This is a genomic window from Mycobacterium shunyiense (assembly GCF_058270035.1).
In genome coordinates this window covers 1-55,907 of sequence record NZ_JBZDPT010000022.1, presented here as the reverse complement: position 1 = coordinate 55,907, position 55,907 = coordinate 1, and the positions used below count along the sequence as shown (strand labels likewise).

Sequence of the window (55,907 nt, the reverse complement as noted above, 5' to 3'; positions counted from 1 at the left end):
CTGCACGACCGAGCGCACGTACTCGATCGCGACGGTGAGCTGGTACCCCGCCTGCGCCGATACCGGGCGATGGCCGGTGAACCGCACGGATCCGCCCGGTTCGCTGGGGCCCGTCGTCGCGACGCGCCCCAGCAATTCGGTGTCGAACATGGTCAGGTCGTAACCGGCCCGGCAGACCCGGCCCGAGTAGGGCAGCTCGGGCGGCGAGAACAACGTGACGTCTCCGGGCCCGAACACATCCTGCGGTTCGCCGATGAAGTTCTCCTCGATACGGCCCGAGTGCACTCTGCACAAGCAGATCCGGTTCAGCGGATCAGCGTCGTACGACATGTGATAGTCGAGCTCGAGTTCGTCGAAACTGATCGACCCCAGCCACTTCCGGACGATGCGCGTCGTCGGGCGCTCGCCCGGACCCCGGCCGATGGACATCTTCGTGTACGCGCGCGCCAAGAAGTCCTCGGTGGCGCCGAGGTTCGTACTGGTGAAATCCAGATCTTCGTTCGCCGTCATCACGTTTCGCTCGAGGTGGACTCACTGGGGCGCGGTCGCTGCCCCAGAAAGCCATTCTACCTGCATTGCTTACGTTGTATACGGCACCAGCGGGAGGGTCAGCCAGAACCGGCCGTCGCGCCCGTGAGGCCCACGACGGGCAGGTGATGGTCCGCGAACACCTTCAGCAGCGGACGCAACGCACTTCCGACCACCACATGCCAGGCCGCGCACTTCTGGTTGCACTCGTCGGCGAAGGCCAACAGTTCGCGGAAACCACTGATCGCCATGAAATCCACCGCGCGTAGATCCAGGACGAAAGGGGTCCCCGGCTGAATGAGCCGGCGGATCGCGGCGATCAATCGGTCCGCGTTGCAGATATCGATTTCTCCCTCGACCACCAGCACAGTGGCCGGGCCACGGATATGCGCCGAGACCCGCGCTCCGGCGCAGTCGACGACTGCGGTGTCGGAAGAACGGACCGGACGCAGCCGATCCGCGTAGTGAACAGCAGTCATGACACTCCATCGCCTAGCTACAAGGGAGCGAGGTGCGACCCTCGATCACGTAACTTTGGCTGTGTCCTCAACCGCGTTGAGACTATCGCGATCACCGCCGGCAGGGATCGATTCGGATCCCCGCGCACGAGCCTTCGATAACTCGAAACGCCTTCACTCCCAGCCTTTTTCGCCGCAGAGCACGCGGTTCTGCAGGTGACGAGGATTTCGTTGCCTGGATCGGCTCGTACCTCTGGATGTTCGTTTATTGACCCGCATGCCCGAGGCGCCGTGTCACAGGCCATGTTCAGTTCTTTATGTGAATCCGGCCACCCGGCGATCGCCAAGGACCCGGAAACTCCTGGACATCGACCCAATCCCCACAAACGTGAACATGGCTCATGTCAGCGATGTGCGACGATTCAGGCGTGGTCACCCACAAGCCACTACGGCGCCGCCAACCAGTACAGGAGCGCAGCAGACGACGCGTCGAGCGCATCCGGGCTGCGGCGCTCGAGCTGCTCGAGACTGAGGGCGTCGACGCCGTCACCACCCGCGCCATCGCCCACCGCGCCGAAGTTCCGGTCGCGACGGTGTACCAGTTCTTCCCGAACCGGGATGCGATCCTGCAGGAGATCGTCACCGACCACCTGGACCGTCGCGATGCCGAAGGCGCAGCAGTCCTGGCCGCGCTGGCGCCGACCAGCCTCGCCGAGGTCGCCCACGGCATCTTCGAATTCCACTACGAACACCTGCGGAACCATCCGCACCTGGTCAACTTGCACTACACCAGCCTGGCGAGTGGACAGATCGCCGATCCGCGAGTGCGCCGGGCCGAGTTCGCCACCGCGCTGCATGCCGGCCTGCTGCACTGGGGGCTGCTGCGGGAGGATACCGATCCGCTTGTGACGATGGTCGCCGTCGAGATGGGTGATCGCCTGCTGGAGATGGCCTTTCACGCCGGCCCCGAGAAGGACCGCGCGATTCTCACCGAGGGCGAACACGCGCTCACCCAGTATCTGCAGGCCTACGCCGCACCCACCGCCTGATCAAAGCCACCGGCGCGGAGTTGCTTGGCCAGCGCGAACCGGGTGAGCGTGCCGACGAACCGGTCGAGTTGCGTTGGCCGGGCGCGCATCCGCGGGCCGAAGGCCCATTGCCCATCACAGCGTTCGAGTACGAGCTCCTCCACCGGCTCGTCGAACACCGGGGTCGCCACGCCCGGCGAGCTCGCATCAGTCCAGTTTTCGACGATGTGCGCCTGCAGGCGGCCGCCGTCGACCCGCCGGACCCGTACCGACGTCGGCGTGACCGATACGGCGAGTGTGGTGGTTTCGAAATCGCCGCCGATCCCGACCTGGACGACGTCGTCGACGAGGGGAACACTCAGCCAGGTGGTTTCGGGCCGAAGTTGGTCCAGCAGCCGGTCCAGACCGGCCGTCTGCAGGGTCGACGAACACGCACGCATACCGTTAATGATTATCATTTTCACCAACTGCCCTCAACTTCTCGGGCAACTGCGCAGCTCAGCAGGTCAGCGGCGGGCCCCGCTGCCACCGACTTCGGCGGCCAGTGGCGGCGGCAACGGTGTCGTCGGCGTGGGCGACGCGGTGGCCGGAGCGGGAGCCGCGCCCGGACTCTTCACCGAGTCCTGTGTGGCGGGGGCGCCGGGGCGGTGAAAGTCGATCATCGCCTCCTCCCGGATCACCTTCTCCCCCACACTGAGCACCAGCGACTTCGCCGTAACCAGGTACTCGATCCCGGCGTTGTCCACCCGGAACGCGCCGTCGTCGTTCCGCGTCGCGGGCACGATCAGCTTGGCGCCGTCGCGCAGCCGGACACCGCGGTACTCGTACTTGCCGCCCGACACCGAACAGATCGCAACCCTGGAGGCGTCAGTGCTGCCGTACAGCACGGTGGCGTCCGCGCTCGGACACCGTGCCGTCGAGTCGACATATCCACGGCCATCACTGGCCGGCGCGGCCGAGACCGACGGAACACCCACCGCGAGCAACGTGACACCCGCCGTCACCGCAGCGGTGAGACAGCGACGCGGGGACCAGACACCAGACATCGGTTACCACTGAACCACGGCTTTGCTGTTTACGAGAGCGTCAACCCCGAGACAGCACCGAATCGTTAGGTCCCCGCAATACAACCGGTTCTGACGGGGAGAACACCACCGCGATCCGGCCGTAGCCCTGCGTCACCCAGGACACGGCTGGGTCTCGGAGATCAGCCGGTCCTGTTCCCCATGGCGTGGTCAGGCAATCAAGAGCGAACGGCATTGCGCTGGAGGTGGTTCGAGACTAAAGCGCCAGGCTGCGCATGGTCCTGACCACGAAGTCGTCCAGCAGGGCGTCGCGGGTGGGCCAGTCGTTGGTGGTGATCAACAGGGCATAGAAGCCGAGCAGGAAGAAAACCGCACTGTTCCACGGGCTGACGTCGGCAGCAACCTCACCTTGCTGCTGGGCCAGTTCGATCTCGCGCGCGACACCCGAGATCACCGGGTGCTCCTGGCTGTCCGGCGCGGGGGGACGGGTCTGCGAGAAATGCAGGGCCAGAAAGTCTTTGAACAACACGTCACCTAGCCGTCGTTCCAGGCCGATGACGAGCCGCATCGACTCGCGCAGCCCGTCCTCCAGGGTGTGCGGCTTCTTGAGGAACTGCGTGTACAGCTTGGCGATACGTACCTCTTCGCGCTGCTCGAGTTCGAGCAGCACATGTTCCTTGGTGGGGAAGTGAAAGAAGAACGTGCCGTGTGCGACGCCCGCCGCAGTGACGATCGTGCCCACATCCGCTTCGGCCATCCCGGCGCGCTTGAACTCGGCGATCGCCGCACCCATCAACCGCTCACGCGTCTGTAGGCGCTTCGCCTCACGCGCGGACAGCCCGTCTGCCACAGCCATTCCATTCCTTCGTGTTGACCGGGCCCAACGCGCCCGACTCACCCGAATCTAACCCGTGGCCGCGTCACGCAAGATCTGCTGCAGCCGGTCCAACGGATCACCGGAGGTCGGGTCGAGCCGATTCGGGGGCTGGGTAGGCGCCGTCCCGCCGGCCCCCGGCGGCAGTACCGGCGCTGCCGGTGCTGGGGGTGGCGGGTTCGGCGGCACGATCGCTCCGGCCGCACCGATCTTGCTGTTCAACCGCGCGGGGGCCTCGTTGTCGGCAAAGCAACCCGCAGGGGCACGGTCGATCACCTCCCGTGCGGACAGGTAATGGCTCAGTGCCGTCCGGCCATCGGAAGCCGCGGCGGCACGGTCACCGAGTGACTCGCGTACCAGTTCCAGATTGATCCTCGCCGAACATGATTGAGCTCCATTCAGACGGGCCACCGCGTCACTGAAGTTCTGATCGGCGTCGACGAGCCGGCCCTCGAGAACGGCCAGTGCGCCCGCAGCGAAACTGGCCTTGCCGGGTTCGACGACGTTGAGCATCTGGAGCCGACCCACCTCGCTCCTCAGCGCCTCGGTGTCCCGGTCGGTGAAGCTCGCCGCCGTCGAATTACCGATCAGCACCACCGAGAGGAGTTTGACGATCGCGATGACGAGCACCAACGCCACCGGTGCCGAGTACACCAGAAGGCGGCGACGCACCGTGCTCATGACCGCAGCCCCATGTCGATCAGTCGAGTGCGACGGAATTCACGAAGCACCCGATAGAGCTCGACCAGGATGAGCAGGGCGGCCACAGCGGCGAACACCCAGTACAGCTCCACGGCGATGGTCACCGGTACGGCCGCAGGTGACTGACTTCGGGTTTCGTCGCCCGGCAACGCTTCGGCCAACGGTCTCGCATCCGTACGCGACACGAACGGCACCCCGATCTGCTCGGCCACCCCGCGAAGCGCCTGCGCCCCGGCGTCGTCGTACCCGAGTACCGCGCCCCCGTCCACCGCATTCTCGGTCAGCTGGAATTCACGTTGCGGTGCCTGCGATTCCGGGGCGCCCGCGCCGAGATAGAACACGAGGTTCTGGGCGCGCGGAAATTGCTGTACGGCGCTGATCAGCTGGTAGCGCAGGATGTTGGCGGCGGCGCCGACGTTGGCATCCGGGGTGTCCGACGCCTCGGGTGCGGCATTGGTCGCGGCCACCACGGGGCGCAGGCTCCAGGTGTCGGCGGACAGTGGCCAGTCCACCGACGGGCGGTCGGCGAAGGAAATCAGGGCGAAGCGTGCCTGAGGGTAGCGTTCGATCAGGGCCGTGATGTCGTCGCGGGCCGCCGCGATCCGTTTCCCCGACATGTCCGGTGAACGGTCCAACAGCACAAAGATATTCGGGTCGCGATCGCCGGCGGGTCGGGGCACGGTGTCGTGCGTTCTTCCGGCGACGGGGCCGAGCGCAGCCACCAGCAGCAGCAGGCCGGCTGTGGTGAGTGCCGACCAGCGCCACACCGAGGCCCAACCACCACCCTGCGCCCGGACCCGCCCGAAGCTGATCGCGCGGGCCCCGAGCAGTACCACCGCGAGCACCGCGACCAGCAGCGGCGGCAGGATCGGTTCAAACCTCATCCCCGCATCACCACCGGCCACCACCACAGCACCGCCATGGCCAGCAGCGCGAGCAACACCGGAACCCCCGGCGTTTCGGCCGATCGGACGTCCGCTGACTCACCGGTCGATCCCGCTTGCGGCGGATGGTCCCGGATCTCGGTCAGATGCGAAGCGACATCGGCCGATCCAAACGATCTACCACCGGTGGTGCGGGCCAGTTCGCCGGCAGCGCCATCTCCGGATCCGGGGGTGATCGCGTTGACCTGAACACCGGCCGTCACCGCCAGATCGCGGAGTCGGTCGGTGTCGAACAGCGGTGCCACGTCACCAGGTCGGGGCAGGGACTCAGGGCCCACATAGATCATCGACCGGCGCTGCGCGGACGGCTCGGAAAAGGACGGAAACCCGGTCAGACACATCGCCAGCACATCCTCGACACCGGCGGCGTAATCGACGTAGGACACCGGCGCGACGAACGGCCGCGCACCTTCCTGCTGCCCGAATGCGGCGAACTGTGCTGCGGCGTATTGGTAGTCCCGGGTCAGTGGAATGACCCGCCGGTTCGCCGAGGTCAACCCGACCCGCTCGGTGCCGAAGGAGCCGGCCCGATCGGCGAAGTACCGCAGCGTGGTGCTGACGGCGGGATCGGTGAGCGGGCCGCCGACGCACACCATGATGTCCTCCGGGGTCGCAATCTGGTTGGCACGGCTCCACGACGGCAGGCCGGTGGGACGGGCCGCGATCAGCGCCGAGGCCACGAAGGCAACCGTCAGCGTCACCATGGCGACGACGGCTGCCACGGTTCGCCGGCGCGCGGCGCGCACGTACTCGGGCAGCCGGGTCAGCCGCCGGGTATTGGCCAGCGGCACGAATTCGTCCGGGTCCACCGACTGCTTCGGCAACAGGGCCAGGCCAACGCACCCGGCAAGTGCGAGGCAACCGGCGGCCGCCACCGCCCACCAGATCAGGTCCATCCGCGGATCAACTCCTCGGTGGTGGCGCTGGCCGTACCCGCATCGAGCGTCGAACGGTGGTTGAACTGAATGTCGGTGAGGTCTTCCAGAACCGGTGCGGCGGGCGCCGCGGCACTGTCCGCGATCGCGTCGACCTGCATGTACTGTGCCTGCACTCCGGTGGCAGCATGCAGGAATGCGCGCAGTTCGGCACTCAGCGCCGAACCCGCGCCTGCCGCGGTGAGATCCCCCGCCCGGTAACGGTTTCCGATGTGCCGCACCGCGCGGGCCGACCGTCGGCGCAGCAGTTCGGCCCGGGCGGCGCCGAGGACGGGCAGCTCCCGCACCGCTCGACGCCGCGACGTCAGCACGAAAACCCCTCCGTACCACGCGCACAGCAGCAGGGTCAGGCCGATCGCGATCCACAGCCTCACCGATGAGTAGGGTGTCGGGCCGATCACATCCCGCAGCAGGTCATCCGGCACGGGCGTACACCCCGGTCATCGCGGTCAATGCCGCCCTGATCCGCACGCTCCCGGTCACCCGGGCATGAGGTATTCGCTGCCTGGTCAGGAATTCGGAAAGTTGTTCGCGCCGTTGCGCTTCTGCCCGCCGATAGGCCTCGATGATGTCTTGGTCCAGCCCAGTCAGGATGGGTCGCCCGTCGGCGACCTCATAGCTGCGGCCGGTGTCGCGGTGTGCGCTCACCGCAGGCATGTCACTGACCAGGGGCCACAGCACGTCGTGGCGGGCGGTCAATGAACCAAGGACCTCGGCCAACCGGTCACTCATCTCGGGTTCGTCGGAAACGACGAAGATCAGCAACCGGTGACGGTAATGGCGGGCCACCCACTCGAGCTGAACCAGGATGTCGCTCGGACCGGGATGGTCGGTGGCGTGGTGGTGGAACCGGTGCAGCATGCTCTCGATGTGGGTCTCGCCGCGGCGCAGCCGGATGTCCACATTACCGCGATGGTCGCCGAGCACCATCGCGATCTCGTCGGATCGGGGCAGCGTCATCAATCCGATCGCACCGATGAGGTGTTGGGCCACAGTCCTTTTCAACTCACCCGACGGCGCCAGTGCGCAGCTGTTGCGCCCGGCGTCCGCGATCACCAGGACCTTGTGGTGCTTCTCGGAGACGAACCGCTTGATCAGGGTGTGCCCAGAGCGTGCGGTGGCCTTCCAGTCGATGTCGCGGACGTCGTCACCGGGCACGTAGGGGCGCAGCTCGTCGAATTCCAGGCTGCGGGTGTGCACCAGCGCGTAGCGGCCGCCTTCGAGCAGCCCGCCGATGTCGCGGCCGGCATACGCCTTGGCGGAGTCCAGGTATCTGCCCATCGCGGCCTCACGGGACCTGCACCGCGCGCAGCACCGAATCGATGACGACATCGGGGGTGATTCGGGCGGTGGCGGCTTCGAAGCCGAGGATCAGCCGGTGCCGCAGCACGCGGTGGGCCAGGCGGGCGATGTCATCGGGCACCACGTGGTCCCGTCCGCGCAGCATCGCCAAGGCGCGTGCCGTCCGGCACAGCGCCAGCGTCGCTCGCGGGCTGGCGCCGTACTCGATCACCCGTGCCAGGTTGGCGGGCAGATGCTGTCCGGGCTCACGGGTGACCGCCACCAGGCGGCTGGCGTACTCGACCAGCGCCCGGTCGAGATATACCGTCCGGACGATGTCCTGCACGCGACGTATGTCGTCGATGGTGACGACGGGAGCTGCACGGTTACCCCGGTCGTAGAGGCCTGCGTCCATCCGGGCGGCGATCTCCACCTCGTCCTCGACCGAGGGGTAGCCCACGATCTCCTTGAGCATGAAGCGGTCGGTCTGAGCCTCCGACAGCGGATAGGTGCCCTCCTGGTCGACCGGGTTCTGGGTGGCGATGACGAGAAACGGTTCGGGGATGGGATATTCGACGCCGGCGATCGTGGTCTGGCGTTCCTCCATCGCCTCCAGCATGGCGCTCTGGGTCTTGGCGCTGGATCGGTTGATCTCGTCCAGCAACACGATGTTGGCGTGTACCGGGCCCAGTTGTGTCGCGAACGAGTTGCCGGCCGCCTCGTAGATCTGGGTGCCGATGATGTCGCTAGGCAACAGGTCAGGTGTGCACTGAATACGGCGGAAGCTTCCGTCGATGGACTCGGCCACCACACGGGCGGCCGTGGTCTTGGCCAAGCCGGGCACGCTTTCCAGCAGTAGGTGTCCACCGGCGAGCAGCGCGACCAGCATCGATTCGCGCAAATGGTCCTGGCCGACCACCCGGGCGGAGAACGCCGAGGTCACCGCACCCACAATGCGCTGAGCTTCGGCGGCATCGCGCTGGTCAGCCTGCAATCGCGGTGCGGTCATGGATCCTCTCCGGTTCGGTCGTCCCCCTTCCCCAGACCCAGTCGATGTACCCAGACTTTGCCGATGTCATGCGCGCGGGATTAGTCGGGCCCCGCGCCCGGGTATCCGGGCCGTACGCCACGCGGAGAGGAATTCCGATGGAAAGCAAGGACCTTCCAACTCCCGAAACAGGGATGCTGTTGACCCACTTCTTGACCGTCGCCGACGTGCCGCGATCGAGGGCTTTCTACCGCGACGTGCTCGGCGGCGAGGTGGTGATGGCCGAGGACCCGTGCATCGTCAAACTGGCGAACGGTTGGCTGATCATGAACCCCGGCGGCGGCCCCACACCCGACAAGCCGGACGTGACGCTGCACCCGCCGACCGATCCGCACACCGCGACCAGCTTTCTGAACATCCGGGTGGCCGACATCGACGCGTGTTACCGGGAATGGAGCTCGAAAGGCGCGGAATTCCTGACCCCGCCCATCGACCGGAAGGCCGAAGTCCGGTGCTACATGCGCGATCCGGACGGCTACCTCATCGAGGTGGGTCAGATGACCGGTCTACTGAGCGGCGTTCATGCCGGCACAGGTTCGGCGACCTGACGTGGGCTCACCTGTCCGGCGATGCGCCGGGGCCACCAGAACCAGCGTCCGAGCAGCACGGCGATCGGCGGGACCACGAACGTCCGTACCACCAGGGTGTCGATCATCAGGCCGATGCCGATGGTGGAGCCCACCTGGGCGATCGTCACCACACTGGCGCCGAGCATCGCGAACATGGTCAGCCCGAACACGATCCCGGCGACGGTGACGACGCTGCCGGTACCGGCGAAGGCCCGGATCGTCGCGGTGCGGACGCCGGCCCGCGCCTCGTCACGCAGCCGCATCGCCAACAGCAGGTTGTAGTCCGCACCGACGGCGACCAGGGCGATGAAGGCCAGGGCGGGCACCGCCCAGTGCAGGGGCTGGCCGAACAGGTACTGCCAGACCGCGACACTGGCTCCCAGCGCCGATGCGTAGGAGATCGTGACGGTCGCCAGCACCACGACCCCGGCGACCGGACTGCGCAGCATGCCGGCCACGATCACGAAAATGAGCACCAGCGTGGCGATCACGAGCAGCGTGAAGTCGTGTTGCACGTAGTCGACGAGCTCGGCGGTGGCGGTGCCGACGCCGGTCAGATCGACGACGCCGCTGGAGGCCAGCGGCGTGTCCTTGAGTGCCTCGGTGGCGGCAATACGAATCTCACTCGAGCGGTCCGCACCGTCGCGGCCCCAGGACTCACCGTCGCCGTAGACGAGCAATCGGGTGGCACGGCCGTCCGGGGAGAACATCATGCCCATCACCCGGCGGTACTCCGGGTCGTCGAAAGTCCTTGGTGGCAGATAGAATCCACCTTCGGAGCTGCCGTCGAAGTCGGTGCTGAGCTGCGACAGGTAGGCGGTCATCTGTTGCATCTGCGGGCCGACCGATCCCAGGCTGGAGCGCAGGGTCGACGTGAGAGCACGCAGTTGCGTCAGCGCCGAGCGCATGGTCGCCACTGCATTGGCCGCACCGTCGAGTGAGTTCGTGGCGCTGGTGGCACCGTCGTTGAGTGCCCCCGCCCCACCTGCCAGGGTGCCGGTCGCACTCACCGCGTCGTCGAGGGGCGTGACGATTTTCTGCACTGCCGCGCAGATGGGATTGGCCGCGCAGTTGGGGTTGCTGTTGACGAATTGCCGCAGCGGGTCGGCGTATCCGGAGACCGACTGGAGGTTGCCCTGCAATCCCGACATACCCGTCCCGATGTCCTGTGAGCCGGCCCCGACCCGGTTCAGGCCGTCGACGGCGCCGCTCAAGCCGCGTTGCATGCCGTCGAGGGCGGCGTCGAGTTGGCCGATGGTGGCCGTGACAGTTTCCACGGAGCTCATCCCGTCGAGCGCGGATTGCGCTGTGCCGTCGAGCTGTTCGCCGATCTGGCCGGCCTGGTAGGTCAGGGTGCCCTGGCGCACCGGCATCCCGGCCGGCCTGCTGGCTGATTGAACCGTCCGTACCCCGCGTACTTCCAGGATCTTTCGGGTGACCCGCTCGATCGTGATGAGCCCGGCTGGATTGCGCAGATCGCGATCGGCCTCGACCGAGACGATCTCAGGCAGGAGCCGGTTGTCCGGGAACCGGTCGTGGACCGCCCGGTATCCGCGACTGGAGTCGGTGTCCGCGGGTTGCGCGCTCAGTTCCGCGAAGGAGATGTTGGCGCCGAGCAATGGCACCGCGCAGAAGACCAGCGCAGCCACGGCGACCACCAGGACCGGTCCTGGCCAGCGGGCCACCGCCGTGCCGATCCGGCGCCACCGGTGGCTGATCGTCGCGGCCCGCGGTTCCACCCAACCGCGCCGGCCGAACCAGCCGATCAACGCCGGGGTGAGGGTGAGCGCGCCCAGCATCGCCGCGAGAACACCTATCCCGCTGGGTATCCCGGCGCTGCGCAGAAAGCTCACCTTGGCGAAGGTCAGGCAGAACAACGCGGTGGCAATGGTCGCGGCGGAGCCGGCGATCACCGGGGCCACCCGCCGGTAGGCGTCGGCCAACGCATCCGGTTGCGTCATCCCCGCCCGCCGGTTCTCGTGGTAACGGCCCAGTAGGAAGATGCCGTAGTCGGTCCCCGCGCCCAGCACCATCGCCGACATCAGCGCCACCGAGAACACCGACACCTCGATCACGCCGTGCTCGCCGAGCAGCGCGACCACCGGCCGGGCGACCGCCAGGGACAGACCGACGGAGGCGAGCGGGACTGCGGCTGTGATCGGCGAGCGGTAGACGAACAGCAGCAGGGCCGCGATCAACCCGACCGTCAGGACGGTGATCCTCGCCAATTGCGAGTCCAGCGCGGCGAATTCATCGACCAGGCTGGGACCGGGGCCGGTGACGTGGACACGCAATCCGGGCGGGATGTCAGGCGCGTCGACCGCAGCTCGCAGGGCGGTCACGGCGTCGGTCGCGGTGGTGCTGCCCAATTGGCCGGAGAGCCGGGCCATCAGGTATGCCGACCTGTGGTCCCGGCTTTCGAAGACTCCTGCGGCGGCCGGGTCGTCCCACAGGTCCATCACCGATTCGACGCCGGGAGTGGCGGTGCGCAAGCGGTCGGCCAAGCTGCGGTAGTAGCCGCGGTCGGACTCGCCCAGCGTTCGGTCCGCCTCGAGGACGACGTAGGCGATGTTGTTGCTGTCGGAATCTCCGAACAGCGTGCCCATCCGTTGCGCTGCCTGCGTCGCGCCGGAATCGGTGGGGAAGAACGCCCGGGACTGCTCCTTCACGACATGTTCCAGCTGGGGCACCGCGACGTTGCCGAGGCCGGCCAGGACCAACCAGGCCGCCATGACCAGGAGTGCATACCGACTCACCGCTCGGGCAATGGTCTCCAACATGGCTCCCCCACCATCCATAACAATGTTATTGGCAGGTATAACATTGTTATGGCAGCATGTCCAGGACGATGTCCAGCATGGGAATTCGCGAAAGCTTGATCGAGGAGAGCCTCCAGGTCCTCGAGGAGAGCGGACCTGAGGCACTCAGCGCCCGCATGCTGGCCAAGCGGATCGGCGCGTCGACGATGGCGGTGTACACCCACTTCGAGGGCATGCCCGGCCTCTACGAGGCCCTGGTGCGGGAGTCGTACGTCCGCTTCGGCGAACACCTGAGCCGACGGCCCGACACCGACGACCCGGTGGCGGATCTACTCGCCTCCGGCCTCGCCTACCGCGAGTACGCACTGACCTACCCGCAGCGCTACCGGCTGATGTTCGGGATCACCTCGCCGTCCATCACGCTGCCGATCGGCCGCGATCTCACTGTCGACGGCAACCCGGCAGCCCTGTCCGAGATCAACTCGGTCTTCGCGCAGATCCCGGCATTCGTGGAGCGGTGCATGACCGCAGGCGCGATCGACGAGGGCGATCCGGTGGCCGTGGCCGCGCAGATCTGGACGATGATGCACGGCTACGTCCTGGCCGAGATCATCGGTGTCTTCGGCGTCGACGGCGCGGGAGTCTCGCGGGTGCTCGCACCCCACATCACCAATCTCCTGGTCGGTCTCGGCGGTGACCGCGAACGGATCCAGCTGTCGTTTCAGCGACTGGATCCGCCTGCGACACCACCGCGCCCGGCACCACCCCCGACCGCCACCGTCCGGCGCGGGCGCCGGACCCGCAACCCCTAGGCCGCCCAGGGCCTGAGGATGATCTTGACGGCGCCGTCCTGCTTCTTCTGGAAGATGTCGTAAGCGTGCGGCGCCTCGGCGAGCGGCAGCACATGAGTGGCGAAATCGTCGACGCCCAACGGATCGTCATCGCCGAGCAGCGGCAGGATGTCACCGACCCACTTCTTCACATTTGCCTGTCCCATCCGCAACTGGACCTGCTTGTCGAACAACGTCAGCATCGGCAGTGGGTCCGCCATGCCGCCGTAGACGCCGATGAGAGAAATCGTGCCGCCGCGGCGCACGATGTCGATCGCCGAATAGAACGCGTCCAGCCGGTCCAGCCCGGCGTTCTGCATGAACGGCTTGGCGATCGCGTCGGGCATCAACGCGGTCATCTTCTGCAGGGCGGAGGCCACCGGCGAACCGTGCGCCTCCATGCCCACGGCGTCGATCACCGAATCCGTGCCTCGGCCTTCGGTCATGGACCGCACCACGTCGCCCACCGATTCGTCGAGTGTGTCGAGGTCGATCGTGGTGATGCCGCGCTGTTCGGCACGGGCCAGCCGCTCCCGGATCCGGTCCACCGCGATCACGCGGTAGCCGAGATGTTGTGCGATGCGGGCTGCCATGTCGCCGATCGGCCCGAGCCCGAGGACCGTCACCGATCCCCCATCGGGAATGTCGGCGTAGGCGACGGCCTGCCACGCGGTCGGTAAAACGTCCGAGAGGTAGACGAATCGCGAATCCGGTGGTCCCTCAGGAACTTTGATATGGGTGAACTGCGCCTGTGGTACCCGCAGATACTCGGCTTGGCCGCCGGGAACCCGGCCGTACAGCTCCGAATAGCCGAACAACGCCGCGCCCATGCCCTGATCCTTCACCTGGGTCTTCTCGCACTGCGTGTAGAGCTGCTGATCGCACATGAAGCAGTGACCGCACGAGATCTGGAAGGGAATGACCACGCGTTCGCCCACCGTCAGACTGCCGACGGCGGAACCTACCTCTCGGACGATGCCCATCGGCTCGTGACCCAGGATGTCGCCCGGATGCATGAAGGCACCGAGCACCTCGTAGAGGTGTAGGTCGGAGCCACAGATGTTGGTCGACGTCACCTCGATGATCGCGTCGGTGGGCTCTTGGATTTCGGGGTCGGGCATGGTGTCGACCCGCACATCCCGCCGGCCATGCCAGGTAACGGCTTTCAAGATCTACTCCCATCGCTCGCGGTGTCGCAGATGAGGGCTACCCCGCCGGGCCGGCCCCAAACCGGTACCGCTGTGGTGACAATGGTGTGGTGGCGCAGAGTTGGGAAGGTTTCGACGTATTCGTAGGACTGCTCGATTACCCGATGTTCGTCGTGACGGCACAAGGCGAGGACGGGCCGGCGGGTTGTCTGGTCGGCTTCACCACTCAGGCCAGCATCGACCCGCCCCGGTTCCTGGCCGGAATCTCGAAGGCGAACCACACTTTCGCCGTCGCGGAAACCGCCACCCACCTGGGGGTGCACCTGCTCTCGCACGACGACCTCGACCTGGCCCGCTGGTTCGGCGGCCAGACCGGTGACGAGGTCGACAAGTTCGCCGAGTGCGCGTGGCACCCCGGCCCGGCCGGAATACCAATCCTCGATGCCTCACCGGCCTGGTTCGTCGGCGCGGTCATCGACCGGTTCGACCTCGGCGACCATGTCGGCTACCTGTTGAATCCGGTTGACGGCCAAGCGCCCGGCGACCCGCGGCCATGGGTCAGCCTCGGCGACGTGGCCGACCTCAAGCCCGGACACGACGCCTGAGCATCACTTCCAGGCGAAGACCGGCTGCTCGAGTTCGTCGACCGGATCCGTGCGACCCTCCAGGGCCAACCACCGCAACTGCAACAGCACCGCGCCGGTCGGCGCGTGGATCAGGTCGTTGCCCAAGGGAATCTGCACCACCGGGCGCGGGCTCTCCGGGATCGTGATGAACCGCGGCGAATCCTCGCGCTGCAGCTGGTGCAGGCCCACGCGGTACGCCGCCACCACCTCGTCGGGAGACGGCCGTAGCTCCAACCGCCCGCCGCCCCAGATCACCACCGGGGTGATGACGTAGCCGGAGCGCGTCGGGTAGTCGTCCAGCAGTCCCAGCACCGATGAGTCCGACAGGCTCACCCCGACCTCTTCGTCCAGTTCCCGCAGCGCGGCCTCGACCGCATTCTCACCCGGGTCCAGCCGGCCGCCGGGCAGCGCCCACTGCGCGGCGTGCGACGACAATCGAGATGTCCTGCGGCACAACAAAAAAGCCGCCCCGCCTGACACATCCACCATCCGGCCGTCCAGCCCGGGTTCCGGCATCGGCCGCCCGCCGATCCACTCGTCGACCGGAGCCGGATCCACCCGGTCCTCACCGAGTTCGGAATCGACCAACACCACCGCGACCGCCGCATGCCGCTTCGTCGGGTCGGTCACGGCGCGGCGCTCGTGCCCCGCCAGATGCGCCCCGATGCGTTCCCGCAGGGCTTCGTCATAGGCGATCGTCACCGCTCGACCATATGCGGGTACGCCGAAGACCCGACGCCGAGGTGACGCCCGCTACTGGTCCGGCTTGCGGGTCTGCTGATACAGCGCGAGCTTCCAGGCTCCGTCGACCCGGTGGTAAACGCTGGACATGGCGCCGACGAAGGCGGGCTCCTCCCCCTCGCGATAGGCCGTACCGGTGTACACCAGGGCGGCGGTGTCGTCGTCGAGCACGATGAGCCGCACCCCGCTGATCTCATAGGCACGCCACGGCGGCGACTCCGAGAGTGCGCTGACGACCGTGTTGCGGTCCATCACCATGCCGTTGGCGAGCACCATCACCGCATCGGGCAGCATCAGCTCGCCGTAGAAATCGGCGCCGGTGGACTCGCACAGCGAGTCCCACCCGGCACGTTCGATGTGCAGGAGTTCGTCGGAAACTTGGCTGGTCACTGCTGGGTGATACCCGTTACTCGGACCCGGTATGCCTGGGCAACATTGTTAAAACAGTGGTAGAAGTGACGTGTGGGTGTCCGTCAGGTATCGGCCCTCGCGGGCATCGCAGCAGTGGCTGCGACCGCCGCGCTGGGCACGATCGCGACGCCCATCGCGATACCCTCCGCCTCAGCCGCACCCGACTGTCCAGACATCGAGGTCGTCTTCGCCCGCGGCACCGACGAACCCGCCGGTATCGGCAATGTCGGCAAGGCGTTCGTCGACACGCTGCGCCCCATGGTCAAGGGCTCGACGATCGGCACCTACGCGGTCCAGTACCCCGCGTCGTGGGACTTCATGAAGGCCGCGGCCGGCGCCACCGACATGAGCAAGCGCGTCCAGGCCACCGCGGCCCGGTGCCCCAAGACCAAGATCGTGATGGGCGGCTATTCACAGGGCGCGGCCGTCGTCGACGTGGTGGCCACCTCGCCGATCGCCGGTCTGGGCTACAGCGCCCCACTGCCCGCAGCGGTCGTCCCGCGCGTCGCGTCGGTCGTGGTCTTCGGGAACCCGTCGGCGCGCCTCGGTCAGCCGTTGACCCGGATGAGCCCGGACTTCGGCGCCAGGACCGCGGACCTGTGCAACACCAACGACCCGATCTGTTCACTCGGCCGGGACTGGAATGCGCACATCACCTATCCGAAATCGGGCCTGATCAAGCTCGCCGCGCAATGGGTCACGCGTCACGTCCAGCCGCCGCCTCCAGCGCCGGCTGCTCGACGGTGATCGGACCGGTTTCCAGCTCGCGCAAAGCAGTTCGCAGGCCTCGGCGCCTACCGGTCCGAGGATCGACCCCGAAGCTCTCGCGCATACCCGCCCGCACCCGGAACTTGAGCTCCGAATGAGTTTCGGGAGCGTCGTCGGAAGTGGCCTTGAGCAGCTTGTCGGGCAGCGCCAGCTTCAGGATGGTCCAGAACGACTGAGAGTACTGGCGGGGAAGTGATCCCGTTGTGTATGGCAGATCGTACTTGTCGCACAGCGCCCGCACCCTCTGGCTGATCTCGGCGTACCGGTTGCTGGGTAGGTCCGGAAACAGGTGATGCTCGATCTGGTAGCACAAGTTGCCGCTCATGAATGCCATCAGCGGCCCGGCATGAAAGTTCGCCGACGCGAGCATCTGGCGCAGATACCACTCTCCCGGAGTCTCCCGGTCGAACTCCTCGCGGGTGAACTTCTCTGCGCCGTCGGGGAAATGCCCGCAGAAGATGACGACGTAGGCCCAGTAGTTGCGGATCAGGTTCGCGATGAAGTTGGCTTTGAGGGTGTGCTTCCAGTTCGGTCCCGACAAGGCCGGGTAGACGAGGTAGTCCTTGCCCGCCTGCTTACCGACCTTCTTGCCGATCACTCGTAGGTCCTTGCGCACCTCCGCCATCGACTTCTCGCCCTTGCGGAACCTGGTGGTCTCCAGTCCGTGTGCGGCGACACCCCATTCGAACAGTGTGCCGAGCAGCAGGTTGTAGATCGGATTGCCGATCATCCACCGCTCCCACCGCTGGTCGCGCGTCAACCGCATGATGCCGTAGCCGATGTCGTCGTCGAGACCGACGACGTTGGTGTACTTGTGGTGGATGAAGTTGTGGGACTTCTTCCAGTGCACACTGGGCGCGGTGGTATCCCATTCCCACTCCGTGGAATGAATTTCAGGGTCGTTCATCCAGTCCCACTGGCCATGGATGATGTTGTGCCCCAACTCCATGTTCTCGATGATCTTGGCGGTGGCGAGCATCCCGATACCGGCGTATCGGGCGATCCGGTTTCCACTGGCGAACAATGCGACTCGACCGCCTGCGGCGAGTGCGCGCTGCAGCTGGATGGCCCGGCGGATGTAACGGGCGTCGCGCTGCCCTCGGGATTCCTCGACGTCCGTGCGGATCGCGTCGAGTTCAGCGGCAAGTGCCTCGACATCCTCGTCGGTGAGGTGCGCATACTGCTTGATGTCGGCGATGGCCATGTTCCTCCTTGCGGTTCTCGAAGACGTCCTCAAACGTTCAACGTGCAGTCCCCTGAAGCCGTGGAGATGCAGGTGTTGATCCGGTCACCCGCACCGTGCTCCTCGCCGGATCGGAAATCCCGGACGTGCCCGGATTCCAGTGGCAGCACGCAGGTCTGACAGATGCCCATCCGGCAACCGAAGGGCATCTGGATTCCGACCTGCTCACCTGCTTCCAGAAGCGATGTGGCGCCGTCGATCTCGACGCTCTTGTCGGAGAAGGCGAAGGTCACCGTGCCACCCTCACCGCCTCGGTCGGTCCTGGCGATGACGAACCTTTCGGTGTGCAGGTTTTCGGTCCGTCCCGCATCCGCCCAAAAGGATTCGATGGTGTCGAGCATCTCCGGCGGGCCACAGGCCCAGGTCGGCCGCTGCGCCCAGTCCGGGGCGATGTCGGACAGCGCGGCACCGAAATCGAGGTGTCCCTGTTCCTCGGTCAGGTGCAGATGCAACCGGTAGCCGGTGAGCTGCTGGTCGAGGTTGCGTAGCTCGTCGTAGAAGATCACGGCGTCGGTACCGGGTGCGGAGTGGATGTGCACGATGTCGGGGTTCTGTCCGCGATGTCTCAACGACCGGAGCATCGCCATGATCGGCGTGATGCCGCTGCCTGCCGACACCAACAACAGCTTGGCCGGCGGCGGATCGGGCAGCGCGAAGTCGCCCCGAGGTGAGGCGAGCCGCACGATGGTCCCCGGGTTCACCCCGTTGACCAGATGAGTGGACAGGAAGCCCTCCGGAGTGGCTTTGACCGTGATCGAGATCAAGTCGGCCTTGCGGCGCGGCACCGACGTCAGCGAATACGACCGCCAGTGCCAACGCCCATCGATGTGCAGGCCGATGCCCACATACTGGCCCGGTTTGTAGTCACCTGAGAAGCCCCAACCCGGCTTGATCGTCACAGTGGCCGAGTCAGGTGTCTCCGTGCGTACCTCAACGACCTCACCGCGTAGTTCCCGTGCCGACCACAGCGGGTTCAGGAGCTGGAGATAGTCGTCCGGCAACAGCGGCGTGGTGGCCCGCGCCAGCAAGCCGCGCACGACGTTGACATTGCGGGGGGAAGCGGTCTCGACGCCCCGCGCCGGCTTCTCTGTCCAGCGCGTCAACCGCCGCAACGTCCCCGTCATCGGCGCTCACCGCGCCAGTGCCGAAACCTCAGGTCTGGTGAACACATGTATGCCGAGTACCCACACGGGCTCAGCTCACACGCCGGCCTCATGCTCGGCCGGCACCGGGTAGAGGACGTGGGTCCCCGGAAGTCCCTTGAGCTCGACCTCCCTGGGAACGCCCAGCATGACGTCGTCGAGGTGCTTGACCGCCTCCCCGACCGGTTCGCTGACCAGGATCTCGCCGCCGCCGGCCTGCCCGGCGACCCGCGCCGCCATCGCCACGTCGAGCCCGAACAGATCGTCGCCACGGCGCACCGATGTGCCCATGTGCACACCGATGCGCACCCGGATCGCCTGCCAGCGCTGGGGGTTCTCCGCGAGCGCGCGCTGCACGTCGGTGGCGAAGCGCACCGCGTTCTCCGGGTCGGCGAACGCGATCATGAACCCGTCACCCTGGGTCTTGACCACATGACCGCCATGCTTGTCGACCCGCGCCTGAACAAGTTTGTTGTGCTTCTCCAGCAGCTTCACCCAGGCCCGGTCACCCATCGCGGCGTTGTATTCGGTCGAGCCCTCGATGTCGGAGAAGACGATGACGACGCGCCCGTCAGCCGTCAGCCGGGCCAGATCCGGGCGTTCCACCTGGGCCCATCCGGCCAGATCTTCGATCGAGTTGCGCACCGTCGCGCCCAGGCCCTTGTTGATCAGCATGTCGGCGGTCTGAAAGACCGTCTTGATCGCCAGGGGTGCCACCCCGCGACGACGCTTCCGCCGCCGGTCCTCGTCGTCGAGCTTCATGCGCTCGATCTCACGGCGGGCGTTGTTCAGCTGACGCCGGCTCACGATGAACAGCACCAGGAACGTCACGAACGCCGCGAACAGCGCGACGACAACCACCAGCAGGACAACCTCGACAGTGGACGGCATCGACACCCGCTGATTATCGCCGCATGTCACATTTCGTCGATTCGCGGTGTCCCAAGGGGGTAGTCACCGACAACTAGGAGTCACCATGGATGCTCGTTTGAACCTGTTCGAGAACCGGACCGCGGTCAAGATGCTCAAGTACGTCACCTCGGCCGGCAAGGTCATCACGGACTCGGCGCTCCCCGACACCACGCAGCAATTGGTGGCACTGCGCGCCAGCCAGATCAATGGCTGCGCCTTCTGCACCGACATGCACACCAAGGACGCCGCGCTCGCCGGGGAGACCCAGCAGCGCCTGCACCTGGTCGCGGCCTGGCGGGAGGCCACCGTGTTCACCGAAGCCGAACGCGCTGCCCTGGAACTGACCGAGCAGGGCACCCGGATCGCCGACGCCGCAGGCGGCGTCAGCGACGAGGTGTGGGCGAACGCGGTCAAGCACTACGACGAGGATCAGCTGGCCGCCCTGGTGTGCCTCATCGCCTTCATGAACACCGTCAACCGCCTGAACGTGATCGTTCAGATGCCCGCAGGGGACTACCAGCCAGGTCAGTTCGGATAGCGATGCTGCGCTCGCGTTCGTAACGCAGTGGCGGGCGAGAGGCCAGTTCTTCGCCACAGCGTTACGAACGTGAACCGTGCCCGGCGATCGACGGGGCCGGCCAACTGGCACGCTGGTCATCAATATGACCACTCCCCTGCTCGACGATCCGAACGACCTCTCGGCACTGCAAGCCAAGGGCGGTGACGCCGACGCTCTGTTCACCGACTTCGCCGGCTGGGCCGAGGCCAACGGCACCACGCTCTACCCCGCGCAGGAGGAGGCGCTGATCGAACTGGTCAGCGGAGCGAACGTGATCCTCGCGACGCCGACCGGTTCCGGAAAGTCGCTGGTGGCCACCGGCGCGATCTATGCGGCACTCGCCGCGGACCGCGTCAGTTTCTACACCGCCCCGATCAAGGCGCTGGTCAGTGAGAAGTTCTTCGCGCTGTGCGACGTGTTCGGGGCCGACAACGTCGGCATGCTGACCGGGGACGCATCGGTCAACGCCGACGCACCGATCATCGCCTGCACCGCCGAAATCTTGGCCAACCTCGCGTTGCGGGAGGGCGCCGACGCTGACATCGGCCTGGTGGTGATGGACGAGTTCCACTTCTACGGCGACCCGGACCGCGGCTGGGCCTGGCAGGTGCCACTGCTGGAACTTCCCAAGGCCCAGTTCCTGCTGATGTCGGCCACGCTGGGCGACGTCGAATTCCTGCGCAAGGACCTGACCCGGCGCACCGGACGGGAGACGGCCCTGGTGGCCGGGGCGCAACGGCCGGTGCCGCTGTTCTTCTCATATGCCACCACGCCGATGCACGAGACCATCGCCGACCTGCTCGATACCAAGCAGGCCCCGATCTACGTCGTGCACTTCACCCAGGCCTCGGCGCTGGAGCGGGCGCAGGCCCTGATGAGTGTCAACGTCAGCACCAAGGAGGAGAAGGCCGCGATCGCCGAGATGATCGGCGGTTTCCGCTTTTCCACGACATTCGGAACCACGTTGTCGCGGCTGGTGCGCCACGGCATCGGCGTCCACCACGCCGGCATGCTGCCCAAGTACCGCCGGCTGGTGGAACAGTTGGCCCAGGCCGGGTTGCTCAAGGTGATCTGCGGTACCGACACCCTCGGCGTCGGGATCAACGTGCCGATCCGCACCGTCGTCTTCTCCGCGCTGTCCAAATACGACGGCACCCGGATGCGGTTGCTCAACGCCCGCGAGTTCCACCAGATCGCCGGGCGCGCCGGCCGCGCCGGATACGACACCGCGGGCACCGTGGTGGTGCAGGCGCCCGACCACGAGGTCGAGAACATCAAGCAGTTCGCCAAGGTCGCCGACGATCCTAAGAAGCGCCGAAAGTTGGTGCGGCGCAAGGCGCCTGAGGGCATGGTGCCGTGGGGCGAGAACACCATGAACCGGCTGATAGAGGCCGCGCCCGAGGCGTTGACCAGCAACATGCGGGTGTCGACGGCGATGATCCTCGACGTGGTGGACCGTCCCGGCGATCCGTTCGCGGCGATGCGGCGCCTGCTCACCGACAACCATGAACCGCGCAAACGTCAGCTGAAACACATCCGGGAGGCCGTGGGCATCGCCCGGTCCCTGCTGCAGGCCGGCGTCGTGGAACGTCTCGACGAACCCGAGGCCGATGGTCGTCGCTACCGGCTGACCGTCGACCTGCCGCCCGATTTCGCGCTCAACCAACCGCTGTCGACCTTCGCTCTGGCCGCGGTGGACGTGCTCGATCCCGACGCGGAAGATCCAGCAAGCTATGCCTTGAATGTCATTTCGGTGATCGAGGCGACCCTGGAAGATCCCCGCCAGATTCTGGCCGCGCAGCTGAACAAGGCCAGGGGCGAAGCGGTGGCCGAGATGAAGGCCGAGGGCATCGAGTACGACGAACGCATCGAACTGCTCGACGAGGTCACCTATCCCAAGCCGCTGGCCGAACTGCTGCAACACACCTACGAGGTGTACCGCCAGACCAATCCGTGGGCGGCCGACGGGCACCTGTCGCCCAAGTCGGTGGTGCGTGAGATGTGGGAACGGGCCCTGACCTTCCGTGAGTACATCAGCGTCTATGGGCTGACCCGCTCCGAAGGCGCGGTGCTGCGCTACCTGTCGGATGCGTTCAAGGCGCTGCGCTCCGGTGTGCCCGCCTCGGCGCGGACCGAGCAACTCGCCGACATCGTCGAATGGCTCGGCGAATTGGTGCGCCAGGTGGATTCCAGCCTGCTCGACGAGTGGGAGCAGCTGACGAGTCCGGACCAACCTCACGACGCACCGGTGGCGGTTCCGGCCCGACCACGGCCGCTGACCGGCAACGAGCGGGCATTCACCGCGATGGTGCGCAACGCACTGTTCCGTCGGGTGGAGTTGTTCGCGCGGGCCCGCTGGGACGAGCTCGGTGCGCTGGACGCCTCATCCGGGTGGACGGCCGAACGCTGGGCCGAAATCGGGGAAGAGTACTTCGACGAGCACGCCGAGGTGGGCACCGGAGCAGATGCTCGGGGCCCGGCGTTGCTGATCTTCGACCGGCAGCCGCAGGTGTGGCGGATTCGACAGATCCTCGAAGATCCTGCCGGAGATCACGATTGGGGCTTCGACGTGGAAGTCGACCTGGCCGCGAGCGACGAAGAGGGTGCCGCGGTGCTGCGTATCGTGGATGTCGGCCGGATGGGGTGAGCGCTTGCTGACCTGAATTTTATCGCGACCCCGGGGCCTTGCGGCAAGGCCCCGGTGATGGCGCACAATCGCTGGCCGGAGCAAGCCACGGAGGAACAGGGAGCACGTGCCAGCTGACGATCACGATGTCGAAGTGCAGTCCGAACAGACCTATGTCGACGGGCTCTATACCCGCCTGGACGCCGAACGCATCCGGGTGCGTGACCGCTACCGCACCGCGCTGCGCGAGCACGGCGGCTCCGCGGTGGAACGCGACGCCGAGGTGCGCGCATTGGCCAAGGAAGCCAACCGGCTCGACGTGGCCGACAACGGCCTGTGCTTCGGGCGGCTGGAAACCGTTGCCGGGGAACATCTCTACGTCGGGCGCCTCGGCATCTTCGATCGCGAGGACGACTACGAGCCGTTGCTGCTGGACTGGCGGGCACCGCTGGCGCGACCGTTCTACACCGCAACCGGGGCCAACCCGGAGAACATGCGCCGGCGGCGCCAGTTCCGCACCCTGGGTCGGCGGGTGCTCGATTTCACCGACGAGGTGCTGGGCCGGCCCACCGCGGGCGACGAAGGTGACGAGGACGCCGCACTGCTGGCCGCGGTGAACGCTCCGCGCGGCGAGGGCATGCGCGACATCGTCGCCACGATCCAGTCCGAGCAGGACGAGGTCATCCGCAACGAACACACCGGCGTGCTGGTGGTCGAGGGCGGCCCTGGCACCGGGAAGACCGTGGTGGCGCTGCACCGGGTGGCCTACCTGCTCTACACCCACCGGGAGCGGATCGAACGTCACGGCGTGCTCGTGGTCGGACCCAACGAGGCGTTCCTGAACCACATCGGCCGGGTGCTGCCCTCACTGGGCGAGTCCGACGCGGTGTTCATGACGCCCGGCGACCTGGCTCCCGGCCTGCACGTCACCGCCGAGGACGCACCCGAGGTGGCCGCGATCAAGGGCTCGTTGAAGATCCTCGACGTGCTGGCCGCCGCGGTCGCCGACCGCCAGGAGGTCCCCGACGAGCCGATCTACATCGAACTGCCCGATGTCACCGTCCGCATCGACGCCGAAACCGCGCAGTGGGCCATCGAGGAGGCCCGTGAAACGGGACTACCGCACAACGAGGCGCGTACGACGTTCCGCGACATCGTCACCTACGTCCTCACCGAACGTGCCGTCGCGCGTATCGGCAAGGGCTGGTTGAGCCGTCAGGACAAGGCGGCGTGGGAGGAGCTGCGGGCCAGCGTGGTCAGCGAGCTCGACGAGAACGCGGCGTTCGCCGCGGCACTAGATCGACTCTGGCCGATCCTGACCCCGGAGACCCTGCTGGCCCCGCTGTATTCGTCGGCCGAGAGGTTGGCCGCGGCCGGCGCCGACCCTCGCCTGTTGCGTACCGACGGCAGCGCCTGGACCGTGTCGGACGTGCCGTTGCTCGACGAGCTGGTCGACCTCCTGGGCCGGGACAAGGCGGGCGAGGAAGCCGCCGAACGCGAACGGCGCGAGGAAGCCGCCTACGCCGCAGGCGTGCTCGATCTGATGATCGCCCGCGAGGACCTGATGGACGACGAGGACCACCTGCTGGCCAGCGACCTCATCGACGCCGAGGACCTGGCCGACCGGTTTCTCGAGCGCGACACCCGGGAACTCGCCGAACGCGCTGCGGCCGACCGGGATTGGACCTACGGTCATGTTGTGGTCGACGAAGCCCAGGAACTGTCCGAGATGGACTGGCGGGTGTTGATGCGTCGGTGTCCACGCCGGTCCTTCACGGTGGTCGGCGACCTGGCTCAGCGCCGCTCGGCCGCCGGCGCCCGGTCCTGGGACGCGATGCTCGAACCCTACGTGCCCGGCCGGTGGATCTACCGGACCCTGTCGGTCAACTACCGGACCCCGGCCGAGATCATGGCGGTGGCCGGGGCGCTGCTCGCCGAGTTCGCGCCCGGCGTCAAACCGCCGGAGTCCGTCCGGTCCTGCGGTGTGCAGCCGTGGGCCAGGCAGCTGGCCGCCGCTGAAATCCCATCAGCTGTCGAGGAATTCGTGCGGGAGGAAGCCACCCGCGAGGGCACGTGTGTGGTGATCGGCCCACCCGGCGTGCCCGGTGCGGTGGCACCGTCGGAAACCAAGGGCCTCGAGTTCGACGCCGTGCTCGTGGTGGAACCCGCACACATCCTGGCCGACGGCGACCGCGGCGCCGCCGAGTTGTATGTCGCCCTCACCCGCGCGACGCAGCGCCTCGGCGTGCTCCACACCGAACCCCTGCCCGACGCGCTGAACGGACTCGCCCATGCCTGACACCACCTGCGTGATCGCGGGCGGCGGCCCCGCCGGAATGATGCTTGGGCTGATCCTGGCCAGGTGCGGGGTACCGGTCACCGTCATGGAGAAGCACGCCGACTTCCTGCGCGACTTCCGCGGCGACACCGTGCACCCGAGCACCATGCGCATGCTCGACGAGCTGGGACTCTTCGGAGAGTTCGACAAGATCGGCTACAGCAAGGTGGAAAAGGGCGAGTTCACGGTCGACGGCGAGCCGGTGACGCTGGTCGACTTCCGTCGGCTGCGCCAGCCCCATCCATACGTGGCGATGGTGCCGCAGTGGGACTTCCTCGACCTGCTGGCCGATGCGGGCAGAGCGGAACCCAACTTCACCCTGCGCATGCAGACCGAGGTGACCGGACTACTGCGCGAAGGCGAGCGCGTCACCGGGGTCCAATACACCAGTCCGGACGGGGACGGGGAACTGCGCGCCGAGCTCACCGTGGCCTGCGACGGGCGCACGTCGCTGGTCAGGCGGGAGGCCGGACTCAACACCCGGGACTACCCGGTGCCCTTCGACGTGTGGTGGTTCCGCCTGCCGCGCACCGAAGATGGCCAGTACTCACTGATCCCGCGGACCGCGCCCGGACGGGCGTTGATCATGATTCCCCGCACCGGCTACTTCCAGGTCGCCTACCTGATCCCGAAGGGCAGCGACGCCGGACTCCGGGCCCGCGGCCTGGACGCCTTCCACGCCGAACTCGCCGAACTCATTCCGGAGGCCGATCCCGGCGCACTCACCTCCTGGGACGACATCAAGCATCTCGATGTCCAGCTCAACCGGCTGGAGCGGTGGCACCGCGACGGCCTGCTGTGCATCGGCGATGCCGCCCACGCGATGTCGCCGGTCGGCGGGGTCGGAATCAATGTCGCCATCCAGGACGCCGCGGCGGCCGCGCGCCTGCTGTACCAACCGCTACGGGAGCATCGGGTCACCGGCTCCGACCTCGCCGCTGTGCAGCGTCGGCGCACGCTGCCCACTGTCATCACCCAAGGCTTCCAACGGATCCTGCATCGCCGGGTGATTGCGCCCGTCATGGCCGGGGCCGACATCACCCCGCCCGGAGCTCTGCTGAAGATCGTGCACCGGTTCCCCCAGCTGACCACGATTCCGGCGTACCTGGTCGGTACCGGGGTGCGTCCCGAGCACGTCGCCGCACCGGCCCGCCGATAGGTGCGGCGTGGGGGCAAAACAGAATCCCGATCAACGCCGGCGCGAATTGTGCGACGCGGCAATCACTCTGCTGGCCCGCGAGGGCATCAAAGGCGTCACCCATCTGAAGGTCGACCGCAAAGCCGGGGTACCGGACGGCACCACGTCGTTCTACTTCCGCACCAGCGCGGCGTTGATCCAGGCGGCGGCCAACCGCATCGCCGATCTCGACCTGGCCGATCTGACCGCGGCCACAGGTCCGGGGGCGCACGGTGATGTGCGCGGTCTGGCGCGGCTGGTCATCCGGTCGAGCACCGGCGCGCGTCTGGTCCGGAGCAAGGCCCGCTACGAGCTGGTCATGCCCTCGAGCCGCGACGCCGGCCTGGCCGAGGCGTTCAGCCACAATCAGCAACGGTTCTTCGACCTGCACCGCAGCGTTGTGGCGGGGCTCTGCCCGGCCGATACCGATCCGGAACTGGTCGATGAAAAGGCCTATGTACTGGTGACTTTCATCAGCGGTCTGATGCTGGCCCTGGCCCGCGGCGACCGCACGATCAACTCCGACGAGGAGCTCCACGACATCATCACCGCGATCGTCGCCGCGGCTCCGGCCATCTCACATCGCGAATGAGTAGCCGCCGTTGACCGGTAGCGTCTGGCCGGTGATCCAGGAGCCGTGGTCACTGGCCAGCAGCACCGTCAGATAGGCCACATCCTCGGGCAGGCCGGGCCTGCGGATCGGATAGCGCGACAGGATCGCCTTGGCCTGCGGGGAGTCGGCCATTTCGGCCCACAATGGTTCGGTGAGCGGGGTACGCATAGTCCCCAGCGCGATGTTGTTGGCGGTGATGCCGTAACGGCCGTTCTCCAGCGCGATCGACCGCGTCAGGCCCGCGGCACCGGCTTTTGCCGCCGCATAGACCGCACCGCTGGCGTCCCCGGTCCGGCCCGCATCCGAGACGATCGTCACGACCCGGCCCCAGTGTCGTTCCACCATCGTCGGCAGCACCGCACGCGTGCAATGCAGTACGCCATACAGATTCACCTGCAGGAACGGGTCCCAGTCGGCAGGGGCGGTGTCCGCGAACGGCATCCGGGCGGCGAATCCGTCGGCCCCGGCGTTGCCCGCGTTGTTGACCAGGATGTCGGCGGGCCCGGCCTTCGTGATCGCCTGCGTGACCGCTTCGTAGTCGGTGACGTCGAACGGCACCGCCAGCGCATCGCCGCCCGCGTCCCGCAGCTCTGTGGCCACAGCCTCGGCCCGCTCGCCTCGGAGGTCATTGACCAGCACAGTGGCACCGGCCGCGGCGAAAGCATCGGCAAGTCCCCGGCCGACACCCTGTCCGGCACCGGTGATCAACACCCGGCGGTTCGACAGATCGAATTGCAGCGTCATCGTTTGGCGAGGTCTCCCGTGGTTGGCCTGATCTGGAACAACCTACCCCACACAGTCTCTACATATGTAGAGTCCTGCACATCGGCCCCGGCAAGACGGAACGGAGACCAGGTGAAATTCATCTTCAACCTGCCGCACACACTGCGACTCAAGGCGACGATGCAGCCATGGGAGGCCGAAGTCACCGGCGCCGATCAGACCCGCATGGCGAAGCGGGCCGACGAGCTGGGCTACGACATGATCGCCGTACCCGAGCATTTCGCCATCCCGCGCGAACACGTCGAGTTGTCCGGACCGCACTATCTGCAGTCCACCGCCGCGCAGGCCTACCTCGCGGGTGCCACCTCACGGATACGGCTCAACTCCTGCATCACGGTGCTGCCACTCCAGCATCCGCTCGTCCTCGCCAAGTCACTGGCAACCGCCGACTGGATGAGCAGTGGGCGGATGATGGTCACTTTCGGAGTCGGTTGGCTGCAGCGGGAATTCGAACTACTCGGCGTTCCTTTTCACGAACGGGGACGGATTGCCGACGAGTACCTGGCTGCCATCATCGAACTCTGGACCAGCGAAACCCCACGGTTCGAAGGCCGATACGTGGCCTTCGACGACATCGCTTTCGAGCCCAAACCGATTCAGAAACCGCACCTTCCGGTGTGGATCGGGGGGGACGCCGACGGGGCGCTACGGCGCGCCGCGAAGCATGCCACCGGATGGTGGTCGTTTCTCACCCCTCCGGAACAACTGGCCGAGCGGATCGAGTTCATCAAGTCCCAACCGGATTACGACGGACGGGACTTCGACGTCGTACACGGGATGGCGACCAGGCGCGTCGGCGAGGGGCATGCCGTACGCGAGGACCCCGATGCCCGGTCCGGGATGAGCGCGCAGGAAATCGTCGACCGGTTGTGTTGGCTCGGGGAACAGGGAGTCACGGTCAGCGCCGTGCCGCTGCCCGCCGTCAGCGGTGTCGCCGAATATCTCGACTATGCCCAGTGGGTGATAGAGGAGATCAAACCGAAGGTTCCGTAGAACTGGTAGTGGTCAAGGGACCCGGATGGACCAAAGACTCTATGTTCGCACCCGGGCAGCCCCTAACCTGAAATCGTTCAGCCATAGGAGGGCACTGATGAGCGACCACGACGTGCGGATGATCATTCTCTCGACCGACGACCTGGATGAGTCGATCCGCTTCTACACCGAGACGCTGGGAATGCCGCTGAAGTTCCGCGATGGCGCCCACTTCGCCGCGCTCGACGGTGGATCGCTGACTCTCGCTCTGGCCACTTCGGTGGATCACCCGATCCCCGGGCAGGTCGTCGTCGGGATCAAGACCGCCGATGTGGACGGTGCGGCCAAGGCCATCGAGGAGAGCGGCGGCGGAATCATCAAGCACCCGTACGACGATGCCCACGAGCGCCGGGCCGTGGTCTACGACAACAAGGGCAACGGCCTGGTGTTCTACAGCCCGCTGGCCCGTTAGCCGGACACGGAAGCCGCGGCGTCGAGCAGGGTTTCGGCCAGCCGCGCCGCGGCCGGTGTCATCCGCTCGACCGGCGGCGCGGCGAGATAGACCTGCCATACCGGCGGGTCGCGCAGCACAACGGTCCCCAGATCGCCGTAGCGGCGCGCCTCGGACGCCGGCATGAAGGCGGTGCCCAGTCCGTTGCCGACCAGTTCGGCGATCGCGGCGAACCCGGCCGGAACCTCGTACTGCGTCTGCGGTTGCACACCGGCACGGTGAAACGCCTCGTCCATCAGGCGTCGCAGCCCGAACTCCGGTGGGAAGCCGACGAGCTCCTCGCCGGCCAGGTCCCCCAGCTCCAGACGGCGACGACGCGCCAGGGCGTGGTCGTCGCGGCAGACGAACACCATCGGCTCCTCGAACAGCAGCTTCATGTCCAGCTGCGCCGGGAACCGGTTGGGCAGCGAGACCAGGGCCAGATCCAGCGAGCCCTCCAGGAGTGCTGCCAGATAGGCTGAGGCACCCGATTGGCTCAGCCTCAACCGCAGCCTGACGAACGGGTGGGCACGGTGGAAGTCGCCGAGGGCACCGCCGACATCGACCGGCCCATACGAGATCAACGAGCCGAATTCGACTGTGCCCATGAGAGACCCGCGGAACTGACCGGCAGATTCGGCCGCCGCACGGGCCGCGTGCAGCACCTCGTAGGCATGCGACCGGAAGGCCTCCCCCGCGGCGGTCAGGCTGATCCGTTGCCGCGACCGGTCGAACAGCTCCACGCCGAGTTCACGTTCCAGCTTCGCGATCGAGGTCGACAACGCCGACTGCACGACATGCGCCCGCTCGGCGGCGCGGGTGAAACTCATCTCGCCGGCCACGGCGATGAAGTGTTCGATCTGTCGTAACTCCACGGTGTCAGCCTATCTATCCTGTCGATGGGCCTCATCACATTCAATCGTTGGACTTGATGTGTCCGGACGGGTGAGATGGACACCGAGACCCCGCGAGAAGGAGCAGCAACGGTGAATGGTTTGAGCAGAAGGAACTTCGGCTTCCTCACGGCGGCCGCCGCCGGGGCGGCCACGCTCGCCGCCTGCGGCACCTCACCCGCGCCGTCGCCGGGGCCGCCGACTGGGGCCCCATCGAAGCCGTCGCACACCATGAACCCGGTCAAGCAGATCGACGCCGGCGAACTCAACGTCGGCTACACCGAGGCCGGTCCGGCGGACGGACAGCCGGTGATCCTGCTGCACGGCTGGCCCTACGACATCCACAGCTATGCCGACGCCTCGGCTCTGCTCGCCGATCGGGGCTTCCGCGTCATCGTGCCCCACCTGCGCGGCTTCGGGTCCACCCGGTTCCGCTCCGCCGATACCGTGCGCAACGGGCAGCAGGCCGCACTGGCGCACGACGTCATCGCGCTGATGGACACCCTGAACATCCCCGAGGCGGTGCTCGGTGGATACGACTGGGGCGGACGCACCGCCAACAACGTCGCCGCCCTGTGGCCGCAGCGCTGCGCGGGACTGGTCGCGGTCAGCGGCTACATCACCGTCAACCTGGCCGCCAACTTGAAGCCGCTGGCGCCGGAGGCCGAGTTGGGTTGGTGGTACCAGTACTACTTCGCCACCCGGCGCGGTGAACTCGGCTACCGCGAGAACACCAAGGAGTTCAACCGGTTGATCTGGACGAAGGCCTCACCGCTGTGGCACTTCGACGACGCCGCCTATGACCTGTCCGCCGCTGCGTTCGACAACCCCGATCACGTCGCCATCGTCGTGCACAACTACCGGTGGCGGCTCAGCCTGGCCCCCGGTGAAGCCCGCTTCGACGCCGACGAAGCACGGTTGGCCGGCAAGCCCCCCGTCACCGTGCCGACCATCACGATCGGGTCCGACTTCGACGGTGCGGCCAAGGACGGTGCCGGCTATCGCTCGCTCTACACCGGGCCCTACGAACATCGAGTCCTCGACGGCATCGGACACAACGTTCCCCAGGAAGCGCCCGAACAGTTCGTCGCCGCCATCGCCGACGTCAGCCGCATGGGTGGACGCTGAAGTCCCTGCTCAGGTGGTGAAGATCGACAGATGCACGTACACCTCATCCGGTGATCGCTCGTCGACGATGACATCCCGGTACACCGTCCGCCCGGCTTTCGTGGTGACCCGGTCCTGGGCGTACAGCGGATTCGGCGCGGCGGACAACGGTGGCCCGGCGATCACCGGCGTGGTGCGGGGAAGCTCCGAGGCGTGCGGCTGCTCTTCGAACTGCGCCAACAACTCCCGCAATTGGGCGGCATTCATCCTCAACGCCAACCGGTAGCGGGTGTCTATGCCCGATTCTGAATCCACGCCCAGCACGACGACTCCCGCGGGTACCGCCACATCGCCGAACCCGGCCGCCGTCGCCGCGGACACCTGGCGGCCATCCCGCGGGGTCGCCGTGTCCGGTGTCGAGCAAGCCGTGAACAGCACCGTCACGGCGAACAACCACAGCACCAGCGCGGTGCGCTTCCCACCTGTCATGGACAGTCCCGTCGTCAGGGATACGGCCGTCCGGTCAGCTTCCGGATCGTGCGGATCTCACCGTCGCGGTAAGGCCGGCCATCAGCATGGAACAAGTCATGGAACCACACCCGCGGCGGAGACTTGTACGGCCTGTCCCAGGAGTCCCACGGTAGATACGTCTGCGTCTTACCCGCGACCAGGCCCCAGTTGTACGCACCGACGTTGTGTCGTTTGGCGATCGGCAACACACCCTCGATGGTGCTGCCCTCCCCGCGGGCCAGGTACTCGGTGCACAGGATGGGACGGCCCATCGGGGCCAGCTCACCGATCCGGGCCTCGAACCCTTCCGGATGGTCGTAGCTGTGGAAGGTCACCACGTCGGAGAGGTCGAGCTGCAGCGTCGCCATCCGGCTGCGCGCCAACGGATCAGCCCACGGACCGTCCCACACACCGCTGGTCAACGGTTGGACGGGATTGACCGAGCGAGCCCACCCGAAGACCTGCGGCAGCAACTCCTCGACCAGGGCGATCTTGTCCTGGCGTTCCACCTCGCGGTAGTTGGCCGCGGGATTGTCCGGCTCGTTCCACAGGTCCCACCCGAGCACCCGCTCGTCGCGACGGAACTGGCTGATCACGCCGACGACGTACTCGCGCAGCAGTCGCCGGTACCGGCGATCGTCCAGGTGCTGTGCACCCGGGCCCTGCACCCAGACCGAGTTGTGGATCCCGGGCCGGGGACGGCGCTGATGCCCCAGTCGGGGAAATGGATCCCAGCAGGAGTCGAACAGTACGAACAGCGGTTTGATGCCGTGACTGGACGCGAGGGCAACGAACTGGGCGAGTCGGTTCTGAAAGCCCAGATGCCCCTGTGCCCACAACTGGTCGTGCAGGAAGACCCGCACCGTGTTGAACCCGGCCAGCCGGGCGATCCGCAACTCGTTGTCGATCTGTTGCGGGTCGTAGGTGTCCGGCTGGAACATCTCCAGCTGATTGCCTGCGTTCGACGGGATGAAGTTGGCGCCGACCAGCCAACCCTGCGCGGCGTACCAGCGGTGCGCCCGCTCCGGTGACCAGCGGGCTCCGTGGCCGTCGATCTGCGCGTTGGCCCGCGGCGCCCTCCCCAACGCGGCGGCCACGGTCATCACCAATGGGATCTTGAATGCAGCCCGACGGGCCATCCGGCCGTGCTCGCCCTGCCTGATGTGCATCGAACTACCAATCAACCTGGCTTCCTTAGCATTTCGCTGCCAACATCGGCGCTGTCGGCTTTGTGGATCTTCAACCTGCCCCCACTCGAGGTGTACCCGACAGCGACTCAGGCTGCACACCACGACGCTGTGGTTTGGGCTGACCGACGGCGGGTACCTGTTCACGGTGAACGACCGCATCGCCGATCCATGGGGCCCCAGGACACCCTACGGGCGCGGGCAGGCATGGCCGGACCGCGAGGACAGCTACCTCGACGGGGGGCTGGCTCCCGAGCAGGTGGACCGCTGGGTTCAATCGGCCGCGGTCCTGCACTCCAACGGTGACGGGTTGGACATCGCCGTGAAGGACGGCCGGATAGTGGGGGTGCGCGGACGCACGGTGGACCGCGTCAACCACGGCCGGGTCGATCCCAAAGATCTCTTCGGGTGGCAGGCCAACGCCTCACCTGATCGGTTGACCACTCCCCTGATCCGCCGCGACGGCAAGCTGGTCGAAGCCGACTGGGACACCGCGATGGACCGGATCGTGGCCCACACGACGAGCCTGCTGAACGATCATGGGCCGAGCTCGATCGGCTTCTACACGTCCGGCCAGCTGTTCATCGAGGAGTACTACACCCAGGGCGTGATCGCACACGGGGCGATCGGCACCAACCACGTCGACGGAAACACGAGGTTGTGCACCGCGACGGCCGGCGAGGCGCTCAAGGAGTCGTTCGGCTGCGACGGCCAGCCGGGTTCCTACACCGATGTCGACCACTGCGACACCATCGCGCTGTACGGCCACAACGTCGCCGAGACCCAGACCGTGCTGTGGATGCGCATGCTCGATCGCCTCACCGGGACCGATCCGCCCGCGCTTCTGTGTGTGGACCCACGACCGACCCTCGTCGCACAACACGCCACGGTGCACCTGGCACCCTTGCCGGGCACCAACGTGGCCCTGATGAACGGGCTGTTGCACGAGATCCTCGCCCATGACTGGGTGGACCACGCGTACGTCGACGCGCACACCGTGGGCTATGACGAACTGGCCAAGCGGGTCGCCGAGTTCCCTCCGGAACGGGTCGCCCGCATCTGTCAGATCGAGCCGAAGCAGCTGAGTGCAGCCGCGGAAATCCTCGGCACCGCCGAGCGGCTGCTGTCGACCGTGCTGCAGGGCTTCTACCAGTCACATCAGGCCACCGCGGCGGCAGTGCAGGTCAACAACGTGCACCTGGTGCGCGGCCTGCTCGGCAAGCCTGGCTGCGGCATCCTGCAGATGAACGGCCAGCCCACCGCCGAGAACACCCGAGAGTGCGGAGCCGACGGTGATCTGGCCGGATTCCGCAACTGGGCCAACGACTCTCACATCGAGGAACTGGCGCGGCTGTGGAACCTCGATCCGACGCAGATCCCGCATTACGCGCCTCCCACCCATTGCATGCAGATGCTGCGCTACGCCGAAGAAGGCAGCCTCCGCATGTTGTGGGTCACCGCGACCAATCCGGCGGTATCCCTGCCCGAGTTGGAGCGGATCCGTCGCATCCTGTCCCAGGACCGGCTGTTCCTGGTGGTTCAGGACATCTTTCTGACCGAGACCGCCGCGCTGGCCGACGTGGTGCTGCCCGCCGCAGCGTGGGCGGAGAAGACCGGGACGTTCACCAATGCCGATCGCACCGTGCACCTTTCGGAGAAAGCCGTAGACCCGCCCGGACAGGCCCGCTCGGACCTCGACATCTTCCTCGACTTCGCCCGGCGCATGGGATTCCGGGACGCCGACGGGCAACCATTGCCGCCCTGGCGCACACCCGAAGCCGCCTTCGAAGCCTGGAAGCAGTGCAGTGCCGGACGGCCGTGCGACTACACGGGCCTGAGCTACGACAAGCTGCGCGGCGGCAGCGGCATCCAGTGGCCATGCAACTCCGAGAATCCCGACGGCACCGAGCGCCTCTACGCCGACGGAAACTTCTGGGCGCAACCCGACTACTGCGAGGCCTACGGGAAAGACCTCATCACCGGCGCCCCACTGGAACCCACCGAGTACCGCGCGATGAACCCCTTCGGGCGCGCCATCATCAAGGCCGCCGAATACGTGCCGCCCCATGAACCGCCGTCACCGGAGTACCCGTACGTATTGATCACCGGGCGCACCCTCTACCACTTCCACACCCGCACCAAAACCGGCCGGGCACCACAACTCAACGCAGCTGCGCCCCAGGTGTGGCTCGAGATATCCGAAACCGATTCCCGCAGAACCGGAATCGAGGAAGGCGATTTCGTCGAGGTCAGCACCCCACGAGGATGCGTCATGGCGGCCGCGCGGGTCACCGGTATCCGCCCGGGCGTGGTCTTCCTGCCGTTCCACTACGGGTACTGGGACACCCCGCCGGACCCGGGCTCCGGCGCCCATCACCGGGCGGCCAACGAGCTGACCCTCACCGATTGGGACCCGGTCTCCAAGCAGCCGATCTTCAAGACCGCCGCCGCGGCACTACGGCGCATCGGCGGCGGCCGCGGCCCCGCTCCGGCGCCGACGAACACGGCCTCGGCGCCCGCGCCGGCCGGGACGGACGGCTCGCCATGAGCAAGTTCGCACCGGCCCTGGCCGAACTGCACCGCAGCGAGCGGTCACTCGCCCGTGACCTGCATGCCATCTCCGCCCGCCATCACGCCGACCAGGACATCGCACACCTCGCCGAGGACCTGGCCCACTGGTCGGAGGAGCACGTGCACGCCCTGGCCGAGCACGGACGGCACTACGGCCTGCATCTGTCGGACCACTGCCGGCAGCACCCGATGACCCACCGGATCCAACAGGGACTCAGTACCGCGCTGCGCCGGTATCCGGAACCGGCGCTCGTCCTGCTGGCGGACCTGCGCTCCGTGCATCGTGACGCGGCCGGGGTGTCGCTGGACTGGGAGTTGCTCGCCCAGGGTGCGCAGGCCACCAAGGACGACAAGCTGCTCGAACTGACCAAGCGCTGTCATCCGCAGACCCTGCGCCAGATGCGTTGGGCCAACGCCATGCTCAAGGAGCTGTCACCGCAGGCGCTGTCCGGATAGCGCCGGTAGCGTTGCTGTGGTGAATGTCCCAGACGACGGCAGAGTCGACGCAGGCACCCTGACCGGGGTTTCGGAAACCGCCCTGCTGACCCTGAACGGCCGGGCCCACCAGGCCCGCCACCCCCATGCCATCATCGAGGACCCGCTGGCCATCAAGCTCGCTGACTCGATCGACTTCGACTTCGACAAGTTCGGACGGCGCAAGGGCCAGGAGATGGCGCTGCGCTCGCTGGCCTTCGACAAGGCCGCTCGTGGTTACCTGAGCGAGCACCCGTCGGCCACGGTGGTGGCGCTGGCCGAAGGTCTGCAGACGAGTTTCTGGCGACTGGATGCGACGCTACCGGGTGCGCGGTTTCGTTGGCTCACCGTGGATTTCCCGCCCATCATCGAATTGCGCGAGCGTCTTCTGCCCGCGTCCGACCGCATCGCCGTACGGGCGCAGTCGGCGCTGGACTACAGCTGGATGGACGCGGTGGATCCCACCGACGGGGTTTTCATCACGGCGGAGGGGTTGCTGATGTACCTGCAACCTGACGAAGCGCTCGGCCTGATCACCGAGTGCGCCAGCCGTTTTCCCGGCGGTCAGATGATCTTCGACCTGCCACCCGTGCTGGTGAAGAGGTTCGCGCCCAAAGGCATGCGGTCCTCGAGGCACTATCGGGTGCCACCAATGCCGTTCAGCCTGACGCCGGCCCAGTTGGCCGACCTGGCGCACACCGTGCCCGGTATCAAAGCCGTGCACGATCTGCCGATGCCGCGCGGACGCGGATGGTTCTTCCACACCGCGTTTCCGGCGTTCTGGCAGTTCAAGCCCACGCGCCAGATTCGCGGGGCCTACACGCTGCTGGAGTTCGGCTGACTAGCTGCCAGCAGCGGCCAACCGGGCGCGTTCCCGCATCGAGGCGACGACACCACCGTCGTTGAGGATGTCCGTGCCGGTGAGATAGCCCGCCCGCTCACTGGCGCAGTAGGCCAGCAGATCAGCCATCTCCTCGGGCTTGCCCCAGCGCGGTACCGCCGCGTCGGCCACCATCGCGCCCGCGCCCGCCTGCTCCTCCAACCGGCCCATCTCGGTATCGATGGAACCCGGGGAGACGGAGACGATCCGGATGCCACGACCGTTGAACCGCTCGGCCTGTGACGAGCTGTACCACTTCACGAAGGCCTTGCTGATGGCATAGGAGAACCCGGAGCGCATGTCTTCCGGAGCCATGCCGCACGCCGCCAGCATTTCGGTGAGGAACTGGTCCTGGTCCTGCAGCGCCAGGGGGAAGTGCTGCGCGGGAATGACTTCCTCGGGTAGCAGATGTGCCGCCATCGACGCCACGTTGACGATCGCCGCGCCCTCGGGCGCGGACGCGAAAAAGGCTTCGTTCACATGCAGCGTGCCCAGCGCGTTGGTCTTCATCACGTACTCGGCGTCACCCATGCTTGGGCTGACCCCGGCCGCGTGGATGACGGCGCTGACGGTGCCGAGCCCGGCAGCGGTCTCCAACAACCGGTCGACGGCGGCCCGGTCCGTGACGTCGGCATTGACGATCCTGGCGGCGATCCCCAGGTCCCCCAGTGCGGTGGCGGCGGCGTCGAGGCGGTCCTGCCGGACATCGCACAACACCACTGTCTGGTCGCGGCCGACGACCTTGGCCGTGGCGAACCCCATTCCACCTGCGCCGCCTGTGATCACCGTCACCCGTGTCATGGCTAGCACGGTAGTGGCCGGTACGCGGCCCGGTCGCGGCGGGGTTGGTGCGACTGCTCAGCAGTGCGCCGGGCCGAGTGTTTCCAACCCGAATATGCGCAGGCCCGCTGTGCGAACGGTCTGACCGGCATATAACGGGTAGTGATGACCTGCCCGTATTGCGGATCTCCGCTCGATGCCGCCGACACCTGCAGCCGGTGCGGGCAGATCCACTCGTCCGCGCCGACCGGGTGGCGTCCGGACCCCACCGCGCGTCACGAAGGCCGCTACTTCGTCACCGGGCATCCGACGAATCGGGTGCGTGACGGCCGAAGCGCATCGAGCGATCCGGATGGCGGGCGGATGCTGCCGGACTACCTCGAACTGAAGACGTCGGGTATCAGGGCAACCTGGTTGGGAACGACGGCCGCGGCGGCGATCATCGTGATGGCCGCTGCCGTGGTCTGGGTGCTGCTGGTGGCCGGGCGCAGACCACCACCCTCGCCGGAAGCCGGATACCTCAACGCACTGAAGGACGCCGGACTCAGCGGTCAGTTCAACTCCGACGCCAACGCCATTGCCCACGGTCGGCAGGTCTGCCGTCACCTGGAAGACGGCGAACCCCAGCAGGGCCTGCTCGCCGACAAGATCGCGGTCGACACCTTCTGTCCGCTTTTCTCGCAGGGTTTTCACATACTCGAAAAGGCCAATGTCACGGGCACTTTCGTACTCACCGATAATTCCGGGGCCGAGGGCATCGTCTCGGACGGCGCAAAATGCCAGGGGGCGAACGGATATGCCGACGTCAATGCCGGCACACCCGTCACCGTCAAGAACGGCAAGGGCGACGTCCTGGCCACCACCACCCTGGGGCCCGGCAAGAGCGGTACCGCCAACTGCACTTTCACGTTCACCGTACCGCTGACCGAAGGTGAGGACCGCTATGTCCTTTCGGTCGGACGCCGTGGCGAATTCAGCTACAGCTTCGAACAGCTTGCGGCCAAAGGGATTCTGATGCAGCTCGGCCAGTGATGTTTGCGAAAACCACGTCCTGACGGGGAGTTCGCGCTGCCGATACCCTTCCTTACCACGCCGGACGCGGGCGGTTGGAAACGATGCGGTCACGAGTACGGCTCACTCACATGTCAACCCCGCAACCATCTGAGAACTTGTGTGGACACCGATTTCGGGCAGCTCTACGGTTGCGCTCGACACAATTTTCACCGATGTAATTTATCCGCACGAAAAAGGGAGTCGCTCGTGATGACCACCTTTGCCAACATCACCGTCAAAACTGCTATCGGCGCTGGGTTTTGCCTGACAGCAGTGGCGGCCGCGATGGCGCTGAGCCCGCATGCGGCAGCGCTACCACTCAAGACCGGCGGATATAAATGCGTCGACGGGGCCGCCGCGCCCGGTGCACCGTGCGCCGCGCCGGCGGTGGAAGCCGCGGGGGTTGTTCCCGCAGCCGCACCTGCAGCCGTGCCTCCGGTACCTCTGGCGCCGCCACCGGTGGTTCCGCCGGTCCCCCTGGCACCGCCGCCACCGATCGTTCCGCCCGTGCCGCTGGCACCCCCGCCGGTGCCGGTGGTACCCGCCGCTCCCGTCGTCCCCGCCGCCGCACCGATCGCCGCGGCTCCGGTGACGGTCGCCGCAGGGACCGGAAAGGGTGTGCCGACCGTGTCGCCCGGAGGCGGCCCGGTCGCCGGGACCCCCACGCTGCCCGGCCCCGCCGACTAACCCGTCCCCCAGCGCCAGAAAAGGCGCCTGGCTCGTGAGCCAGGCGCCTTTTCTGTGTCTTCTTCTGCGTGTCTGCCTTCGTGTGTCTTCGTGTGTCTTCGGGAGTCTGCAGCTGGGTTCTGCCCTGCCTCGCGCTGCGTTGACTTGCCTCGCAGCGGGATTCGCTACTCCTGGACGATCACCGGATCGCCGACGTGGACCGTGTTGAAGTACCACTCGGCGGCCGCCGGGATCAGGCTGATACAGCCGTGGCTCGTGTTGTCCAGCCCCATCGACGGCACGGCCCACGGCGCCGAATGCACGAACAGACCACGCTGGGTGAAGCGGACCGCGTAGTCCACGTCAAGGAGGTACCCGTCCGGCGCGTCGACGGGGATACCGACACTGCTGGAGTCCATCTTCACCGTGCGGTCTTTCCCCAGAACGGTGTAGGTGCCGACCGGGGTCGGATATTCCGGACGTCCCAGGGAGGCCAGCAGCACACCCGCCTCGCCGGCGTGCGGCAAGTGGTGCGGCGCGGGCAGATCGATCGGCGGCTCTTCACCGATCCCGTCGATGGTCACCGTGAAGGTGTGCTCGGAGATGTCTGCAACACCGATAACGGCTGGGCCGGTTTGGAACTCGGTCCGCAGGCCCCCGACCGACAGCATCACGGTGCTGTGCGCCGGCCAGAACTCGGCCGGCTTCCACGACACGACATTGGCGTCGAGCCACTCGTAGGTGCCCGCACGAGCCGGTGTCGACTTGAGCCCGAGGGCACGTTCGACGACAGGGCGGTTGGTGACCGCATTCTTGAACGTGACCACCACCGGATGCCCCACCCCGACGACGGAGCCGGCGGCCGGCGCGATCGATTCGATGGTCGACGTCAGCGGAAGGCTCACCGCCGCCGTGTCGACGCTGTTCGTACCGCCAGAGAAATAGGTCATGACGACCACGACCAGAACGAGAACACCCTGAACTACCGCGCGCATCAACCCGATCTCTCTGCGATGCCCCCATGATCTTGAACGATGTCATGGTATGGCTCGCGGACAGCCCGAATGTGTAGTCACACGTAGACAATTCGGTCAAGCGTTCGTCACGTTTCGGCTACGGCGTCGGGCCCGCGGCGAAGGGCCCGCGACCTACCTCGCCGACTGCACCATTGCGGTGGACGGCGGGGCGCTGCGCGCAGCTGAGACCGCGGAGATCTTTCGGACGTCAGTCCGCGATGGCCTCGTCGCGGACGGCGGGCAAGGTGAGGACCCGAGCGCACGCCAGAGGGGTCACCAGGGCGTTGGTCCGCAGGCCGGACTGCGACGGACGCTGAGATTCCACGTCGGGCGCGTCGTCCTCATCGTCAAGCCGATAGGACGACGGATGCCTGCGCTTGGCCGCGGCGAGTTCACGGGCGTACCGCTGCGACGAACACCACAGTGGGTGCGTCGCCAGCTCGATAACCGTCGAGCCGGCAGCTTTTGTCGCCATGTTCAATGACCTCCAGCGGAGCTTCACGACACTTCTACTCAGTGCCAAGCGTGCTCGGCCAAGCTGAGACGGTGCATCGAGTTGGCCGTGGACTCCTTAAGGATCCCTCTTAAACGTCTTTTACACATCCAAAGAGCTTGAACAGAGACGTAATTCACATTCCTGAATTTGACATTGTTTGCTGTGACTGCTCCGGCAAGTCGAAGTGCGTCACGGTGACGCAATGACCCCGTGCATCCCAGCCAGTCGCGGGACCGCTACCCGCCAACCTCCGAGAACGCCGGCCTGCCCGACGCCGGATCCGTGACAACCCGCCGAAGACGGATGATCACGCATCACCGTCCCGCGCAGCAGAATCCATCGACTGTCGCGGTCCCCGTCCCGATCCGGGGTGTCACCCACGACCCTCAGAGAGACGGTGCGGGCTTCCCCGACAGCTTCACCCCGGCCATGCGACGGGCCGCCGGGTAACCGGCCCCTGGTTTGCCGTATATACAGCGGGCCGTCGAGTGCCGGCCGCAACCTGCCGCATCGCTCACCCGGGGACGCGTTGTTGAGTTTCTCAGGGTGTTCCGTCGTCGCCGTCGTGGATTCCAGCTACCGGATTCACCGCCGCGACCCGACTACCCGTCGGGGGAGCCCACAAGAATCGGGCCAGTTTCTTACATTCGCAAGAAACTTGCATGTAGGGCGACTCACAAATTAAGGAAGCACGCCAGCGAACGCGCCGCGGTTAGCCCCGTCGATGCGCAATCGTTACCAATCATTTAACCTGTCCCGTGGCCGAGCTGCCCTTCTAGAACGTCAATTAGCTCGGCGAAGGGTGGTACGGCTGTGGATGCACATGATCCGAGCGTCGGAGAACATGCGCGTCCGACCGTGACTCGGGCGTCTCGCGCATCGATCGAGAGCTGGCCGCTGCGGTGGAAAGTGGCAGCGACGCTGGTGCTGCCGATCATGCTCGCGGCGACCTTCGGCGCAGTACGTATCTACAACGAGCTGTCGGCCGCATCGCGGCTCAACCTCGCGTCGGACAATGCCGTGATCGTGGTGCCTGCGGTGGAACTGGTCGACCGGATCGACGGGCTGGCGTATGCCGCCGCCTCGGGTGCACCGATCGACGAACCGCTCGCACAATTCGACGAGAGTGCCAAGGCGCTCGACACCCTGATCAAGTCCGCCGACTTCGACTCGACCGTCGCCACCGAGCTGACGACCGCGTCCTCCACCGCCAAGACGTTGCGCGACGACCTCAAATCCGGGCCGCTGCCCCAGCAGGTGATCGCCGAGCGGGCGCAGAACGTGGCCTCCGGCGTCGTCTCCGCGATCGCAGCGACCACCGCCACCGTGGACGACCGCACCGTGCGCCCGCTCGCGGACCAGCTCGTGGACGCCCTCGCGGCGCAGCGTGCACTGACGGCACAACGGATACTGATCGCCGCGCCCGATTTCGCCGATTCCGATGAGCTGCGCAGCGAGGTCGCAGACGCGGCAGGCGCAGAAGCGGCCGCGATCGATCGGCTCAACCGGCTGATGACGACCGACGAGACCACGGCGCTGTCCAAGGAATCCGACGTCCGTCGCGCCACCTACACCCGACCGTCCGACGACAACGTGCACGCGCCCGCGTTCACCGACGCGATGCGGGCCAGCGTCGAGGGCTACCGCGCCATGACCCAGGACCTGTCCGCCGACCTCGACGGCACGTTGCACCATCGGGCCAACGCCCTGCGGTCCGATGCCCTGCGTGACACCGCGATCATCCTCGGTGCGGTGCTGGCCGCTCTCGTCTTCGCGCTCGCCGTCGGCCGCTCGCTCATCCGGTCGATCGGCCGCCTGCGCCAGGGGGCGCTGCAGGTCGCACAGGTCGAGCTACCCGAAGAAATCGAACGGCTCAGCAAGGGCGGCGGCATACCGGAGATCGAACCGCTGCCGTTCCGCACCAATGAAGAGGTCGGACAGCTCGCGCGCGCGATCGACGACATCCACTCCCAAGCCGTCCGGCTGGCCGGCGAGCACGGTGTCCGCCTGCAGATCGGCGACATGTTCGAAACCCTGTCCCGCCGAAGCCGCTCACTCGTCGAAGAACAGCTGGCCCTCATCGAGACACTCGAGCTCGACGAGGAAGACCCGGTCCGGCTGGATCACCTCTTCCGCCTGGACCACCTTGCGACGCGCATGCGCCGCAACGGGGACAACCTCCTCGTCCTCGCCGACACCGTGGAACGCCATCGGGTGTCCGCGCCCGTCGCGCTGCCCGACATGCTGCGCGCCGCCATGTCCGAGGTCGAGGAGTACCGCCGGGTTCAGGTCGGACACCTGGCCGACGTCTCGATCGCCGGCTCTGCCGCCGGCGATATCGGCCACCTGGTCGCCGAACTGCTCGACAACGCGCTGCGCTACTCGCCGCCCGATGCGCCCGTGTTGGTCACGGTGGGACGCGCGATCGACGCCGGCCTGCTGGTCGAGGTGGCCGACCGCGGACTCGGCATGTCCAAGGACGACTTGACCGCTGCGAACGACCGGCTCGCGCTCGGTGGCGAGGTGACCTCCGAAACCGCCAAGCGGATGGGGCTTTTCGTGGTCGGCCGGCTGGCGGGACGTCACGAAGTCACAGTGCGGCTGCGCACCACCTCGGCGTTGACCGATCGGCCCGGTGTGACGGCAAGTGTGCACATCCCCGGCACGCTGGTCTCGCCCATCGGGGTGGGTGAGTCGCTCGACGATCTGCGCAACGGCTCGTTTACCGGGTCGCGACCGCAGCCCGCCGACGAAGGACGGAATGCGCTGACGAGTGCGGCCACCGGCGCGCACGCCGAGGCCAACGGCTCGCAGGCGGCGTCGCTGCCGTCGGAGCGAGGGTCCGACGCCCCGGCCCGGGCCACCGTCAACGGGCTGCCGAAACGCTCGCCCGGTGCCAGCGGCGTCAACGGCACCCCCGCTCCGGTGACCGCATCGACCGCGCCGGCGCCGGCGTCTCCGGCCGCACCTGCGGAACCCGACCGGCCGCAGCGCGGCAACCCGCTGTCCTACTTCACCTCTGGAACATCGGCCCCGGCCGCTGCCGAGCCCGCCGACGCTGCGCCCATACCCGCCACCGAGTCCGAGCAACCGCACATTGAGCCGGAGAGTTTGGAGAGTGCACCGATCTTCGAGCGGATGGCCTCGGAGTGGCTGATGGATCCCACCGCGCCCGAATCCCGCAACCGGGTCTGGTCCAGCTCCGCCGACGCGGGCTGGGCGGCTGCAGCAAAGGCTGTCGAGCAGGAAACCAAGCGGCACACGGCATCCGGACTGCCGATCCGCGAACGTGGAGCGCGCCTGGTGCCCGATGAGGCAAGATCAGAACCCCAGGCCAAGGCCAACGGGGGCAACGACCCCGCGGCGATCCGCGACATCCTGAGCCGACAACTGGCCGGCGTTCGCAGAGGCCGAGCCGAAACCGACGCAGCACACAGCCGAATCGAAGGAGATCGATGAACACCGGCACGCAACCACAGGATCGGTCCGCGGGGTCTGCTGCAACACCGTCGGGGACCTCCGGCACCCTCGACTGGTTCGTGTCCAACTTCGTCCGTGATGTACCTGGCGTGTCACATGCGATCCTGGTGTCGGCCGACGGGCTGCTGATGGCCTCGAACTCCCACCTTCCGGCTGACCGTGCCGAGCAATTGGCCGCCGTGACATCGGGTTTGGCGAGCCTGTCGAACGGTGCCGCCCGGCTGTTCGAGGCCGGCAACGTGCGCCAGTCGATCGTCGAGATGGACGACGGCTTCCTGCTGTTGATGGGCGTTGGCAACGGCTCGTACCTCGCCACCCTGGCGTCGATCTCGTGCGACATCGGCCAGGTCGGCTACGAGATGGCCCTGCTCGTCGACCGGGTCGGCAAGACCGTGGAGGCGACCCCGCGCGCCGGCCATGGTGCTCGATGACGCTCAGCATGGACAGACCCGAGCAGAAGCAGACCGCAAGCCGCGCCCGGCCGTACACCCTCACCGGCGGGCGGACCCGCGCCCGGGTCGAGATCCCGATCGAAGCTCCGGTGGAGGCCCTGCTGCCCTCCGGTGAACTCGACTGCGCACCAGGCGATATCCCCGCCGTGATCGTCCGGTTGTGCAGCAGCCGGCCGTCGATCGCCGAGATCTCGGCTCACGCCGGTCTGCCGATCGGAGTGGCCCGGGTGCTGGTGAGCGACCTGGTGGACAGCGGCCACCTCCGAGTTCACGCCACCCTGACCGACCACTCGACCGTTGCAGAACGGCGCCTACTGATCGAAAGGACCCTCAGTGGCTTACGCGCACTCTGACTCCGGCTCCACGGTGTCTTCGACGAAGATCGTGATTGCCGGCGGCTTCGGCGTCGGCAAGACCACGTTCGTCGGCGCCGTGTCGGAGATCGTGCCGTTGCGCACCGAGGCCCTCGTCACGAACGCCTCGCAGGGACACGACGACCTCGAAGCGATTCCCGGCAAGGAAACCACCACGGTTGCCATGGATTTCGGCCGGATCACCATCGCCGACGACCTCGTGCTCTACCTCTTCGGTACCCCGGGGCAACGGCGGTTCTGGTTCATGTGGGACGACCTGGTCCACGGCGCGATCGGCGCCGTGGTGCTCGTCGACACCCGCAGGCTCGAGGACAGCTTCGCCGCCGTCGACTTCTTCGAGGCCCGCAGCCTGCCGTTCCTGATCGCCGTCAACGAGTTCGACGACTCCCCGACCCACAGCATCGAAGAGCTTCGTGAGGCGATGTCCGTGTCGCCGAACGTACCGATCATCACTGTCGATGCCCGGCAACGCGACTCGGCGAAGAACGCGTTGATCGCCATCACATCGTTTGCGCTGGAACGCCTTCCGACCGCAGCGCCCTAGATCCACAGCCCGCCAGTCTCACAGTCTCGAGGAATCCACCGTGAACCACCAAGTACATCACTTCGACATGGGCCTCTGGCTGCTGTTCCTGGCATACATCGTGTCGGTGACCGGATCGGTCGTCGGCCTGGCATGCACCCGTTGCGGTGCAACTGCGACCAACGGACGCGACCGCCTCCGCTGGCTGCTCATGGCTTCGATCGCCATCGGCGGCGTGGGCGTCTGGCTCATGCACTTCATCGCGATGCTCGGTTTCGCGATCCCCAACAGCATGGTCCGCTACCACCTCGGCTGGACCGTCGCGTCGGCCGTCATCGCGATCGCGGCGGTATTCGTCGGCCTGATCACGATCGGTCGCACCTTCGATCTGACGCGCCTGCTCGCCGGTGGCGTCATCACCGGGCTCGCCGTCGCGATGATGCACTACACCGGCATGTGGGCCGTCCAGATGCAGGGCACGATGACCTACGACACCGCGCTTGTCGTCCTTTCCTTCGTGATCGCCGTCGTCGCCGCCACCGCCGCGCTCTGGTTCACCCTCGTCCTCAAGTCCCGTGGTCTCCGATTCGTCGCCGGCCTCGTGATGGGTGTCGCCGTCGTCGGCATGCACTACACGGGCATGGCCGCGGTGCGCGTCGATGTCGACCACACGATGCCGGTTCCCGGTGGGCCCGAAGTGTTCTCGTTCCTGTTCCCGGTCTTCGTGATCGGCCTGCTCGCGCTCGTGGTCCCGATCACCGCAGTGATGCTGGCTCCTGATCGCAGCGCCGAGAACGCGGACTCCGAGTCACGACCGGTGGCAGCGACGGCCGGGCGGCACCGGTAGAACGGTGCCCACGGGCGCAACACTTCGCCGCCTGACTGTAAAACTGTCCGAATCTGACAGTTTCTGTCCGCAGCGACGTTCCGCAATGCCATGATGCGGTCGATGCTGGACAACCTCCTCCGCGCGGTATGCGTCGCGCTTCTCGTGGCCATCGCAGGACTGGGGCCGTCGGCTGTGGCCCACGCCGGACTTCCGCCGGGATACGACACGCGCTTCGACATCTGGCCGACCGCGGTCGACAAGGCGCAATGCCGACCGGGCGACCGGGTCGAGACCGGATTGCAGGGTGAGGTGCCGGTTGCGGACCGGGAATCCCACCGCAGCGCGCAGGGCTACAACTGCAACATCGACCTGGTCGGTCAGCACCAGGGCACCGGCGCAGGCATCACGAGCACTTCATACAAGAACTGCACCTACGTCGGGTCCACCTGGCCCTACACCAACGGCGTCCAGGTGATCGACGCGTCCGACCCTGCCCACCCGGTCCAGGCCGATCTGCTCACCGAGCCGGCGATGGTCGGCGGAACCTGGGAGTCCCTGAAGGTACACGCGGGCCGGGGGTTGCTGGTCGGAACGGGCGTTCCCCTGTTGTTCGGGGGCGGCTACATCTCCATCTACGACATCTCACAGGACTGTCGGCACCCCCGGCTGCTCAACGAGGGCGCCGGTTCCCTTCCCGGCGTACGGATCCCGATGCTCACCCACGAGGGCAACTTCTCGCCCGACGGCAACACCTACTGGGCCGGGGGCATCATCTGGAACAGTGCGGTGGACATCACCGATCCGACTGCTCCGCATGTGGTGTGGAGCGCGCCGGTCGGCTGGGCCTCACACGGCATGGGCTTCGCACCGGACGGGCGGACCATGTACATGTCGCAGTTCAGCGGCTTGACGGTGCTCGACACCTCTGCGGTACAGGACCGGGTGGCACCCGATTTCACCATGCACCAACTGCTTCCGGCCTACAGCCACAAAGCCTGGGTGGACGGGCAGGAGGCCCAGCACAGCGTCTACGTCACCTACCGAGGCGTACCGCACATCTTCACCATCGACGAACTCGGTTCCGGGGGCGTCAAGCTGTTCGACGTCTCAGACCCGACCGACCTCAAGCTGCGCAACATCATCAAACTCGAGATCAATCTGCCCGAACACATGGACAACTGGACGAGCAGCGGTGGATTCAACGGGGTGTTCGCCTACGACTCTCACTACTGTTCGGTGGACCGGCAAGACGATCCGACGGCCCTGGCCTGTGGCTGGATCCAGTCGGGTATCCGGGTGTTCGACATCCGCGACCCAGAGCACATCACGGAACTCGCCTATTTCAACCCACCGGCACAGTCCGACAAGAAGTACGAGGACCTACCCAATTCGATTCACGTCTACAATCTTTCGGTTCTCGCGACCCCACCACTCACCGGAATATTCGGGGTGGGACGGGCTGCCCTCGACGGGAAGATCCAGCTTTCCGACATCGTGGTGGGCAACCGGCCGGGCTGGGGACAGCCGGCCGATTTCTCCGCAGACTGGTGCATGTCACCACCGGAGTTCCGGGGAAACCTGCTCTACGTCACGTGCTCCGACAACGGGTTCATGACCCTGAAGCTGGACCCGACCGTCTACCCGCCACGATGAGCGCTTCCATTCCCGCCCGCATTTTCGGCGCCACCGTCGTCATCGCGGCCGCCGCGTTTCTCGGCGCGTTCGCCGAATCCCACCGGCACGACAGCCCACCGCCACTGATGTCAGAGGCCGACGTGACCTTCGCGCAGATGATGATGACCCACCACCAGCAGGCGATCACCATCTGCGACCTGCTCAGCGCGGACGCCGCTCCCGAAATACGCACGCTCGCAGACCAGATCAGACTTCAGCAACAGGCGGAGGTCGGCACCATGGTCGGTTGGCTACAGCTGGCGGAACAGCCCCTTAACCCCACGGTGCCCACAGAGCACACCGGACACGGCATGTCCCATCACCACGACACCGGACAGCCCCTCGGCATGCAGATGGGGATGGCGTCCCCCGATGAATTGGCCCGCCTTCAGCGCGCCACCGGCCCCGCAAATGAAGCCTTGTTTCTCCAGTTGATGACCCGCCACCACCAGGGCGGCGCCGAGATGGCATTCGACGAAACCCGCGATGGCTCCAACGAGGCGATCCGGCGTACGGCCCTGGCCATGGTCACCGAGCAGACGCAGGAGATCCAGGTCATGGAACACCTGATGAAATCGCGGGCCGCCACACCCCTGCCGTATCCGTGAGGCGGAAACGCTAACCCCAGTAGGAGAAGTTGCAGACGGGGTTCACCTCGGTCTTGAACGACACCAACTTGTCGCCGTCCATCGTGATCGTGCAAGTGAGCGTGGCACTTCCGCCATCGGCGGCGACCTCCGACTCCACCTCCTCATAGACGGAGTACTGCTTTTCCCACGGCAGCGTCACGTTCGATTCGGTTTGCTCGGCACCGCCGTTGATCCGGTAGCGGATCGTCACCGGGGCGGATCCACCGAGGACCTTCATGACCGCCGTACCGACCGGCGCCCCGGTCGGCTCGGCAGCCTTGGGCGACTCGGTCGTCGTAGGAGCCGGTTCGGTCGAGGCGCTGTCGGAGGCCACAGCGCTGGTGGTTTTCGCCACCGGGGTTCCTGCGGTCGTCGTGCATCCCGCGGCCACCGCCGCGGCCGACACGACACTGATGGTTACCCCGACGAGACCCCTGAGCGGATGCATACCTGAGATTACGACGCGGAGGTGGGCCCGGATCGCTTATCGCGACAAGTGATTGCCCACCGGGCCCGATCCCCGCTCAGTCGGTCAGGACGCGATCAGCTCATCGATCTGGTTGATCGCCGACGAAGCACCCTCGACCACACCCATGTCCAGGACCTGCTGAAGTGCTTCGGCGGACTCGTAGGTGCTCACGTAGACGGCACGGGTCCCGCCGTTGTGCTCGGCAAAGGTGTAGACGTTCTTGGAAACCGGCATCTCCGGGTTCGGGTTGAAGTCCTGGTCGGCGAATCCGTCGTCGAAGGCGAAGCTACTCGGCTCGTCGACGGCGGTGACCTCCCAGTAGCCCGCGTGCTTGTCACCCTCCGGGCCGGTCATGAAGTAGGTGACGCGGCCACCCGGTGTGAGGCTGTGGTCGACCACAGTGGCCGGGTAGGTCGGCGGCCCCCACACCTTTTCGAGCTGACGCGGGTCGGCGTACACCTGCCAGATGCGCTGCACCGGCGCCGCGAAGTCGGCGGTGATGGTCAGTGTCAGTTTGTCGAGGTCGTGTTGAACGTCGGTCACGGGCATGGTCAGTCCTCCTTGGGATCGGATGCGATCAGTTCATCGATGCGTGCGATGCGGCCACGCCAAACCTGTTCCAGCTCAGTCAACATGGACGCCACCGACCGCACTGCCTCCACGTCACCGCTGGCCAACTGCTCACGACCGTTGCGCCGCTTTGTGATCAGCCCGGCCTTTTCCAGCACGGCGACGTGCTTCTGCACTGCCGCGAAGCTCATGTCGTACTTCGCCGCAAGCACCGAGACCGAGTGCTCCCCCGCCAGGACCCGGCGCATGATGTCCCGCCTGGTCCGGTCGGCGAGCGCGTGGAACAGGGCGTCTGCCCGGTCCTCGTCACGCTCGGTCACTTCTCAAATATACAACCGATTGGTTGTATGTTGTCAAGCGGTTCGTTCCGAGATTCGTGACTGGCATCACACGTTGTCATATATATTGAGCCGGCATGTGTTCGCTGCGGCCGGCATTCCCGTCACCGGCGGATGCGGACAACGTCGGGGAATGTCAAGGGGGACATCGATAATGGCGCACGGTTCACGCTGCCCGAAAACAGCCAAGCGCATACCGCTGCGGTACAGCCTGTCCGTCATAGCGGTCGGCATCGGTGTCGGGATCGCAGGCACCAGCGCGCACACCGTTGCCTGGGCGGACCCCAGCGCCTCCGGGTCATCCGGCTCATCGGGCCAGTCGTCGAGCCATACGAGCGCGGGATCCGGCCACGGCCCCAAGAAGCCGACCGACCGTCGCGGCAACCGGCCGGGCAAGACATCTCCGTCCTCGCCCAAGACCCCGGCCGCCGGCACCACATCCCCCGCGCCGACCTCGTCGGACGAAGACGACGACACATCCGCCGTACGGTCCCCCATCGCCTCCAAGGCGAATTCTCCGGCACCGCAGCAGGAGTCGATCGCCGATTTCGTCCGCGGGAAGCTGCGCGACATCAGGCCCACCGCTCCGGTCCAGCCCGACGGCACGCAGCCGGCCAAGTCCGACTTCTCGCCGCGAGCCACCCCGAAACGCCTGGCCGCGATCACGTCGTCAGCGCTCCCGGACGCCACGCCGTCACGGGCGCAGGCATCGGCACCGACATCGGCTCAAGCCCCGGTGATCAAGGCCACGCTGCCGGATCTCACCGCGATCGTCCGGACCGCCCCCGATACCACCGCGAAGGCAATCCCGCCGACCGCCAAGGTCGCCGCGGTCACCACGACAACCAAGACCACACCGAAGCCCCCTGAGCCGCTCTCGCCGATCGCCAAGATCGCCGAGCTGCCCGGCCGCATCGTCAACACGGTGCTGCAGGTGCTGGACATCACCGTGTCCGCCAACGGGCCGAAGAGCCCGCTCGACTTCGCACCGATCAACAACGCCCTCTTCGCGGCGTTCCGCGAGATCGAAGGACAGCTGGGGCTGACCAAAACTCCTGCCGCGCAACCGGTGCCGCCCACGATGACGTATGACGGGCCCACCACCGGCAAGACCCCGACCGTGTCGCAGTTCCTCAACGCCGCGACCGCCGCGTACGTGTGGGGCGGTACCCCGGGCGACCTGAAACCGTTCGTGGTCAACGGCAAGCAGATGCAATCGACCAATGTGCTGACCGGTATGTCCGGCAAGGCCTGGGTGACACCGGCCGGCCAGATCATCATCGCCTACCAGGGCACGACGGGCGGCACGAACCTGCTGCACAACCCGCTGATCGCGATCTCCCAGGTGATCGCCGATACGCAGGTGATCTTCACCGACACCCCACCCCAGGCCTTCCTCGACTCGGTGGCCTTCGAGCAGGAGGTGGAGGCCGCCGCGATCGCACAGGGCTACCGCAAGGAAGACATCTTCGTCACCGGGCACTCACTCGGCGGATGGGAAGCCGCGTACGTTGCGCAGCAGACCGGCGTCGGCGGCGTCGGTTTCGAGAGCCCCGGCCTCAACACCACGGTGCCGGGCAACGGCGCCGACTCCGGGTTCGTCAACGTGCTGACCTACGGCGACACCGCGGCCTACTTCTCCACCGACCTGCCCGGACTGCAGCCGTTCATGCCGGAGTACGTGCCGGGTGGAGGCAGCAAGCCGCACTACGGATCGATCGTGATGATCGGCGATCCCGACGCCGCGATCCCGCTGATGAACTCGGCCGCGCTGCTGAGCACCGGACCGATCGGCGCCGCGATCTTCGTCGCCGACATCCTGGTGAACTTCCTCCAGTACCACCTGCCCGGCATCCAGGCCTACCACCTGGGCGTCAACCCCGACCCCGGCGTGGTGCCGTGGCTGGGCAACGCGTCGGGACCGGTGAACGCCGACTACGCCGACATGACGATTCCGGAACTGAAGAAGGCGGCGTCGGATGCGGGGACGCTGATCAGGCCGTGAGCAGGCCGCTGGTCAAGCGACAGCGGCGAGCCGCTGATCAAGCAGTGGCGGACTCTCGCTGAATCTGTTCTGCCGCTTCGGCTTTGATCTGTTCGAATTGCGCAGCCATCGCCTCGGACAGTGCGGTGGCTCCCGACAGGGGCCGAACCATCACCATGAAGTCGTCGATCTTGCCTTCGTCGTCGACATGCAGGAAGTCGCACCCGGTGATCTTCTTGCCGTCCACCGTGGCCTCGAAGACCAGTGCGTGGTCACGGCCGTCGGTGTCGGCGATCTCGCGGATGTAGCGGAAGTCCTCGAACACCCGCATGACTCCGCGCAGGATCGCCGCAGTGATCGGCTTGCCCGGATACGGCTTGAACGCCACCGGACTGGTGAACACCACGTTGTCGGCCAGCAATGCCTCGATCGCCGCCTCGTCACGTGCCTCGACTGCCTCCCGGAACGGATGCATATGACACCTCCTCAACCCATTCATCGACTAGCGGCGATGGTAGGCGCGCGCCATTCGTATAGTCAACATTTTGATTATTCACATTGCTGCTAGCATCGGCTCATGGCGTTACGCGACGCGATCCTGGCCACGCTGCTCGACGGCGAGGCGTCGGGCTATGACCTGGCAAAAGGGTTCGACGCGTCAGTCGCCAACTTCTGGATGGCAACGCCCCAGCAGCTCTACCGCGAACTGGACCGCATGTCCGCCGAGGGTCTGATCGAAGCGCGGCTCGTCGAACAGGACCGGCGGCCCAACAAGCGCCTGTATTCACTGACCGACGCGGGTCGCAAGGCCTTGCTCGAGTTCACCGAGGTGCCGCCCAAACCCGGGGCAATCCGGGAGGATCTCCTGGTACAGATCCAGGCCGTGGACTCGGGCAACATCGAGGCCGTCCGCTCCGCGCTCGCCGAACGCCTGGAATGGGCTACTGCCAAGCTCGCGCGGTACCGGCGCGGCCAGGACCACCTCCTGGCCGGACGTACCGAAGACGCCTACCTGGCCGAGGCCGACCGCATCGGCCCCTACCTGACGCTGCTGCGCGGCATCCGGTTCGAGGAAGAGAACATCGAGTGGGCGAGCCGGGCGCTGGCCGTCATCGAACAGCGACGACCCAGGCACTGAACAGTTCCTAATTCCATGGCAGTTCATGGTGTTAGGTCACGCAGCGGTTGAGCTGCGTCCGCGGGCACCTGTGATGCCGTGGACCGCGCCTAGTGCCGGCAGGTTCCACCGGTGGCGGTGGTCGCTGTCGAGCAGTCGGCGGGTGTTCTCCCGCGAGCGTGGACCAGTGCCGTGCGGTAGTGGTCGAGAACGTCTCGACGCCACGGTCCTGGACGCGTTCACGTCCGCGTGAAGCTTCTTGCCGCAAAATCCACACACGAACCGTGACTGGGTTTTGCGGTTGGTGTTGTGCACGTAGCCGCAGCCGCTGCATTGCCGGCTGGAATAGGGCGCCGGCACCTGGGTGACAGTGATCCCGCGGCGTTCGGTCAATCGCTGCAACCGGGCTTTCAAGACGCGGCGGCCGGTGCGGGTGCACAACCGGTTCATGCGTCGAGACAGGCCGCCGCCGCGGAAATCCAGACGCTCGACCACCAGTTCCCGAATGTCGGCGTCCGCCAACCGGTTGAGCAGGCGTCCGATCTCGTTGGTCACGAAATCACGTATCCGCTGCTGCAGCTTGCGGTATACCGCATCGGTTTTGAGCGCGATACCGCGGCGCTGCAGATCGGCGGCCAGCGGTTCGAGCATCGCGTCGAGTTCGCGAAGCCGTGCCAGCATCGCCCGACCCAACAACTGTCCCTGACTGGTGGCCAACAGTGCTGAGGAGAACCCGAAGTCGAGGCCGATCACCGTGCCGGTGGTGCGCAGCGGGGTGTCGGGCTCCTCGGTGATCAGTGACACCTCCACACCATGTTCGGTGCGGTGCAATTGGATCGCCGCGCACAGCTTCCCGCCCCGGGCTCGTGCGGTGTCGAGTTCGCGCGTGAACCTCGGGTTGGTGTGCAGTGGCACCTGAAGGGGTTTCCCACGAACCAGGGTCGCGACTTTCACCCAATACCCGACGCGTCCCTGTTGTGTAGCGGTCCGGGCCGGCTCGGCTTTTGCGACGATCCCATCCAAGATCAGGGTGTTCATCCGCGACAGATTCGGGAAGCCGATCTTCGTCTGTGCGTGTTTGGCTAGGCGCCGCGCCAGCTTCAAGATGTGCGGGTCGACTGCCATCCACACCACATCGCATGTCTTGGCGACCCGATCGTGTTCGATCGGCACCAAGTGCTCACCGTCGTGGACCCATGGCAACTCCAACCGGGGCGCCCACCAGGCTTTGCGGGCGTTGATCCGGTACAGCACCGTTTTGTCGTGCTCGGCCAGTGTCGAACCGGTGATCAGGCCTCGGACCTGGTCCTGCACTCGCACCAGCCAACCGGACAGGCTGGCATGCACCATGTTCTGGGCCGACTTCAACTGCCGCGCCGACAACCTCGTCTCGAACGACAAGTGCTCTCTGGGCATCGCCCGCCAGCGAACGAGCTGTTCCCCGACGAGCAGTTCCCGGTGTGACAGCGAGGCCAGATGCCCCATCGCATACCGAAACTGCGGGAACAACGCCCGCAACCCCGCCACCTTCGCCCTATTGGCGGCCACAGTGTGACGATGCGCAGCGATCATCTGCGGTTTACCCGCTTCCCGCGGCAAGTTTCGGGTCGAGATCGAGCGCTGCGATCACCGCATCGGTCCAGCCTCGCGCCGACCGCAACCCGTACTGCCGCGGCGAAACCGACAAGGCACCACGAAATCGTCGAGCAGATCTGCCTCATCCTCGGTAGCAGCATCGGCCACCAGCGTCCCCAACGAGTCCTCCTTCAAAAACACCGTCGGCTTCGGCCGAGAGTCGTTCACCCCGGCTGTGACCTCCTTGATAACAGCCACCACCGACAACCCAGGTGCGTTCGCGAACGCCGGGCCGAGCTTGCGATCCCACACCGCCGCGAGCGCGGACACCGCCGGGTGCGGGTCACTCAACAGGGCGCCCGCCCGCCCAGCGGCGTCATCCACGGTCGTGCCGAGCACAGCCTCCAGATCGCGGCGGGCAGTTCCGTGCTTGGCGGGCCCCACCAGTGCCAACAACAGCCACAACCCCAACGGTGAGGCCACTGCGTGCCCACCGAGAACGTGCCGGTTGAACTGGGCAGCGTAGGCAGACACAAGCTCGGGGTTACCGGGGCCGGACATGGGCGAACCTTAACTGCCCATACGGACATTTTCGGGTAGGCAGATTCTCGTCGAGCGCTGCCTGCTGTACGCCTAATGGGAACTGATCAGCGAGCCTACGACCGGTAGTGGTCTGATCGGGTGAAGCTGATTGCCGAGCCGCTGGTCGGTGAGCACTGTGTGCGCCTGG

58 protein-coding genes and 1 pseudogene (1 of these 59 running past the window's edge) are annotated in these 55,907 nt (G+C 66.6%); 27 read left to right on the top strand and 32 right to left on the bottom strand.

What is annotated here, in order from left to right; all coding sequences use genetic code 11:
- Together AC4ELS_RS15350 and AC4ELS_RS15345 are read right to left on the bottom strand one after the other, a co-directional pair.
- Positions 1-510, bottom strand: partial view of an AraC family transcriptional regulator gene (locus tag AC4ELS_RS15350; protein WP_498884887.1) — the 5' portion only. Its footprint begins 447 nt before the window's first position; only the first 510 of its 957 coding nucleotides appear in the window; its start codon is at positions 508-510; its stop codon lies off the left edge, out of view.
- Positions 511-608: 98 nt separating this feature from the next.
- Positions 609-1,007, bottom strand: a complete 399-nt coding sequence (locus tag AC4ELS_RS15345) for an STAS domain-containing protein (RefSeq protein ID WP_448444610.1) — start codon at positions 1,005-1,007, stop codon at positions 609-611.
- Between the two features lie 407 nt (positions 1,008-1,414).
- Here AC4ELS_RS15345 and AC4ELS_RS15340 point away from each other — a divergent pair, with 407 nt between their 5' ends.
- Positions 1,415-2,035, top strand: coding sequence for a TetR/AcrR family transcriptional regulator (locus AC4ELS_RS15340; RefSeq protein ID WP_498884885.1), 621 nt, complete (start codon positions 1,415-1,417; stop codon positions 2,033-2,035).
- Here AC4ELS_RS15340 and AC4ELS_RS15335 read toward each other — a convergent pair.
- The 9 genes from AC4ELS_RS15335 to AC4ELS_RS15295 form a co-directional block, all read right to left on the bottom strand.
- On the bottom strand, positions 2,014-2,454 hold the full coding sequence (locus tag AC4ELS_RS15335; protein ID WP_448444607.1) for a hypothetical protein: 441 nt from the start codon (positions 2,452-2,454) through the stop codon (positions 2,014-2,016). The two genes, AC4ELS_RS15340 and AC4ELS_RS15335, sit on opposite strands and share 22 nt — an antisense overlap.
- A 66-nt stretch (positions 2,455-2,520) precedes the next feature.
- Positions 2,521-3,060 (bottom strand): hypothetical protein, encoded by a 540-nt coding sequence (locus tag AC4ELS_RS15330; protein WP_498884884.1) that lies wholly within the window; start codon positions 3,058-3,060, stop codon positions 2,521-2,523.
- A 235-nt stretch (positions 3,061-3,295) separates the two neighbouring features.
- The gene (locus AC4ELS_RS15325) at positions 3,296-3,895 is read right to left on the bottom strand and encodes a TetR/AcrR family transcriptional regulator (RefSeq protein WP_498884882.1); all 600 of its coding nucleotides are present in this window, start codon (positions 3,893-3,895) and stop codon (positions 3,296-3,298) included.
- Positions 3,896-3,943: 48 nt separating this feature from the next.
- Entirely contained in the window at positions 3,944-4,594 is a 651-nt protein-coding gene (locus AC4ELS_RS15320) for a hypothetical protein (protein WP_498884880.1), read from the bottom strand.
- The gene (locus tag AC4ELS_RS15315) at positions 4,591-5,499 is read right to left on the bottom strand and encodes a VWA domain-containing protein (protein ID WP_498884878.1); all 909 of its coding nucleotides are present in this window, start codon (positions 5,497-5,499) and stop codon (positions 4,591-4,593) included. Before AC4ELS_RS15315 ends, AC4ELS_RS15320 begins: the two co-directional genes overlap by 4 nt.
- Positions 5,496-6,455 (bottom strand): hypothetical protein, encoded by a 960-nt coding sequence (locus tag AC4ELS_RS15310; RefSeq protein WP_499048001.1) that lies wholly within the window; start codon positions 6,453-6,455, stop codon positions 5,496-5,498. The genes AC4ELS_RS15315 and AC4ELS_RS15310 overlap by 4 nt, the downstream gene beginning before the upstream one ends.
- Positions 6,446-6,919, bottom strand: a complete 474-nt coding sequence (locus AC4ELS_RS15305) for a hypothetical protein (protein WP_499047999.1) — start codon at positions 6,917-6,919, stop codon at positions 6,446-6,448. Before AC4ELS_RS15305 ends, AC4ELS_RS15310 begins: the two co-directional genes overlap by 10 nt.
- Entirely contained in the window at positions 6,909-7,775 is an 867-nt protein-coding gene (locus tag AC4ELS_RS15300; RefSeq protein WP_499047997.1) for a DUF58 domain-containing protein, read from the bottom strand. Before AC4ELS_RS15300 ends, AC4ELS_RS15305 begins: the two co-directional genes overlap by 11 nt.
- 7 nt (positions 7,776-7,782) lie before the next feature.
- Positions 7,783-8,784 (bottom strand): AAA family ATPase, encoded by a 1,002-nt coding sequence (locus AC4ELS_RS15295; RefSeq protein WP_448444595.1) that lies wholly within the window; start codon positions 8,782-8,784, stop codon positions 7,783-7,785.
- A 137-nt stretch (positions 8,785-8,921) separates the two neighbouring features.
- Here AC4ELS_RS15295 and AC4ELS_RS15290 point away from each other — a divergent pair, with 137 nt between their 5' ends.
- Positions 8,922-9,371: a VOC family protein gene (locus AC4ELS_RS15290; protein WP_498884872.1), complete on the top strand. Its 450-nt coding sequence runs from the start codon at positions 8,922-8,924 to the stop codon at positions 9,369-9,371.
- Here AC4ELS_RS15290 and AC4ELS_RS15285 read toward each other — a convergent pair.
- On the bottom strand, positions 9,344-12,172 hold the full coding sequence (locus tag AC4ELS_RS15285; protein WP_499047995.1) for an MMPL/RND family transporter: 2,829 nt from the start codon (positions 12,170-12,172) through the stop codon (positions 9,344-9,346). The two genes, AC4ELS_RS15290 and AC4ELS_RS15285, sit on opposite strands and share 28 nt — an antisense overlap.
- A 77-nt stretch (positions 12,173-12,249) precedes the next feature.
- On the opposite strand from AC4ELS_RS15285, the gene AC4ELS_RS15280 reads away from it, so the two are divergent.
- The gene (locus AC4ELS_RS15280; RefSeq protein WP_499047993.1) at positions 12,250-12,963 is read left to right on the top strand and encodes a TetR/AcrR family transcriptional regulator; all 714 of its coding nucleotides are present in this window, start codon (positions 12,250-12,252) and stop codon (positions 12,961-12,963) included.
- Here the strand turns inward: AC4ELS_RS15280 and AC4ELS_RS15275 are convergent.
- A complete protein-coding gene (locus tag AC4ELS_RS15275) occupies positions 12,960-14,150 on the bottom strand; it encodes a zinc-dependent alcohol dehydrogenase (protein ID WP_499047991.1) in 1,191 nt (396 codons plus the stop codon). The two genes, AC4ELS_RS15280 and AC4ELS_RS15275, sit on opposite strands and share 4 nt — an antisense overlap.
- Before the next feature lie 143 nt (positions 14,151-14,293).
- On the opposite strand from AC4ELS_RS15275, the gene AC4ELS_RS15270 reads away from it, so the two are divergent.
- The gene (locus AC4ELS_RS15270) at positions 14,294-14,734 is read left to right on the top strand and encodes a flavin reductase family protein (RefSeq protein ID WP_135362169.1); all 441 of its coding nucleotides are present in this window, start codon (positions 14,294-14,296) and stop codon (positions 14,732-14,734) included.
- A gap of 3 nt (positions 14,735-14,737) precedes the next feature.
- Here the strand turns inward: AC4ELS_RS15270 and AC4ELS_RS15265 are convergent, their stop codons facing one another.
- The gene (locus AC4ELS_RS15265) at positions 14,738-15,457 is read right to left on the bottom strand and encodes an NUDIX hydrolase (protein WP_055118996.1); all 720 of its coding nucleotides are present in this window, start codon (positions 15,455-15,457) and stop codon (positions 14,738-14,740) included.
- 51 nt (positions 15,458-15,508) lie between these two features.
- Complete coding sequence (locus AC4ELS_RS15260) at positions 15,509-15,886, bottom strand: nuclear transport factor 2 family protein (protein ID WP_055118998.1); 378 nt, start codon at positions 15,884-15,886, stop codon at positions 15,509-15,511.
- A 72-nt stretch (positions 15,887-15,958) separates the two neighbouring features.
- Here AC4ELS_RS15260 and AC4ELS_RS15255 point away from each other — a divergent pair, with 72 nt between their 5' ends.
- Positions 15,959-16,654 carry a cutinase family protein gene (locus tag AC4ELS_RS15255; RefSeq protein ID WP_055119000.1) on the top strand — a complete coding sequence of 232 codons (696 nt, stop codon included), beginning with the start codon at positions 15,959-15,961 and terminating at the stop codon, positions 16,652-16,654.
- On the opposite strand, the gene AC4ELS_RS15250 is transcribed toward AC4ELS_RS15255, so the two are convergent.
- The 3 genes from AC4ELS_RS15250 to AC4ELS_RS15240 form a co-directional block, all read right to left on the bottom strand.
- Positions 16,605-17,879, bottom strand: a complete 1,275-nt coding sequence (locus AC4ELS_RS15250; RefSeq protein WP_499047988.1) for a fatty acid desaturase family protein — start codon at positions 17,877-17,879, stop codon at positions 16,605-16,607. The genes AC4ELS_RS15255 and AC4ELS_RS15250 overlap by 50 nt on opposite strands.
- A gap of 29 nt (positions 17,880-17,908) precedes the next feature.
- A complete protein-coding gene (locus tag AC4ELS_RS15245; RefSeq protein ID WP_463791715.1) occupies positions 17,909-19,042 on the bottom strand; it encodes a ferredoxin reductase in 1,134 nt (377 codons plus the stop codon).
- Positions 19,043-19,117: 75 nt separating this feature from the next.
- Positions 19,118-19,951, bottom strand: coding sequence for an adenylate/guanylate cyclase domain-containing protein (locus tag AC4ELS_RS15240; RefSeq protein WP_499048256.1), 834 nt, complete (start codon positions 19,949-19,951; stop codon positions 19,118-19,120).
- Between the two features lie 85 nt (positions 19,952-20,036).
- On the opposite strand from AC4ELS_RS15240, the gene AC4ELS_RS15235 reads away from it, so the two are divergent.
- The 5 genes from AC4ELS_RS15235 to AC4ELS_RS15215 all read left to right on the top strand — a co-directional run bounded on the left by AC4ELS_RS15235 (position 20,037) and on the right by AC4ELS_RS15215 (position 27,264).
- Entirely contained in the window at positions 20,037-20,510 is a 474-nt protein-coding gene (locus AC4ELS_RS15235) for a carboxymuconolactone decarboxylase family protein (RefSeq protein ID WP_499047986.1), read from the top strand.
- 124 nt (positions 20,511-20,634) lie between these two features.
- Positions 20,635-23,178, top strand: coding sequence for a DEAD/DEAH box helicase (locus tag AC4ELS_RS15230; protein ID WP_499047984.1), 2,544 nt, complete (start codon positions 20,635-20,637; stop codon positions 23,176-23,178).
- A 106-nt stretch (positions 23,179-23,284) separates the two neighbouring features.
- The gene (gene helR / locus AC4ELS_RS15225; RefSeq protein ID WP_499047982.1) at positions 23,285-25,456 is read left to right on the top strand and encodes an RNA polymerase recycling motor ATPase HelR; all 2,172 of its coding nucleotides are present in this window, start codon (positions 23,285-23,287) and stop codon (positions 25,454-25,456) included.
- Entirely contained in the window at positions 25,449-26,654 is a 1,206-nt protein-coding gene (locus AC4ELS_RS15220; RefSeq protein ID WP_499047980.1) for an FAD-dependent oxidoreductase, read from the top strand. The genes helR and AC4ELS_RS15220 overlap by 8 nt, the downstream gene beginning before the upstream one ends.
- A 7-nt stretch (positions 26,655-26,661) precedes the next feature.
- Complete coding sequence (locus AC4ELS_RS15215; RefSeq protein ID WP_499047978.1) at positions 26,662-27,264, top strand: TetR/AcrR family transcriptional regulator; 603 nt, start codon at positions 26,662-26,664, stop codon at positions 27,262-27,264.
- Here AC4ELS_RS15215 and AC4ELS_RS15210 read toward each other — a convergent pair.
- Complete coding sequence (locus tag AC4ELS_RS15210) at positions 27,250-28,029, bottom strand: SDR family NAD(P)-dependent oxidoreductase (protein ID WP_163666247.1); 780 nt, start codon at positions 28,027-28,029, stop codon at positions 27,250-27,252. The genes AC4ELS_RS15215 and AC4ELS_RS15210 overlap by 15 nt on opposite strands.
- 111 nt (positions 28,030-28,140) lie before the next feature.
- On the opposite strand from AC4ELS_RS15210, the gene AC4ELS_RS15205 reads away from it, so the two are divergent.
- Both AC4ELS_RS15205 and AC4ELS_RS15200 read left to right on the top strand, forming a co-directional pair.
- On the top strand, positions 28,141-29,061 hold the full coding sequence (locus tag AC4ELS_RS15205; RefSeq protein ID WP_163666245.1) for a TIGR03619 family F420-dependent LLM class oxidoreductase: 921 nt from the start codon (positions 28,141-28,143) through the stop codon (positions 29,059-29,061).
- A gap of 97 nt (positions 29,062-29,158) precedes the next feature.
- Entirely contained in the window at positions 29,159-29,512 is a 354-nt protein-coding gene (locus AC4ELS_RS15200) for a VOC family protein (RefSeq protein ID WP_036443520.1), read from the top strand.
- On the opposite strand, the gene AC4ELS_RS15195 is transcribed toward AC4ELS_RS15200, so the two are convergent.
- Positions 29,509-30,405 carry a LysR family transcriptional regulator gene (locus AC4ELS_RS15195; RefSeq protein ID WP_090429569.1) on the bottom strand — a complete coding sequence of 299 codons (897 nt, stop codon included), beginning with the start codon at positions 30,403-30,405 and terminating at the stop codon, positions 29,509-29,511. The genes AC4ELS_RS15200 and AC4ELS_RS15195 overlap by 4 nt on opposite strands.
- Before the next feature lie 75 nt (positions 30,406-30,480).
- On the opposite strand from AC4ELS_RS15195, the gene AC4ELS_RS15190 reads away from it, so the two are divergent.
- Positions 30,481-31,551 carry an alpha/beta fold hydrolase gene (locus AC4ELS_RS15190; protein WP_499047975.1) on the top strand — a complete coding sequence of 357 codons (1,071 nt, stop codon included), beginning with the start codon at positions 30,481-30,483 and terminating at the stop codon, positions 31,549-31,551.
- A 9-nt stretch (positions 31,552-31,560) separates the two neighbouring features.
- On the opposite strand, the gene AC4ELS_RS15185 is transcribed toward AC4ELS_RS15190, so the two are convergent.
- Both AC4ELS_RS15185 and AC4ELS_RS15180 read right to left on the bottom strand, forming a co-directional pair.
- On the bottom strand, positions 31,561-32,019 hold the full coding sequence (locus AC4ELS_RS15185; protein ID WP_499047973.1) for a hypothetical protein: 459 nt from the start codon (positions 32,017-32,019) through the stop codon (positions 31,561-31,563).
- Positions 32,020-32,033: 14 nt separating this feature from the next.
- Positions 32,034-33,179: a glycoside hydrolase 5 family protein gene (locus AC4ELS_RS15180; protein ID WP_064880354.1), complete on the bottom strand. Its 1,146-nt coding sequence runs from the start codon at positions 33,177-33,179 to the stop codon at positions 32,034-32,036.
- 196 nt (positions 33,180-33,375) lie between these two features.
- Here AC4ELS_RS15180 and AC4ELS_RS15175 point away from each other — a divergent pair, with 196 nt between their 5' ends.
- From AC4ELS_RS15175 to AC4ELS_RS15165, 3 genes are read left to right on the top strand one after another with little or no spacing between them, the layout of a single operon-like run.
- Positions 33,376-35,775: a molybdopterin oxidoreductase family protein gene (locus AC4ELS_RS15175; RefSeq protein WP_499047971.1), complete on the top strand. Its 2,400-nt coding sequence runs from the start codon at positions 33,376-33,378 to the stop codon at positions 35,773-35,775.
- Positions 35,772-36,254 carry a hypothetical protein gene (locus tag AC4ELS_RS15170; protein ID WP_499047969.1) on the top strand — a complete coding sequence of 161 codons (483 nt, stop codon included), beginning with the start codon at positions 35,772-35,774 and terminating at the stop codon, positions 36,252-36,254. Before AC4ELS_RS15175 ends, AC4ELS_RS15170 begins: the two co-directional genes overlap by 4 nt.
- A 19-nt stretch (positions 36,255-36,273) precedes the next feature.
- A complete protein-coding gene (locus AC4ELS_RS15165; protein ID WP_499047967.1) occupies positions 36,274-37,113 on the top strand; it encodes a class I SAM-dependent methyltransferase in 840 nt (279 codons plus the stop codon).
- Here AC4ELS_RS15165 and AC4ELS_RS15160 read toward each other — a convergent pair whose 3' ends face one another.
- Positions 37,114-37,953: an SDR family oxidoreductase gene (locus AC4ELS_RS15160; protein WP_448444562.1), complete on the bottom strand. Its 840-nt coding sequence runs from the start codon at positions 37,951-37,953 to the stop codon at positions 37,114-37,116. It abuts the gene before it with no gap.
- A 144-nt stretch (positions 37,954-38,097) separates the two neighbouring features.
- On the opposite strand from AC4ELS_RS15160, the gene AC4ELS_RS15155 reads away from it, so the two are divergent.
- Positions 38,098-38,964 (top strand): DUF732 domain-containing protein, encoded by an 867-nt coding sequence (locus AC4ELS_RS15155; protein WP_448444560.1) that lies wholly within the window; start codon positions 38,098-38,100, stop codon positions 38,962-38,964.
- A gap of 231 nt (positions 38,965-39,195) precedes the next feature.
- Positions 39,196-39,672, top strand: a complete 477-nt coding sequence (locus AC4ELS_RS15150) for a hypothetical protein (protein ID WP_064880397.1) — start codon at positions 39,196-39,198, stop codon at positions 39,670-39,672.
- Positions 39,673-39,836: 164 nt separating this feature from the next.
- On the opposite strand, the gene AC4ELS_RS15145 is transcribed toward AC4ELS_RS15150, so the two are convergent.
- Positions 39,837-40,646, bottom strand: a complete 810-nt coding sequence (locus AC4ELS_RS15145) for a L,D-transpeptidase (protein WP_448444558.1) — start codon at positions 40,644-40,646, stop codon at positions 39,837-39,839.
- A gap of 229 nt (positions 40,647-40,875) precedes the next feature.
- Positions 40,876-41,142 carry a hypothetical protein gene (locus tag AC4ELS_RS15140; RefSeq protein WP_448444556.1) on the bottom strand — a complete coding sequence of 89 codons (267 nt, stop codon included), beginning with the start codon at positions 41,140-41,142 and terminating at the stop codon, positions 40,876-40,878.
- Positions 41,143-42,072: 930 nt separating this feature from the next.
- Between AC4ELS_RS15140 and AC4ELS_RS15135 the strand changes: the two genes are divergently transcribed.
- From AC4ELS_RS15135 to AC4ELS_RS15105, 7 genes are all read left to right on the top strand, one after another.
- Complete coding sequence (locus tag AC4ELS_RS15135) at positions 42,073-44,622, top strand: sensor histidine kinase (protein WP_448444554.1); 2,550 nt, start codon at positions 42,073-42,075, stop codon at positions 44,620-44,622.
- Positions 44,619-45,074: a roadblock/LC7 domain-containing protein gene (locus tag AC4ELS_RS15130; RefSeq protein WP_236734677.1), complete on the top strand. Its 456-nt coding sequence runs from the start codon at positions 44,619-44,621 to the stop codon at positions 45,072-45,074. The genes AC4ELS_RS15135 and AC4ELS_RS15130 overlap by 4 nt, the downstream gene beginning before the upstream one ends.
- Complete coding sequence (locus AC4ELS_RS15125) at positions 45,071-45,448, top strand: DUF742 domain-containing protein (RefSeq protein ID WP_499047964.1); 378 nt, start codon at positions 45,071-45,073, stop codon at positions 45,446-45,448. The genes AC4ELS_RS15130 and AC4ELS_RS15125 overlap by 4 nt, the downstream gene beginning before the upstream one ends.
- Positions 45,429-46,013, top strand: coding sequence for a GTP-binding protein (locus AC4ELS_RS15120; protein ID WP_064880340.1), 585 nt, complete (start codon positions 45,429-45,431; stop codon positions 46,011-46,013). Before AC4ELS_RS15125 ends, AC4ELS_RS15120 begins: the two co-directional genes overlap by 20 nt.
- 40 nt (positions 46,014-46,053) lie before the next feature.
- Complete coding sequence (locus AC4ELS_RS15115) at positions 46,054-46,839, top strand: MHYT domain-containing protein (protein WP_448444549.1); 786 nt, start codon at positions 46,054-46,056, stop codon at positions 46,837-46,839.
- 102 nt (positions 46,840-46,941) lie between these two features.
- Entirely contained in the window at positions 46,942-48,474 is a 1,533-nt protein-coding gene (locus tag AC4ELS_RS15110; protein ID WP_499047963.1) for an LVIVD repeat-containing protein, read from the top strand.
- The gene (locus AC4ELS_RS15105) at positions 48,471-49,103 is read left to right on the top strand and encodes a DUF305 domain-containing protein (RefSeq protein ID WP_448444546.1); all 633 of its coding nucleotides are present in this window, start codon (positions 48,471-48,473) and stop codon (positions 49,101-49,103) included. The genes AC4ELS_RS15110 and AC4ELS_RS15105 overlap by 4 nt, the downstream gene beginning before the upstream one ends.
- 10 nt (positions 49,104-49,113) lie before the next feature.
- Here AC4ELS_RS15105 and AC4ELS_RS15100 read toward each other — a convergent pair whose 3' ends face one another.
- The 3 genes from AC4ELS_RS15100 to AC4ELS_RS15090 form a co-directional block, all read right to left on the bottom strand.
- Positions 49,114-49,572: a hypothetical protein gene (locus AC4ELS_RS15100; RefSeq protein ID WP_448444544.1), complete on the bottom strand. Its 459-nt coding sequence runs from the start codon at positions 49,570-49,572 to the stop codon at positions 49,114-49,116.
- A gap of 84 nt (positions 49,573-49,656) precedes the next feature.
- The gene (locus AC4ELS_RS15095; RefSeq protein ID WP_463791698.1) at positions 49,657-50,142 is read right to left on the bottom strand and encodes an SRPBCC family protein; all 486 of its coding nucleotides are present in this window, start codon (positions 50,140-50,142) and stop codon (positions 49,657-49,659) included.
- A gap of 2 nt (positions 50,143-50,144) precedes the next feature.
- Positions 50,145-50,483 carry an ArsR/SmtB family transcription factor gene (locus tag AC4ELS_RS15090; RefSeq protein WP_064957474.1) on the bottom strand — a complete coding sequence of 113 codons (339 nt, stop codon included), beginning with the start codon at positions 50,481-50,483 and terminating at the stop codon, positions 50,145-50,147.
- A 172-nt stretch (positions 50,484-50,655) separates the two neighbouring features.
- On the opposite strand from AC4ELS_RS15090, the gene AC4ELS_RS15085 reads away from it, so the two are divergent.
- Positions 50,656-52,506 (top strand): hypothetical protein, encoded by a 1,851-nt coding sequence (locus AC4ELS_RS15085; protein WP_499047960.1) that lies wholly within the window; start codon positions 50,656-50,658, stop codon positions 52,504-52,506.
- A gap of 37 nt (positions 52,507-52,543) precedes the next feature.
- Here the strand turns inward: AC4ELS_RS15085 and AC4ELS_RS15080 are convergent, their stop codons facing one another.
- Positions 52,544-52,960 (bottom strand): nuclear transport factor 2 family protein, encoded by a 417-nt coding sequence (locus tag AC4ELS_RS15080; protein ID WP_499047958.1) that lies wholly within the window; start codon positions 52,958-52,960, stop codon positions 52,544-52,546.
- Between the two features lie 102 nt (positions 52,961-53,062).
- Here AC4ELS_RS15080 and AC4ELS_RS15075 point away from each other — a divergent pair, with 102 nt between their 5' ends.
- A complete protein-coding gene (locus tag AC4ELS_RS15075) occupies positions 53,063-53,623 on the top strand; it encodes a PadR family transcriptional regulator (protein WP_499047956.1) in 561 nt (186 codons plus the stop codon).
- 36 nt (positions 53,624-53,659) lie between these two features.
- Here AC4ELS_RS15075 and AC4ELS_RS15070 read toward each other — a convergent pair whose 3' ends face one another.
- The 3 genes and pseudogenes from AC4ELS_RS15070 to AC4ELS_RS15060 all read right to left on the bottom strand — a co-directional run bounded on the left by AC4ELS_RS15070 (position 53,660) and on the right by AC4ELS_RS15060 (position 55,738).
- On the bottom strand, positions 53,660-55,150 hold the full coding sequence (locus tag AC4ELS_RS15070) for a zinc ribbon domain-containing protein (protein ID WP_499047954.1): 1,491 nt from the start codon (positions 55,148-55,150) through the stop codon (positions 53,660-53,662).
- A gap of 78 nt (positions 55,151-55,228) precedes the next feature.
- Positions 55,229-55,561, bottom strand: a complete 333-nt coding sequence (locus AC4ELS_RS15065; protein WP_491839471.1) for a hypothetical protein — start codon at positions 55,559-55,561, stop codon at positions 55,229-55,231.
- Positions 55,525-55,738, bottom strand: a pseudogene (locus tag AC4ELS_RS15060) (hypothetical protein). The gene AC4ELS_RS15065 and the pseudogene AC4ELS_RS15060 overlap by 37 nt, the downstream one beginning before the upstream one ends.
- Between the last annotated feature and the right edge of the window lie 169 nt (positions 55,739-55,907).

Excerpts from the sequence above, each read along its gene's own strand:
- AC4ELS_RS15345 (WP_448444610.1), bottom strand. The coding sequence starts at position 1,007 with ATGACTGCTGTTCACTACGCGGATCGGCTGCGTCCGGTCCGTTCTTCC.
- AC4ELS_RS15335 (WP_448444607.1), bottom strand. The coding sequence starts at position 2,454 with ATGCGTGCGTGTTCGTCGACCCTGCAGACGGCCGGTCTGGACCGGCTG.
- AC4ELS_RS15330 (WP_498884884.1), bottom strand. The coding sequence starts at position 3,060 with ATGTCTGGTGTCTGGTCCCCGCGTCGCTGTCTCACCGCTGCGGTGACG.
- AC4ELS_RS15325 (WP_498884882.1), bottom strand. The coding sequence starts at position 3,895 with ATGGCTGTGGCAGACGGGCTGTCCGCGCGTGAGGCGAAGCGCCTACAG.
- AC4ELS_RS15320 (WP_498884880.1), bottom strand. The coding sequence starts at position 4,594 with ATGAGCACGGTGCGTCGCCGCCTTCTGGTGTACTCGGCACCGGTGGCG.
- AC4ELS_RS15315 (WP_498884878.1), bottom strand. The coding sequence starts at position 5,499 with ATGAGGTTTGAACCGATCCTGCCGCCGCTGCTGGTCGCGGTGCTCGCG.
- AC4ELS_RS15310 (WP_499048001.1), bottom strand. The coding sequence starts at position 6,455 with ATGGACCTGATCTGGTGGGCGGTGGCGGCCGCCGGTTGCCTCGCACTT.
- AC4ELS_RS15300 (WP_499047997.1), bottom strand. The coding sequence starts at position 7,775 with ATGGGCAGATACCTGGACTCCGCCAAGGCGTATGCCGGCCGCGACATC.
- AC4ELS_RS15295 (WP_448444595.1), bottom strand. The coding sequence starts at position 8,784 with ATGACCGCACCGCGATTGCAGGCTGACCAGCGCGATGCCGCCGAAGCT.
- AC4ELS_RS15290 (WP_498884872.1), top strand. The coding sequence starts at position 8,922 with ATGGAAAGCAAGGACCTTCCAACTCCCGAAACAGGGATGCTGTTGACC.
- AC4ELS_RS15285 (WP_499047995.1), bottom strand. The coding sequence starts at position 12,172 with ATGTTGGAGACCATTGCCCGAGCGGTGAGTCGGTATGCACTCCTGGTC.
- AC4ELS_RS15280 (WP_499047993.1), top strand. The coding sequence starts at position 12,250 with ATGGGAATTCGCGAAAGCTTGATCGAGGAGAGCCTCCAGGTCCTCGAG.
- AC4ELS_RS15270 (WP_135362169.1), top strand. The coding sequence starts at position 14,294 with ATGTTCGTCGTGACGGCACAAGGCGAGGACGGGCCGGCGGGTTGTCTG.
- AC4ELS_RS15250 (WP_499047988.1), bottom strand. The coding sequence starts at position 17,879 with ATGGCCATCGCCGACATCAAGCAGTATGCGCACCTCACCGACGAGGAT.
- AC4ELS_RS15245 (WP_463791715.1), bottom strand. The coding sequence starts at position 19,042 with ATGACGGGGACGTTGCGGCGGTTGACGCGCTGGACAGAGAAGCCGGCG.
- AC4ELS_RS15240 (WP_499048256.1), bottom strand. The coding sequence starts at position 19,951 with ATGCCGTCCACTGTCGAGGTTGTCCTGCTGGTGGTTGTCGTCGCGCTG.
- AC4ELS_RS15235 (WP_499047986.1), top strand. The coding sequence starts at position 20,037 with ATGGATGCTCGTTTGAACCTGTTCGAGAACCGGACCGCGGTCAAGATG.
- AC4ELS_RS15230 (WP_499047984.1), top strand. The coding sequence starts at position 20,635 with ATGACCACTCCCCTGCTCGACGATCCGAACGACCTCTCGGCACTGCAA.
- AC4ELS_RS15220 (WP_499047980.1), top strand. The coding sequence starts at position 25,449 with ATGCCTGACACCACCTGCGTGATCGCGGGCGGCGGCCCCGCCGGAATG.
- AC4ELS_RS15210 (WP_163666247.1), bottom strand. The coding sequence starts at position 28,029 with ATGACGCTGCAATTCGATCTGTCGAACCGCCGGGTGTTGATCACCGGT.
- AC4ELS_RS15200 (WP_036443520.1), top strand. The coding sequence starts at position 29,159 with ATGAGCGACCACGACGTGCGGATGATCATTCTCTCGACCGACGACCTG.
- AC4ELS_RS15190 (WP_499047975.1), top strand. The coding sequence starts at position 30,481 with ATGGACACCGAGACCCCGCGAGAAGGAGCAGCAACGGTGAATGGTTTG.
- AC4ELS_RS15185 (WP_499047973.1), bottom strand. The coding sequence starts at position 32,019 with ATGACAGGTGGGAAGCGCACCGCGCTGGTGCTGTGGTTGTTCGCCGTG.
- AC4ELS_RS15180 (WP_064880354.1), bottom strand. The coding sequence starts at position 33,179 with ATGGCCCGTCGGGCTGCATTCAAGATCCCATTGGTGATGACCGTGGCC.
- AC4ELS_RS15170 (WP_499047969.1), top strand. The coding sequence starts at position 35,772 with ATGAGCAAGTTCGCACCGGCCCTGGCCGAACTGCACCGCAGCGAGCGG.
- AC4ELS_RS15160 (WP_448444562.1), bottom strand. The coding sequence starts at position 37,953 with ATGACACGGGTGACGGTGATCACAGGCGGCGCAGGTGGAATGGGGTTC.
- AC4ELS_RS15155 (WP_448444560.1), top strand. The coding sequence starts at position 38,098 with ATGACCTGCCCGTATTGCGGATCTCCGCTCGATGCCGCCGACACCTGC.
- AC4ELS_RS15150 (WP_064880397.1), top strand. The coding sequence starts at position 39,196 with ATGACCACCTTTGCCAACATCACCGTCAAAACTGCTATCGGCGCTGGG.
- AC4ELS_RS15145 (WP_448444558.1), bottom strand. The coding sequence starts at position 40,646 with ATGCGCGCGGTAGTTCAGGGTGTTCTCGTTCTGGTCGTGGTCGTCATG.
- AC4ELS_RS15140 (WP_448444556.1), bottom strand. The coding sequence starts at position 41,142 with ATGGCGACAAAAGCTGCCGGCTCGACGGTTATCGAGCTGGCGACGCAC.
- AC4ELS_RS15130 (WP_236734677.1), top strand. The coding sequence starts at position 44,619 with ATGAACACCGGCACGCAACCACAGGATCGGTCCGCGGGGTCTGCTGCA.
- AC4ELS_RS15125 (WP_499047964.1), top strand. The coding sequence starts at position 45,071 with ATGACGCTCAGCATGGACAGACCCGAGCAGAAGCAGACCGCAAGCCGC.
- AC4ELS_RS15110 (WP_499047963.1), top strand. The coding sequence starts at position 46,942 with ATGCTGGACAACCTCCTCCGCGCGGTATGCGTCGCGCTTCTCGTGGCC.
- AC4ELS_RS15105 (WP_448444546.1), top strand. The coding sequence starts at position 48,471 with ATGAGCGCTTCCATTCCCGCCCGCATTTTCGGCGCCACCGTCGTCATC.
- AC4ELS_RS15100 (WP_448444544.1), bottom strand. The coding sequence starts at position 49,572 with ATGCATCCGCTCAGGGGTCTCGTCGGGGTAACCATCAGTGTCGTGTCG.
- AC4ELS_RS15095 (WP_463791698.1), bottom strand. The coding sequence starts at position 50,142 with ATGCCCGTGACCGACGTTCAACACGACCTCGACAAACTGACACTGACC.
- AC4ELS_RS15085 (WP_499047960.1), top strand. The coding sequence starts at position 50,656 with ATGGCGCACGGTTCACGCTGCCCGAAAACAGCCAAGCGCATACCGCTG.
- AC4ELS_RS15080 (WP_499047958.1), bottom strand. The coding sequence starts at position 52,960 with ATGCATCCGTTCCGGGAGGCAGTCGAGGCACGTGACGAGGCGGCGATC.
- AC4ELS_RS15075 (WP_499047956.1), top strand. The coding sequence starts at position 53,063 with ATGGCGTTACGCGACGCGATCCTGGCCACGCTGCTCGACGGCGAGGCG.